This is a genomic window from Thermofilum sp. (assembly GCA_038741495.1).
In the GTDB taxonomy this organism is placed as follows: Archaea; Thermoproteota; Thermoprotei; order Thermofilales; family Thermofilaceae; genus Thermofilum.
Map to the genome: position 1 here is coordinate 313,342 of JAVYKX010000002.1, position 55,735 is coordinate 369,076.

General features: G+C 56.9%; 57 protein-coding genes and 4 tRNA genes (2 of these 61 running past the window's edge). 33 read left to right on the forward strand and 28 right to left on the reverse strand.

The window, feature by feature from the left end; genetic code table 11:
* Window positions 1–305: the 3' portion of a radical SAM protein gene (locus QXU72_06415; GenBank protein ID MEM0494873.1), read on the forward strand. Its footprint begins 883 nt before the window's first position; 305 of the gene's 1,188 nt are visible here — the last part of the coding sequence; its start codon lies off the left edge, out of view; its stop codon occupies window positions 303–305.
* Window positions 302–583: an RNA repair domain-containing protein gene (locus QXU72_06420; protein MEM0494874.1), complete on the forward strand. Its 282-nt coding sequence runs from the start codon at window positions 302–304 to the stop codon at window positions 581–583. Before QXU72_06415 ends, QXU72_06420 begins: the two co-directional genes overlap by 4 nt.
* Here QXU72_06420 and gap read toward each other — a convergent pair.
* Window positions 573–1,604: a type I glyceraldehyde-3-phosphate dehydrogenase gene (gene gap / locus QXU72_06425; protein ID MEM0494875.1), complete on the reverse strand. Its 1,032-nt coding sequence runs from the start codon at window positions 1,602–1,604 to the stop codon at window positions 573–575. The two genes, QXU72_06420 and gap, sit on opposite strands and share 11 nt — an antisense overlap.
* A 363-nt stretch (window positions 1,605–1,967) precedes the next feature.
* On the opposite strand from gap, the gene QXU72_06430 reads away from it, so the two are divergent.
* The gene (locus QXU72_06430) at window positions 1,968–2,717 is read left to right on the forward strand and encodes a helix-turn-helix domain-containing protein (protein ID MEM0494876.1); all 750 of its coding nucleotides are present in this window, start codon (window positions 1,968–1,970) and stop codon (window positions 2,715–2,717) included.
* 37 nt (window positions 2,718–2,754) lie between these two features.
* Here the strand turns inward: QXU72_06430 and QXU72_06435 are convergent, their stop codons facing one another.
* From QXU72_06435 to QXU72_06450, 4 genes are all read right to left on the reverse strand, one after another.
* Window positions 2,755–3,189 carry an Hsp20/alpha crystallin family protein gene (locus QXU72_06435; protein ID MEM0494877.1) on the reverse strand — a complete coding sequence of 145 codons (435 nt, stop codon included), beginning with the start codon at window positions 3,187–3,189 and terminating at the stop codon, window positions 2,755–2,757.
* Between the two features lie 10 nt (window positions 3,190–3,199).
* Window positions 3,200–3,961 (reverse strand): PAC2 family protein, encoded by a 762-nt coding sequence (locus tag QXU72_06440; protein MEM0494878.1) that lies wholly within the window; start codon window positions 3,959–3,961, stop codon window positions 3,200–3,202.
* A gap of 51 nt (window positions 3,962–4,012) precedes the next feature.
* Window positions 4,013–5,251: a phosphoglycerate kinase gene (locus QXU72_06445; protein MEM0494879.1), complete on the reverse strand. Its 1,239-nt coding sequence runs from the start codon at window positions 5,249–5,251 to the stop codon at window positions 4,013–4,015.
* A 113-nt stretch (window positions 5,252–5,364) separates the two neighbouring features.
* The gene (locus QXU72_06450) at window positions 5,365–5,871 is read right to left on the reverse strand and encodes a hypothetical protein (protein MEM0494880.1); all 507 of its coding nucleotides are present in this window, start codon (window positions 5,869–5,871) and stop codon (window positions 5,365–5,367) included.
* Window positions 5,872–5,922: 51 nt separating this feature from the next.
* Here QXU72_06450 and QXU72_06455 point away from each other — a divergent pair, with 51 nt between their 5' ends.
* Window positions 5,923–6,303, forward strand: coding sequence for a hypothetical protein (locus tag QXU72_06455; protein MEM0494881.1), 381 nt, complete (start codon window positions 5,923–5,925; stop codon window positions 6,301–6,303).
* Between the two features lie 8 nt (window positions 6,304–6,311).
* On the opposite strand, the gene QXU72_06460 is transcribed toward QXU72_06455, so the two are convergent.
* Window positions 6,312–7,052: a hypothetical protein gene (locus QXU72_06460; GenBank protein ID MEM0494882.1), complete on the reverse strand. Its 741-nt coding sequence runs from the start codon at window positions 7,050–7,052 to the stop codon at window positions 6,312–6,314.
* A 99-nt stretch (window positions 7,053–7,151) separates the two neighbouring features.
* Between QXU72_06460 and QXU72_06465 the strand changes: the two genes are divergently transcribed.
* Both QXU72_06465 and QXU72_06470 read left to right on the forward strand, forming a co-directional pair.
* Window positions 7,152–7,982 carry a helix-turn-helix domain-containing protein gene (locus QXU72_06465; GenBank protein ID MEM0494883.1) on the forward strand — a complete coding sequence of 277 codons (831 nt, stop codon included), beginning with the start codon at window positions 7,152–7,154 and terminating at the stop codon, window positions 7,980–7,982.
* Window positions 7,979–9,298, forward strand: coding sequence for an RsmB/NOP family class I SAM-dependent RNA methyltransferase (locus QXU72_06470; GenBank protein MEM0494884.1), 1,320 nt, complete (start codon window positions 7,979–7,981; stop codon window positions 9,296–9,298). Before QXU72_06465 ends, QXU72_06470 begins: the two co-directional genes overlap by 4 nt.
* A 3-nt stretch (window positions 9,299–9,301) precedes the next feature.
* Here the strand turns inward: QXU72_06470 and QXU72_06475 are convergent, their stop codons facing one another.
* From QXU72_06475 to deoC, 5 genes are read right to left on the reverse strand one after another with little or no spacing between them, the layout of a single operon-like run.
* On the reverse strand, window positions 9,302–9,619 hold the full coding sequence (locus QXU72_06475; GenBank protein MEM0494885.1) for a hypothetical protein: 318 nt from the start codon (window positions 9,617–9,619) through the stop codon (window positions 9,302–9,304).
* A 2-nt stretch (window positions 9,620–9,621) separates the two neighbouring features.
* On the reverse strand, window positions 9,622–10,029 hold the full coding sequence (locus tag QXU72_06480) for a Zn-ribbon domain-containing OB-fold protein (protein MEM0494886.1): 408 nt from the start codon (window positions 10,027–10,029) through the stop codon (window positions 9,622–9,624).
* A 1-nt stretch (window position 10,030) separates the two neighbouring features.
* Window positions 10,031–11,206 (reverse strand): thiolase domain-containing protein, encoded by a 1,176-nt coding sequence (locus QXU72_06485; GenBank protein MEM0494887.1) that lies wholly within the window; start codon window positions 11,204–11,206, stop codon window positions 10,031–10,033.
* Window positions 11,206–12,246: a hydroxymethylglutaryl-CoA synthase gene (locus QXU72_06490; protein ID MEM0494888.1), complete on the reverse strand. Its 1,041-nt coding sequence runs from the start codon at window positions 12,244–12,246 to the stop codon at window positions 11,206–11,208. The genes QXU72_06485 and QXU72_06490 overlap by 1 nt, the downstream gene beginning before the upstream one ends.
* A 49-nt stretch (window positions 12,247–12,295) precedes the next feature.
* Window positions 12,296–13,021, reverse strand: coding sequence for a deoxyribose-phosphate aldolase (deoC, locus tag QXU72_06495; GenBank protein MEM0494889.1), 726 nt, complete (start codon window positions 13,019–13,021; stop codon window positions 12,296–12,298).
* A gap of 45 nt (window positions 13,022–13,066) precedes the next feature.
* On the opposite strand from deoC, the gene uppS reads away from it, so the two are divergent.
* The 4 genes from uppS to QXU72_06515 all read left to right on the forward strand — a co-directional run bounded on the left by uppS (window position 13,067) and on the right by QXU72_06515 (window position 18,959).
* Window positions 13,067–13,864 carry a polyprenyl diphosphate synthase gene (uppS, locus tag QXU72_06500; GenBank protein MEM0494890.1) on the forward strand — a complete coding sequence of 266 codons (798 nt, stop codon included), beginning with the start codon at window positions 13,067–13,069 and terminating at the stop codon, window positions 13,862–13,864.
* A 615-nt stretch (window positions 13,865–14,479) separates the two neighbouring features.
* Window positions 14,480–15,691 (forward strand): zinc ribbon domain-containing protein, encoded by a 1,212-nt coding sequence (locus QXU72_06505; protein ID MEM0494891.1) that lies wholly within the window; start codon window positions 14,480–14,482, stop codon window positions 15,689–15,691.
* A gap of 278 nt (window positions 15,692–15,969) precedes the next feature.
* On the forward strand, window positions 15,970–16,401 hold the full coding sequence (locus tag QXU72_06510) for a hypothetical protein (GenBank protein ID MEM0494892.1): 432 nt from the start codon (window positions 15,970–15,972) through the stop codon (window positions 16,399–16,401).
* A complete protein-coding gene (locus tag QXU72_06515) occupies window positions 16,398–18,959 on the forward strand; it encodes a hypothetical protein (protein ID MEM0494893.1) in 2,562 nt (853 codons plus the stop codon). Before QXU72_06510 ends, QXU72_06515 begins: the two co-directional genes overlap by 4 nt.
* A 52-nt stretch (window positions 18,960–19,011) precedes the next feature.
* On the opposite strand, the gene QXU72_06520 is transcribed toward QXU72_06515, so the two are convergent.
* A tRNA-Thr gene (locus QXU72_06520) sits at window positions 19,012–19,144 on the reverse strand.
* Window positions 19,145–19,242: 98 nt separating this feature from the next.
* Window positions 19,243–19,368 (reverse strand) — tRNA-Glu (locus QXU72_06525).
* Window positions 19,369–19,481: 113 nt separating this feature from the next.
* On the opposite strand from QXU72_06525, the gene QXU72_06530 reads away from it, so the two are divergent.
* The 4 genes from QXU72_06530 to QXU72_06545 all read left to right on the forward strand — a co-directional run bounded on the left by QXU72_06530 (window position 19,482) and on the right by QXU72_06545 (window position 25,283).
* Window positions 19,482–20,741: a metallophosphoesterase family protein gene (locus tag QXU72_06530; GenBank protein MEM0494894.1), complete on the forward strand. Its 1,260-nt coding sequence runs from the start codon at window positions 19,482–19,484 to the stop codon at window positions 20,739–20,741.
* Complete coding sequence (locus QXU72_06535; protein MEM0494895.1) at window positions 20,741–21,442, forward strand: hypothetical protein; 702 nt, start codon at window positions 20,741–20,743, stop codon at window positions 21,440–21,442. Before QXU72_06530 ends, QXU72_06535 begins: the two co-directional genes overlap by 1 nt.
* A gap of 248 nt (window positions 21,443–21,690) precedes the next feature.
* Window positions 21,691–23,616 carry an alpha-amylase/4-alpha-glucanotransferase domain-containing protein gene (locus tag QXU72_06540; protein ID MEM0494896.1) on the forward strand — a complete coding sequence of 642 codons (1,926 nt, stop codon included), beginning with the start codon at window positions 21,691–21,693 and terminating at the stop codon, window positions 23,614–23,616.
* On the forward strand, window positions 23,613–25,283 hold the full coding sequence (locus tag QXU72_06545; GenBank protein MEM0494897.1) for a glycogen/starch synthase: 1,671 nt from the start codon (window positions 23,613–23,615) through the stop codon (window positions 25,281–25,283). The genes QXU72_06540 and QXU72_06545 overlap by 4 nt, the downstream gene beginning before the upstream one ends.
* On the opposite strand, the gene QXU72_06550 is transcribed toward QXU72_06545, so the two are convergent.
* Window positions 25,275–26,489 (reverse strand): hypothetical protein, encoded by a 1,215-nt coding sequence (locus QXU72_06550; GenBank protein MEM0494898.1) that lies wholly within the window; start codon window positions 26,487–26,489, stop codon window positions 25,275–25,277. The two genes, QXU72_06545 and QXU72_06550, sit on opposite strands and share 9 nt — an antisense overlap.
* Before the next feature lie 131 nt (window positions 26,490–26,620).
* On the reverse strand, window positions 26,621–29,419 hold the full coding sequence (locus QXU72_06555) for a hypothetical protein (GenBank protein ID MEM0494899.1): 2,799 nt from the start codon (window positions 29,417–29,419) through the stop codon (window positions 26,621–26,623).
* A 59-nt stretch (window positions 29,420–29,478) separates the two neighbouring features.
* Here QXU72_06555 and QXU72_06560 point away from each other — a divergent pair, with 59 nt between their 5' ends.
* The 4 genes from QXU72_06560 to QXU72_06575 are packed head-to-tail and all read left to right on the forward strand — an operon-like array spanning window position 29,479 to window position 32,377.
* On the forward strand, window positions 29,479–30,675 hold the full coding sequence (locus tag QXU72_06560) for an aconitase X catalytic domain-containing protein (protein ID MEM0494900.1): 1,197 nt from the start codon (window positions 29,479–29,481) through the stop codon (window positions 30,673–30,675).
* Window positions 30,672–31,076, forward strand: a complete 405-nt coding sequence (locus QXU72_06565) for a DUF126 domain-containing protein (GenBank protein ID MEM0494901.1) — start codon at window positions 30,672–30,674, stop codon at window positions 31,074–31,076. The genes QXU72_06560 and QXU72_06565 overlap by 4 nt, the downstream gene beginning before the upstream one ends.
* Window positions 31,051–31,713 (forward strand): type-4 uracil-DNA glycosylase, encoded by a 663-nt coding sequence (gene udg / locus QXU72_06570; GenBank protein ID MEM0494902.1) that lies wholly within the window; start codon window positions 31,051–31,053, stop codon window positions 31,711–31,713. Before QXU72_06565 ends, udg begins: the two co-directional genes overlap by 26 nt.
* Before the next feature lie 49 nt (window positions 31,714–31,762).
* Entirely contained in the window at window positions 31,763–32,377 is a 615-nt protein-coding gene (locus tag QXU72_06575; protein ID MEM0494903.1) for a hypothetical protein, read from the forward strand.
* Here the strand turns inward: QXU72_06575 and QXU72_06580 are convergent.
* Window positions 32,356–32,652, reverse strand: coding sequence for a hypothetical protein (locus tag QXU72_06580; protein ID MEM0494904.1), 297 nt, complete (start codon window positions 32,650–32,652; stop codon window positions 32,356–32,358). The genes QXU72_06575 and QXU72_06580 overlap by 22 nt on opposite strands.
* Before the next feature lie 52 nt (window positions 32,653–32,704).
* Here QXU72_06580 and QXU72_06585 point away from each other — a divergent pair, with 52 nt between their 5' ends.
* From QXU72_06585 to QXU72_06595, 3 genes are all read left to right on the forward strand, one after another.
* On the forward strand, window positions 32,705–33,115 hold the full coding sequence (locus QXU72_06585) for a hypothetical protein (GenBank protein MEM0494905.1): 411 nt from the start codon (window positions 32,705–32,707) through the stop codon (window positions 33,113–33,115).
* An 82-nt stretch (window positions 33,116–33,197) separates the two neighbouring features.
* Window positions 33,198–33,848 (forward strand): hypothetical protein, encoded by a 651-nt coding sequence (locus QXU72_06590; protein MEM0494906.1) that lies wholly within the window; start codon window positions 33,198–33,200, stop codon window positions 33,846–33,848.
* 59 nt (window positions 33,849–33,907) lie between these two features.
* Window positions 33,908–35,383, forward strand: coding sequence for a hypothetical protein (locus tag QXU72_06595; GenBank protein MEM0494907.1), 1,476 nt, complete (start codon window positions 33,908–33,910; stop codon window positions 35,381–35,383).
* Between the two features lie 5 nt (window positions 35,384–35,388).
* Here QXU72_06595 and QXU72_06600 read toward each other — a convergent pair whose 3' ends face one another.
* Window positions 35,389–35,727 (reverse strand): hypothetical protein, encoded by a 339-nt coding sequence (locus QXU72_06600; protein ID MEM0494908.1) that lies wholly within the window; start codon window positions 35,725–35,727, stop codon window positions 35,389–35,391.
* Window positions 35,728–37,353: a lysine--tRNA ligase gene (gene lysS / locus QXU72_06605; GenBank protein MEM0494909.1), complete on the reverse strand. Its 1,626-nt coding sequence runs from the start codon at window positions 37,351–37,353 to the stop codon at window positions 35,728–35,730.
* Between the two features lie 79 nt (window positions 37,354–37,432).
* Here lysS and QXU72_06610 point away from each other — a divergent pair, with 79 nt between their 5' ends.
* The 3 genes from QXU72_06610 to QXU72_06620 are packed head-to-tail and all read left to right on the forward strand — an operon-like array spanning window position 37,433 to window position 41,054.
* Window positions 37,433–39,304 carry a hypothetical protein gene (locus tag QXU72_06610; protein ID MEM0494910.1) on the forward strand — a complete coding sequence of 624 codons (1,872 nt, stop codon included), beginning with the start codon at window positions 37,433–37,435 and terminating at the stop codon, window positions 39,302–39,304.
* 2 nt (window positions 39,305–39,306) lie between these two features.
* On the forward strand, window positions 39,307–39,921 hold the full coding sequence (locus tag QXU72_06615) for a hypothetical protein (GenBank protein MEM0494911.1): 615 nt from the start codon (window positions 39,307–39,309) through the stop codon (window positions 39,919–39,921).
* Window positions 39,922–39,923: 2 nt separating this feature from the next.
* Window positions 39,924–41,054, forward strand: a complete 1,131-nt coding sequence (locus tag QXU72_06620) for an NAD(P)/FAD-dependent oxidoreductase (GenBank protein ID MEM0494912.1) — start codon at window positions 39,924–39,926, stop codon at window positions 41,052–41,054.
* Here the strand turns inward: QXU72_06620 and QXU72_06625 are convergent.
* Both QXU72_06625 and iorA read right to left on the reverse strand, forming a co-directional pair.
* Entirely contained in the window at window positions 41,010–41,606 is a 597-nt protein-coding gene (locus tag QXU72_06625) for an indolepyruvate oxidoreductase subunit beta (GenBank protein MEM0494913.1), read from the reverse strand. The two genes, QXU72_06620 and QXU72_06625, sit on opposite strands and share 45 nt — an antisense overlap.
* Before the next feature lie 5 nt (window positions 41,607–41,611).
* The gene (gene iorA, locus QXU72_06630) at window positions 41,612–43,474 is read right to left on the reverse strand and encodes an indolepyruvate ferredoxin oxidoreductase subunit alpha (protein MEM0494914.1); all 1,863 of its coding nucleotides are present in this window, start codon (window positions 43,472–43,474) and stop codon (window positions 41,612–41,614) included.
* A gap of 34 nt (window positions 43,475–43,508) precedes the next feature.
* On the opposite strand from iorA, the gene QXU72_06635 reads away from it, so the two are divergent.
* Window positions 43,509–43,913, forward strand: coding sequence for a hypothetical protein (locus QXU72_06635; protein MEM0494915.1), 405 nt, complete (start codon window positions 43,509–43,511; stop codon window positions 43,911–43,913).
* Window positions 43,914–43,915: 2 nt separating this feature from the next.
* Window positions 43,916–44,779: a hypothetical protein gene (locus tag QXU72_06640; protein MEM0494916.1), complete on the forward strand. Its 864-nt coding sequence runs from the start codon at window positions 43,916–43,918 to the stop codon at window positions 44,777–44,779.
* 17 nt (window positions 44,780–44,796) lie between these two features.
* Here QXU72_06640 and QXU72_06645 read toward each other — a convergent pair.
* A tRNA-Ala gene (locus tag QXU72_06645) sits at window positions 44,797–44,889 on the reverse strand.
* Window positions 44,890–44,917: 28 nt separating this feature from the next.
* Window positions 44,918–46,423: an amidohydrolase gene (locus QXU72_06650; protein MEM0494917.1), complete on the reverse strand. Its 1,506-nt coding sequence runs from the start codon at window positions 46,421–46,423 to the stop codon at window positions 44,918–44,920.
* A gap of 96 nt (window positions 46,424–46,519) precedes the next feature.
* On the opposite strand from QXU72_06650, the gene QXU72_06655 reads away from it, so the two are divergent.
* From QXU72_06655 to QXU72_06675, 5 genes are read left to right on the forward strand one after another with little or no spacing between them, the layout of a single operon-like run.
* Window positions 46,520–47,380 carry a class I SAM-dependent methyltransferase family protein gene (locus tag QXU72_06655; protein ID MEM0494918.1) on the forward strand — a complete coding sequence of 287 codons (861 nt, stop codon included), beginning with the start codon at window positions 46,520–46,522 and terminating at the stop codon, window positions 47,378–47,380.
* 27 nt (window positions 47,381–47,407) lie between these two features.
* Window positions 47,408–48,736 (forward strand): hypothetical protein, encoded by a 1,329-nt coding sequence (locus tag QXU72_06660; protein ID MEM0494919.1) that lies wholly within the window; start codon window positions 47,408–47,410, stop codon window positions 48,734–48,736.
* Window positions 48,737–48,757: 21 nt separating this feature from the next.
* Window positions 48,758–49,114 (forward strand): V-type ATP synthase subunit F, encoded by a 357-nt coding sequence (locus QXU72_06665; GenBank protein ID MEM0494920.1) that lies wholly within the window; start codon window positions 48,758–48,760, stop codon window positions 49,112–49,114.
* Window positions 49,093–49,443, forward strand: a complete 351-nt coding sequence (locus QXU72_06670) for a hypothetical protein (GenBank protein MEM0494921.1) — start codon at window positions 49,093–49,095, stop codon at window positions 49,441–49,443. The genes QXU72_06665 and QXU72_06670 overlap by 22 nt, the downstream gene beginning before the upstream one ends.
* Window positions 49,443–50,066: a V-type ATP synthase subunit E family protein gene (locus tag QXU72_06675; protein ID MEM0494922.1), complete on the forward strand. Its 624-nt coding sequence runs from the start codon at window positions 49,443–49,445 to the stop codon at window positions 50,064–50,066. Before QXU72_06670 ends, QXU72_06675 begins: the two co-directional genes overlap by 1 nt.
* Here QXU72_06675 and QXU72_06680 read toward each other — a convergent pair.
* A complete protein-coding gene (locus tag QXU72_06680) occupies window positions 50,063–50,338 on the reverse strand; it encodes a V-type ATP synthase subunit F (protein ID MEM0494923.1) in 276 nt (91 codons plus the stop codon). The genes QXU72_06675 and QXU72_06680 overlap by 4 nt on opposite strands.
* Window positions 50,339–50,398: 60 nt before the next feature.
* Between QXU72_06680 and QXU72_06685 the strand changes: the two genes are divergently transcribed.
* Entirely contained in the window at window positions 50,399–50,800 is a 402-nt protein-coding gene (locus QXU72_06685) for a Trm112 family protein (GenBank protein MEM0494924.1), read from the forward strand.
* Here the strand turns inward: QXU72_06685 and QXU72_06690 are convergent.
* Window positions 50,791–52,509, reverse strand: coding sequence for a glutamate--tRNA ligase (locus QXU72_06690; GenBank protein ID MEM0494925.1), 1,719 nt, complete (start codon window positions 52,507–52,509; stop codon window positions 50,791–50,793). The two genes, QXU72_06685 and QXU72_06690, sit on opposite strands and share 10 nt — an antisense overlap.
* 94 nt (window positions 52,510–52,603) lie before the next feature.
* Here QXU72_06690 and QXU72_06695 point away from each other — a divergent pair.
* Window positions 52,604–52,722, forward strand: a tRNA-Ala gene (locus QXU72_06695).
* Window positions 52,723–52,751: 29 nt separating this feature from the next.
* Here the strand turns inward: QXU72_06695 and QXU72_06700 are convergent.
* The 4 genes in view from QXU72_06700 to QXU72_06715 are tightly spaced (at most 36 nt apart) and all read right to left on the reverse strand, a layout consistent with a single transcriptional unit that may run on beyond the window.
* Window positions 52,752–54,362 (reverse strand): FGGY-family carbohydrate kinase, encoded by a 1,611-nt coding sequence (locus QXU72_06700; protein ID MEM0494926.1) that lies wholly within the window; start codon window positions 54,360–54,362, stop codon window positions 52,752–52,754.
* 36 nt (window positions 54,363–54,398) lie between these two features.
* The gene (locus QXU72_06705) at window positions 54,399–55,013 is read right to left on the reverse strand and encodes an acyltransferase (GenBank protein MEM0494927.1); all 615 of its coding nucleotides are present in this window, start codon (window positions 55,011–55,013) and stop codon (window positions 54,399–54,401) included.
* A complete protein-coding gene (gene rnhB, locus QXU72_06710; GenBank protein ID MEM0494928.1) occupies window positions 55,010–55,654 on the reverse strand; it encodes a ribonuclease HII in 645 nt (214 codons plus the stop codon). Before rnhB ends, QXU72_06705 begins: the two co-directional genes overlap by 4 nt.
* A 23-nt stretch (window positions 55,655–55,677) precedes the next feature.
* Window positions 55,678–55,735: the 3' end of a hypothetical protein gene (locus QXU72_06715; protein MEM0494929.1), read on the reverse strand. 911 nt of this gene lie beyond the right edge of the window; 58 of the gene's 969 nt are visible here — the last part of the coding sequence; its start codon lies beyond the right edge, outside the window; its stop codon occupies window positions 55,678–55,680.

A 55,735-nucleotide genomic window follows, 5' to 3' on the forward strand; every position in this document is an offset into this window, starting at 1 on the left:
GCGCTTGCTGCGCTAACAATTTCACAGCATACCTCCGCGACTCGCTTAGAGCTCCTTGCCCCGGCCTCGACTTCATCGAGGGGAAATTCTGCACCGAGTGCCCTGTTGGCTGCCCCCGTCAAAAGACGGAAGTCGATCCTGAAGAAGTTAAAAGCGTAGTTAAGCGGTTCACGGGAGGCGGAGAGCTGGAGGTAACTGTCGACGATAGGTACATAGTCCTGAGCCGCTTGATGAAGCGTAAACTGAAACCCGTGCACAAGCACTTGCTGGAGGTGGGCTACAGGAGGAGGGTGCTGTTCCGGTGAAGAACCCCATGAGAAACTTTTTCGCAAGAGTTTTGTGGGATTCCCAGCTGAGAAAGGAGCTAGTAGTGGTTCGCTTCATTTCTCGAGGGTCGCCCAAAGGGTATGAAGAGTTCAGAGGAAGCGATGTGGTCAGCGTGGGGAGGGACGGCCTGCTGATCGCGTCGGGTTCTCAAGAGAAGTATATACCTTTCCACAGAATTCTCGAGATAAGATACGGGGAAAGAGAAGGTAAGATAGTTTTCAGCCGAGAGCTGTGCCTCTACGATTTTACAATCTAATGCCTCTCTTTGCCATGTAGACCATTAGATCCACGAGGCGGCAGGAGTAGCCCCACTCGTTATCGTACCAGGCCAGTACCTTAACCATGTTGCCTTTACCTCCCACGACGTCGCTGGCTTCAGCGTCGTAAATAGCTGAGTGTGGGTTTCCGATGATGTCGGAGCTCACAATCGGCTCCTCAGTGTACTCTAGGATGCCTTTGAGATCCGTCTCGGCAGCCCTCTTGAAGGCGGCGTTCATTTCATCCTTCGTAATCTCCCTTTTGAGCAGAGCAACGAAGTCGACCAGAGATCCGTCCGCTACCGGCACTCTGATGGCCAGCGCTGACAGCTTCCCGGTGAGCTCGGGGTAAACCTCGAAAATCGCCTGCGCAGCCCCCGTGGAAGTTGGAATTATGTTCACAGCTGCGGCTCTCGCTCTCCTCAAGTCCTTGTGAACCAGGTCGAGAATCCTCTGGTCGTTAGTGTACGCGTGAACAGTGGTCATCATGCCCTCCACTATGCCGAAGTTTTCGTGCAGCACCTTCACTACAGGGGCGAAGGCGTTCGTGGTGCAGGAAGCGTTAGAAACTATGTGGTGCTTCGCCGGGTCGTACTTCTCGTGGTTAACCCCCATCACTATTGTGATGTCCGGTTTCTTAGCAGGAGCGGAGATCACGACTTTTCTCGCTCCCGCGGATAGGTGCTTTGATGCGCTCTCGCGGTCAGTATACCTGCCGGTAGACTCGAGAACTATGTCCACGTCTAGCTTCGACCAGGGGAGTTGAGAGGGGTCGGCCGCGCTCAGAACGGTCATCTCCCAGTTCTCCACAACGAGGGCGTTGTCCTTCACGGATACTCTTCCATTGAACCTGCCGAAAACCGAGTCGTACTTAAAGAGGTGTGCGAGAGTCTTAGCATCCGTCAAGTCGTTTACAGCTACAACCTCGAAGTTTCTGACGAACTCCTCGTTCCTCAGTGCAGCCTTCAAGAAGTTCCTTCCGATTCTACCAAACCCGTTGATAGCGACTCTGACGGTCATCTTTACCGATTAAGTCTTTCTGCACTGGCTTAAAAGGAGCTGTTAAATCTTCACAGTATTACGATACTGCACCCTTTCACGGGCTCTCTGGTGCCGTAAAGGCGGGTGGAGCCTGCAGCTTCACAAGGTTGTGCGAGAGGTGCCTGGGCCTTTCACACTACAGGTGCCCGAGAACTCAAATCGCTTCACAGCAGGAAGTTTGCCCGGAGGCGGGGGCTCCGACCTGCACGAGCTCCTCACGCGAGCGGACCTTCCGAGCTTCTTCATAGCCCCACACACTCGCGTAAGAGTGGAATATACCTCTTTCTCGCTGATCGACAATGAGTCAAGACTTTTATAGCAGTTGTCTAACTACCTTGAGGTATGGGGCAGAAGGCCGACATTCTCTCGGATCCCGCTCTACGGGAAATCGCCGCGAAGATAGCTGGGGAGATCATAGTTTCCGAGAACCCCGGCTTGGAGATGAGGAAGTGGAGGGAGAGGTTTAACCTAACACAGGTCGAGGTTGCAGCCCTGATGGGTGTTTCCGCGTCCGTAATAAGCGATTACGAGAGCGGGAGGCGAAAATCTCCCGGTGCGAAGTTCGTCACACGCTTCGTGAAGAGCCTTATTCTCAGAGATATCGAGAAGGGTGGGGTGATCCTTACGGGTCTTCGTAGAATCCTGCTCGGTTCAGAGCACCTCAGAGAGGCTGTACTCGAGATGAGGGAGTTTACCATACCGATACCTCTAGCCCGCTTCTGCGAGTACATTTCAGCAGACCTCATCACCGGCACCGCTTACATGTCAGCCCCCCTAATTGGTTACACTGTAGTCGACAGCATCAAGCTGGTGCTGGACGTTCCATCCTACGATTACGTGAAGCTTTACGGTGCTACGACGCAGCGCGCAGCGATATTCACACGTGTGTCTTACGGCCGCAGCCCTATGGTGGCGATAAAGTCGATGCAGGCTGGGATGGGGGGCCTCAGGCCAGCTCTCGTAGTTCTCCACGGAGTGAAAAAAGTTGACGAGCTCGGCGTCGAGATCGCTCGGCGTGAGGGGATTCCGCTCGCTGTTTCTCGCATAGAGACGGTCGAGGATTTACTCGAAAGGTTAAGGTCCATTAAGTGAAGAATCCTGTGAAGCTGAAGATCAGCAGAAGAGGAGCCTACTCAACCTTTATCTTTACGCGTTTCTGCTTAAGCGGTATCACTACTTCAAGAATACCTCTTCTGAATGAAGCCTTGATAGCATCGCGATCAGCACTCTCGGGAAGCGGTACCTCGAGCCGGTATTTCTCGATGCCCTGCTTCCCGAAGACGAAGTCGCTCATGGTAAAAGCTCTTTGCAGCTTAGCCTCTATCCTTAGTGTAGTTCCCTCGAGAGATATGTCGATATCCTCCTTCCTCTTTACTCCGGCAAGATCGGCACAAACAACCACGCGGTCAGCGTAGCGGCGGACTTCGTAGAGCGGTACCGTGCTTTTCTCTTCAGCGCCGAAAAACGTGGGGAAAAAGCTTCTCTCCAAACTATCGATTCTCTCTCGTATCCTCCTAAACTCTCTCAGAACCTCGTCGAAGTACTCTCTTATCCACTCCTCCATAACCTATCACCTAAACGTACAAGGCTGGAATCGTGTACTCGTACTCTTTGCCAGTGCCTCTCATCGTCTCCAGCGTTCTCCTCATCATCTCCCTGAGCCTCATTCGTATCTCTTCCTCCTGCTCGAGGAGAGGTTTCACGTCGATCTCACGCCCCATCACCTTAGATAGCGCTAAAAGAGTCGAGGCGGAGGCTCCGGGATCCGGGTAGTTCAGGAAACACTCTGATAGCAGAGCGAGAGCCGGGAAGTTAGCCTTGTAACCCTCCTTCAGTATCTGGGCGTATATGCCGCCGACGAACCCCTCCTTCAGCGGCTCAATACCCTTCTCCTTCGCGTAGAGGATCATCTCTCTGTCTATAGAGGCAGCGTATGTCTTAGGGGTTTCGATGTTCAGCCTGTCTTGCACCGCTATGCCGCCTAACAGCAAGATTCTCTTCAGCTTCTTCTCCGTGGAGAACTTTACGAGGTAGAATGCTAGGCTACGGATTCCTTGAGGGGGTACGGCCACATCCGAGTGCAAGACCAATACATACTCATTTCCCTTGTAACCTCCGTAGAACCTCATGGGCATTAGCGGCTCAGCGTTGTGGAACAGTATGACGGGCGGAAGCCCCGTCGAATCTAGATAGCCTACGTGCTCGAGCTCCCAGCTTTTGATGAGGTGAGAAGTGCTGATGGGGCCCACTAGCCCTACATCCGGCATGCCGACAATAAGCGTAGCATCGCTGGGAATTTCCTGACGAATATACGAGCTCCACTCCCGAATAGGCATTCCGAAACTCCTAAGGAAAGAAAGAGATATTAATCTTGCCCCTCCCTCAGCCTACTTCCTCGAATATTCCTTGAGGACTTCTACCACAGGGAGAGTGCCCCTCATTAGGTACTCGATTAGCGCACCGCCACCCGTGCTAACGTGAGAGATTTTGTCTGCGTAGCCGAGCTTGGAGGAAGCTGCGATCGTGTGGCCCCCACCTATCAGGCTAAAGGCGCCTGAGGTGGCTATCGCTTCGAAAACCTTCCGGGTTCCCAGGCTGAAGTTGGGGTCCTCGAAGACGCCCATAGGCCCGTTCATAACGATGGTTCTAGCTCTCTTTATCACTTCAGCATAGCGCTCCGCAGTCCTCGAACCGATATCCTTGATCAGGCCCTTGACGGGTAAGGAGCTGAGAGGCACCTCGACCCTTCTCCCGTTCTCCTCGGCAGCCAGATCCTCGGGGAGGTATATCCTGTCGCCGAATTTATCCAGTGCGGCTTTCAGCCTGCTTTCAAGCTCCAGGAAGCCTTTATCCCTCAGCACCGCGACGTTTGCGTCACCCAAGTTGTAGCCTTTGGCGTGTAGCAGGAGGTTAGCCACCAGCCCCCCGGTCAGCACGCTATCGGCGATTCCTTCTCCAAGAACACTCTCCAGGACATCTGCCGTGTCCTCCGCCTTCGCACCCCCGAGGATGTAGACGCACGGGCGTTCAGGGTTATTGCGGACACGATAAAGCGCGGCAAGCTCTCTCTCCATTACGCGGCCCGCAACGTAGTGCTTCACAACGGGCGCGAAGCCGACGAGAGAGGCGTGAGGCCTGTGCGCTGCCGAGAAAGCATCGACGACGTACACGTCGAAAAGTGGGCCTAGGTTTCTCACAAGCTCCGATCTCGCATGTTCCTCAGGGGACGCGTTCTTGGCTTCTCCATCCCAGTACCTCACGTTCTCGAGGACAAGCACCTCGCCTTCCTTCAGAGATTTAATGCTGCTAACTGCTTTCTCACCGAATATGTCGTCTACAAAACGCACCTTAGTGGGAAGTAGCCTGGCAAGCCTTTCTGCATGCTCCTTAAGGCTTGTGAAATCGGGGTCACCCTTCCTTCCCTGATGGGAAATCACGACGATCTTAGCTTGCTTTTCGACGAGCTCCCTTAAGGTCGTCTCGGCGTGCGCCCTGATCCTGGAGTCGTCTAAGAGCTTCTTCGTGGAGGGGTCTATAGGCGAGTTGAAATCCACTCGCACGCCAACTGTCCGGCCAGAAACCTCAACATCGTCGAGGGTTTTCACGCCTAAGCTCTTTACGCTCATGGCTTTCCACTTATTACTCTCGCGGAAAGTTTAAACATAGCTAATTAACTGATGCTACTTCCGCCGCTGTTGAAGACGCGCTGCCTAAAACTCAGCGGGCATGCTCGAAGAACTCAGAGAGACGTAGCCTCGATAGCGCTAACCAGCGCGATGAGAGAGAGCTCGAGCACTACGAGAGCAGCGGTCTCCAAGGCTTCCCAGCGCTCCCTTCGGAGAAGCACCGCGGTCAGGTACATGCTCTCCGCAAAAGCCACGCTCAGCACGGTTAAGCGAATCGCATCGCTGAGGCTGAGCGGCTCGTATGCTTCAGTCGAGCCTACCACCTCCAGCGCCTTAGCGTACCTTCCCGCCTCGTAGGTCAGGTAGACCGCTAACGCCGGCCCGACTCCCGGAAGGTTGCACGTCAATAGTACTGGCGCTTCTAGTGTGAAAAGCCTGAGAGCCACTTCCGGCGCGCTCCCAGAGGAGATCAGCTCCTTCTCAGCCTCCTCTATCGCTCGGACCAGCTCCTGCGCGTCCTCCGCAGAAAGCTCTTGCACGTAGCCCAAGTACGATGATAGCGTAAGCATGGCAACCGCCACCACTGCCAGTACTGCTCTCAACCGCCAGCCGCTGAGCACGCTACGCGAAGCAGAGTACAAAATATAAGCATTCCCTAAGCTTAAGCGAGCATGCCCCTTTTTCGAAAGCGCAGAGCGCGCATCTTGATCCAAAACGATGGTCTGCGCGCCGTAGTGCCCTGCGACAGCGTTGATGCAATAAGGGAATGGGTGCGCGAGCTTGAAGCGCAGGGAGAGGAGTGCAGAGTCAGCTTGAAGAACGTTGACTTGGAGGAGCTACTAGAGAAGCTTCACGAGCTAGGTCTTCAGGCTGTTCTGGAGGCGGTTGGACTCGAAGTGCGAGGATCTTCTGGCGTGCTGGTCTGCCCCGTGTGCCTCTCCGCTAGCGTGAGGAGAGTAGACGTGGTCGGCTTAATGCCTCCCGTTTACGTCTGCGAAAAGTGTGGGTACAAGGGCTCGCTGCTTCTCGAGGTGGAAGGCAGTTCTCGATAGTAGCGTTCTTAGATCTTCTCTTGGAGAGCGGCGATAAAGCTGCTTACAGTTCTCAACTCTTTGAAGAGGAACTCAAAAGTTACGCTCTCGGACCTCTCGTAGCAGAGCGTTACGAAGCCCCTGTAGTTCCGGTGAACAAGCTCTCTCAAGAGCATAGGGTTGTTGTATACTCCTACTGAGAGCAAGCGGGCTGGTTTACCGTCACGGTAGTTCGAAAGCTGCACGTTATGGGTCAGCTGGAGGTAGGGGGTCAGGACCCTGAGGAAGCTTTCCGTCGAGGGATAGTACTCCTGGACTTGAGAGAGCCCGACAACCCCTCCGAGGAGCGTTGATAGGCGCTGGTACGTTTTTCGCGCATCCGCAGGAGTCGTAGGCTCGAGAAGCAGCTTCACCTGGTAGACCAGGAGCACCTGGTACCACTCTTCGAGAGTTTCCCTGGCCGGGGCGGGAGCTTGAATTATCACTACTCTACCTCTAGTTTCATCGGCGATAACCGCGAGCTTCTCTACCAGATCCAGGGGGATGCGATCCCCTGTCTTCACTCTAATTGAGGCGACTTCAAGGTTTGAATCGATGAGCGGGTCCAGGATCTCTCCCAAACCCAGCTCGACGACTCTTGAGGAGTCGAAGTTGAGCTGCACCCACGTCCCGCCGGCATCAAGCTCCCGGGCCTTCTCCGCTGTTTCTTCTAAGCTCTTCTCACCATAGACGTGAAGCGAGATGACGGGAACTAGACCCTGCACGGTCATCGCAGCGCCCAGAAATTTAGTGAGAGCTAGAATATCGCCTTATCGCCACCCTGATGATAGCGATAATTACCTCCACCACTTTCTCTAGCACCAAGGGCTATGCAACCGGGCTTTGAGGAGCAGATGGAAAGAATATACGCGATCCTCGGCAACCCCTACAAGAGGAAGATCATCTCCTTGCTCGGCGAGAAAGGAGAGGTTTCGTTTACCGAGCTGAAGAATTTTCTAGCAACGAGCACCGGTAACCTATACTACAACCTCGACGGACTCGCGGGCTTCGTCGCGAAGAACGAGAAGAGGAAGTACTACTTAACGAGCGAGGGAGAGAGGCTCTACAGGTTCATGATCGAGAACGAGGCACGCTTGCGAAGCCTCATCAAAGGTTCAGGTGCAAGCCACTCCTTCCAGCAGTACATCCAGAGAATCTTAGTCCCCGAAGAGCTCCTAGCAGTCTTGTACGGCCAGAAGATTCTGTCAATAGCCGTTCTGGCGGTATCCTTAGCGATGATCGCGATCACATCTCTAGTATCAAGTCAGGTATGCTTTATGCTAGAGGCTCTCTCGGTAGGCTACGCCAGCCCTCCCTTAGCTCTGGCTCTCAGTTCTTCGGGCATGGGGTGTCTTCTCTGCGTGCTAGCGGTAGCTAGCCGCTTGCTGGGAGGCGCCGGTAGGGTTACCTTTAACTTCGTGGGGATGGTGGCTCTCTCCCTCTTACCGCTTCAGGCAGCTGTAGCGGCTGGAGCTTTTATCGAGGATCCGCTACTTCGAAGTCTTCTACATAGGGGAGTTCAAGTGGTCACGCTAGGGTTCATGACCGCTGCCGTTAAAGTTTCAGAAAGGCTCCCCGGGGACAGGGCTTTCATCTCAGTATTTGCCGCATTTTACGTAAGCTACTTCACGTCGCTGGTTGTTCAGCGGCTGATTCTGTGAAGAACTGGGAGGAGTTTCTCGAGGGGTTAACCCCTAGAGTGTTTCGTTTCGCAGCCTTAACGCTGGAGACTATAGAGCGCAGAAAGCTTTCTCTGGATTCGTCCTTCAAGGTCGTCGCTTCCAGCTTCCAGCTCAAATCGGGTGAGGCTAAGAACGCATACAAGCTAGCAGCTTTATCTCTACGCACGGTAGGCGTGGCGAAGTGGCTGCTGGAAAGCTCCGGCCTGAGGAGTCTTCCCCTGAGGCGCAGAGCAGCATTCTACATCGCCGCTGCGCTTTCTCTGAGAGCCCCAGAAGCTTCTGGGAAACTAGCTAGCATAAGAGGCGGCCTCTTAAGCAACCGCTTGCTCAAGCTCCTTGAGAGAGATCTAGCAGAGGAAGTGTCGCGCGTGAGCGAAGGCCTCTCCCCATCCCGGAGGATAAGTTTGAAACACTCCCTCCCTCCGCTTCTTGCGGAGCGGCTAGTATCGCTGCTGGGCGAAAAGGAGGCGGAGAAGCTCGCCCAAAGTCTCGACAGGAGAACAGTGTGGATTCGGGCCACCACACCCGGCAGCTATGGAGAACTCGAAGCCTACTTGAGAAGCATCGGGGTGCGCTTCTCACAGGATAGAGAGCTGAGCTACGTATACAGGCTGGAGGTTCAGGAGGATGAACCCTTACCCGAGGTGCCGGCGAGCATCGGCGTGTACCAGGACAAGGCTAGTGTTCTCGTGGTGGAAGCTCTCGCGCGGGCTCTAGACGGTGCCCTGATACTCGACGCTGCTGCAGCACCTTGCCTCAAGACACAGCTACTTTCATCGAAGCTCGCCTCCTCGACGATAGTAGCCGTGGATGTCTCAAGCAGCCGTATCGCTGCATGCAGAAACCTCCTAAGCAGTAGCGGGGCGCAGATCGACCTAGTCCAGGCGGACTCCAGCAGCTTGACGCTCTCAAGAGAGGTCGACGCAGCCCTGGTAGACGCTCCCTGCACGAATAGCGGCGCCATCGGCAAAGATCCGGGCTTCCGCCTGGCCTTATGGGACTTGTCGCTAGAGAAGCTCTACGAGTTCAGACAGCGTCAGAGGAGGATTCTCAGCAGGGTGCTCGAGATCCTGCGCCGCCGCGGAGTAGTTGTCTACTCAACCTGCTCTCTATTCCCAGAAGAAGGGGAGGATGTAATAGCCAGCTTCATAGACAGGGTGGTGCTTTCACCGCCTATAGCCTCCCTATCTCCGGGCTACCTGAGCTACGATTTCGCGAGGTACGTGGGGCGAACTTTCCCACATGTGCACCGAACGGAGGGTTTCTTCATTGCTTTACTGCGCAAAGCCCGCTAAGACTCAGCCGCGCTCCACGAGCATGAAAGCTGGGGGGCTAATCCTCTCGCTCTTGCACCGGGGACACCTGCTGGGGATCCTGGCTTTTTCAAGATCCTTAAACACGTAACCGCAGCTGCGGCAGAACGGTGCTCTCATGAGCAGCTGGTACCTACCGGTGCTCTGCCTTTTCAGGGTCTTTGCCACGTGGCCCACATCCTCTAGGAGCTTGCTCAAATAATCCCTCTTAAGCGAAAGAGCCTGGAGAAGCTCGTAGAGGGAGATCTCCCTTCCCGGGTTCTGGAGAAAATAGGAGAGTATTTTCTCTCGAGTTGTCTCCATCCTTAATCTATCACAGGCCTGAACTTAATGCCGTACTCTATTATACCCTTCTCTCCCTGCTCGCGGTACTTTCTCAAAGTAGCTTCAACACGCATGCCTTCGTAGACTTCCTCTGGTGCCACGTCTGTTATCTGGGCTGGCACTAGCGTGCCGTCGTCGAGCCTAACGAGCGCTACGACGTAAGGTGCTTTATCCGCGAATTCCGCTGGGGGGTTCCGGACAACTGAGAATACTTCCACGAACCCTCTTTCGGGGAGCTTCACGCTCTCCACCTCATCAGATCCGCACGCCGGGCAGGATTCACGATAGGGATAGAAGCTCTTCCCGCACTTCCTGCACTGTCCTTTAATCAGCCGGTACTTCTTGAGGCGCTCGCGCCAAACCCTCGGGACACTTCTCATGAAAGCCATTCTACCTCACCCGCTTAATCACACTCACGGCAACAGTGCCTCCAACACCTCCAACGTTCTGCGCAAGACCCACCTCGGGGTTCGGGACCTGGTTCGGGCCCGCCTCGCCTCTCAGCTGCACCACGATGTCGTAAACCTGGTATATGCCCGTGGCGCCGACAGGGTGGCCGCGGGCTTTCAGGCCCCCCATAGTGTTTGTGGGTATGTCTCCATCCTTCTCGAGCTGGCCCTCTTTCAAGAGGCGCCATCCCTCGCCTTTCTTCGCGAAACCAAGATCCTCTAGGTGTATCACCCCCAGCACCGTGAAAGCATCGTGCACTTCCAAGAGGTCTACATCCTTTATCTCGAGGGAAGCCATGCCGAGCGCCTTGCGAACGGCCTTAACGGTTGCAGTGATAGTTGTGGGGTCTTCGCGATCGTGGATGCTGAACACATCCGTGGAGACAGCGCTTCCCGCCAGCTCGAGGAGAACATCCCTGTTTTCTAGCTTGGCAGCCTTCTCCTCGGAGCACAGCACAAGCGCAGCGCTCCCATCGCCGATAGGGGCGCTCTCCAGCAGGTGGATGGGGTCAGCGACTATCGGTGACCTGAGCACCTCATCTAGGGTTATGGGCCGCTGGTGTTGCGCGAGGGGGTTGTTCGCAGCGTACTTGTGATCATGCACGGCGAAGAGAGCTATATCCTCCTGCCTGGCCCCGTACTTCTTCATGTAGTACCGGTATACCAGGGCGTTGAGAGCCACGAAGGAGAAGCCGGCGAAAGCCACGTACTCCTGGTCCTCAGCCATCACGAGCGCGCTCGTCACATCGCTAGTTACCGCGTCGGTCATCTTCTCGACACCTGTCACCAAAACGCAGTCGTAGACTCCTGACTTTACCGCTAGGTACGCCTGGTGAAGTGCTGCTCCTCCGCTACCGCAAGCCGCCTCCACCTTCACTGCAGCCACCCCCGGTATCCCGAGCCAGGTGGCCAGGAGAGAGCCGAGGTGCTCCTGACCTTGAAGGTAGCCCGAAGACATGTTGCTGACGTAGATTGCCTGAATTTCCTTTTTTTCGATCCCAGCGTCGTTGATGGCCTGAAGCGAAGCTTCTCTCATAAGGTCTCTCAGCGACTTGTGCCAGTGCTCGTCTACGCTCGTAGCGCCTGCTCCCGCGATGAAAACCCTCCCCACTCTCATCACCTCTCGATCATGCCGCGATACTTTAGGTAAATCGCGTAGTCCACGATTTTTGCTCTCGCCACCAGCTTTGCGACCGTGGGGGCCCTGCTGCGCACTTCTTCGATACAATTGCCGACGACTAGAGAAATCGCATCGCTCCCAGCCCCGCTCCCAAAGGAGACCACCAGGATCCTGTCGCCAGGAGCCGCCACGTCGAGCGTGCTTGCCAGTCCTATGAGCGAAGCGGCAGCGTAAGTATTGCCGATATCTCCCGAAAGCAAGCCGGGCTTCAGCTGCTCCTGGGAGAAACCGAGCATCTCAGCTACTCTCTGCGGGAACTTTACGTTAGGCTGGTGGAAAACTACGTACTTGAAGTCTTTCGGGCTGAGCCCTGTCTCCTCCATAAGACCCTTTGCGGCACTGACGATGTGGTGGAAGTACGCTGGTTCGCCTGTGAACCTGAATGTGTGTACCGGGTATTTTTGCCCTTCCCTCCTCCAGAAGTCCGGGGTGTCAGTAACGTAGGAGTACACGTGTTCGATGTACGCTGCTGCTTTCTCGGTCGCCGGCCCCAGGAGGTATGCTGCCGCACCAGCAGCGGCGGTGTACTCTAGTTCGTCGCCCGGGCTGCCTTGAGCGGTGTCCGTACCGATGGCCATCCCGTACTTGATTACTCCAGCTCCAATCAGCCCTGCGACGCTGATTAAAGCTGTCGTACCTGCCTTGCAGGCAAACTCCATGTCAATACCGTACAGCTTTCTCGAGAAGCCCAGAGCCTCGGCTATTACTGTCGCGGAAGGTTTAACAGCGTAAGGCGGGCTCTCGGAGCCCACGTAAAGGGCTTCGACAAGCGAGGGATCGATGCCAGCTCTCCGTAGCGCGTAGCGGGCAGCTTCGTAAGCAATCGTCAAAGAGTCCTCGTCGGGCCCGGGCACGCTCTTCTGCCTGACAGGTGCTCGCTCAGCACCTCCCGTGTGGACTCGCGAAATTTCCTTTGCCTCGATTCTGAACCGGGGTATGTACGCACCATACCCTAGGATCGACGCTAAATACTTCATGCGAGATCGGGAAAATAGTGATCAGATATAAAACCCTTTCTACAATCAGCTATCCTTTTTTAGACAGTAGTCGAATTGCCTCGTTTACTACCTTCACGCCACTGCTCGTCCCTATCCTGTCAGCCCCCATTGCGTAGAAGAGCAGAGCCTGGAGCCCCGTTCTGATACCTCCTGCTGCCTTAATTCTTGTCGAACTGCCTTCGATACCCTTCCTCATCGCGAGCATATCCTCAAAGGAGGCTCCTCGGGGCCCAAAGCCGGTGGAAGTTTTAACGAAGTCGACACCGGCTCTTGCCAACTCCTTAGTCAGTTCCACTATTTCAGCATCCGCGAGGTAGCCCGTTTCCTCGATAACTTTCAGTACGCCACCGTAGGCGTGAACCAATTCCAACACTTGCTTAACCTCTTCCAGAGCCTCGTTCAATCTACCTGACTTGACGAGCGAGATGTTAACGACCATGTCAACTTCGTCGGCACCGGACTCCATAGCGTACCTCGCCTCCTCCACTTTCAGCCGCGTAGGCGCATTGCCGTGGGGGAATCCGACAACTGTCACTACTTTCACTTTATCGCGGGTTATCTCTCTAGCCTTGCTGACGAAGAAGAGGGGGATGCAGCACCCGAATAGCTCATTCTTAACAGCCTCCTCACAGGTTCTCGCGAGTTCCTCATAAGTGGCGTCTGGGCGCAGATTCGTGTGATCGATTAAGCTCTTTACGATCTCGGGCTGTTCCTCTAACCTCCTCAGCCGATCAGGGATGAGCATCGCTTGCATCAAAAATGATTTCAAAGACTTCTTGAAATGCTTGGCGAGTGTTACGTGTCGAAGCCCCTTTGGAGAAGGGCTGCTCGGCTGCTAGGGTTGTACAAGCTCTACGAGCGCCTACTAGAGTCTGAAGTAAAGAAGGGTCTCGTACCTGCCCACGTAGCGATAATTATGGATGGGAACAGGCGCTGGGCTAGGGAGCGTGGCCTGCCGCCTATTCTCGGCCACAGGTATGGAGCCATGGTAGTGGAGGACGTGCTCAAGTGGTGCTACGATCTCGGAGTCAGGACAGTGACGCTCTACGTTCTCTCGACGGAGAACCTCGCGAGAAGGAGCAGGGAGGAGCTGGAGAACATCTTCAACCTACTCTCGGAGAAGCTCGATAGCCTTCTCGATTCAGAGGACGTAGCTAGGTGGAAAGCGAGGGTGAGATTCATCGGCGACAGGTCTCTGCTCCCTCCGAGCATCGTCGCAAAGATAGAGAAGCTGGAGGAGAAGACGAAGCTGTATAGCGAGCGTTTCCTGAACATAGCTCTGGCTTACGGGGGCCGTCGGGAGATCGTGGATGCTGTGAGAAGAGTGGCGAGCGATGTGAAGGAAGGCAGGCTTGAGGTGAGCGATATCACCGAAGAGGTTTTCGAGCGGTACCTCTACACGGGTGATCAGCCGTATCCCGAGCCGGATCTGGTGATAAGGACAAGCGGGGAGATGAGGATCAGCAATTTCCTACTCTGGCAGATAGCCTACTCGGAGCTGATATTCCTAGATGTCTACTGGCCCGACTTCCGGAAGATTGATCTTCTCAGGGCCGTCAGGCTCTACCAGCAGCGCCAGAGGCGTCGCGGCGCCTGACCAGAGCCTCGTTCAATCTACCTGACTTAACGAGCGAGATGTTAACGACCATGTCAACTTCGTCAGCACCTCAGCTCAGTGCCTCACGCACCTGCCTCAGCAAAAATATATAGCAGGGTAAAAAGTCGGGTTTAGTTCGAGCGCGCTCCTCGGTGCAACCTCTCGAGGTTCATGGCCCCCCACCTTGAATGGGAAGCTCCAGCTTCCACCTTCAACCGTCTAGCAGCAACACTCAAGCACTCCTGCTAGCGGTCACAGTGAATTCCTTCCCTATAGGGAAACGTGGAGGGGTGGGTATGCGGCGGGGAACAGGCAGCTGCAACCCGGAGAGCGTGGAGTGAAAACCTCCGCGCGGAGTGGGCAGCATCTAGGGGGTGAGCGCTTCCTCGAGGGCCTTGTTGAGCTCCTCGTCGAAGCTCAACCCCTTCCGCCTCGCCCCCAGCTCCCTCATGCTCCCCGCCGCTCGCCAGCTCCTCCACACCACTCACCCCGTGGCGAAAGCCATGTAGAGGGCGAGCCAGCCTTCCCTCAAGCGCCGGCACCATTCTCCCGGGGCGTTGCCCCCGCATCCCTTGCGGCCATAAATAGGGTTTGGGCAAGTGAAGCTGGGGGTGGATGGAGGTCAGCGTGAGCAAGCAGAGCAAGGCCCCTGCTGGCCTCCGGGTGCTTGTGAGGGCGTACAGGGTTCCAGTGCCGGAAGGGGCTCGGCGGCCGGTGGGGGAGCTGCTGACCTGGTACCAGCGCAGCCTGGATAAGGCTCTCGAGGCTATCTGGGAGAGCGTCGAGTGGAGGGGCGACCCGAGGCACCTGGAGAAGTATGGCCGTTTCAAGGTCCCGGTGCTGCCCGAGTCGGCGGAGTTTCAGCGGCAGCTGAGGAGGAGGCTGGTGGAGAGCTGCCCCTACGCCGCGCACTGGGTGGATAGCGTGATCCGCTCCGCTTCCGCTATCATGCGGGCTTGGCGGAAGAGGTACCTCGCGGGCAGGGCAAGGAAGAAGAGGCCGAGGGTTGCAAAGCGCTTCGCCAGGGTGAAGGGCACGCTGGTGAGGGTGGACTACGAGCGCAAAGCCATCCGGGTCACGCTCCGGCCGGGCGAGTACGTGGCGGTGAGCTGGGCTGGGGCGTGGTTCGAGGAGCGGGTCGAGGGATGGGAGCTGGGGGAGCCTGTGCTTAAGGACGATAGCGTCATCTTAGTCTTCGAGAAGGCTGTCGACGCTGCGGCAGCCTCTGTGGTCGTGGGCTGGGACTGCAACGAGTTCAGTCTTAACGGCTTCGACGGGCAGCGCTTCTACACCGTTAACATAGAGCCGCTGGTCAAGATGAAGGAGCGGTACGAGGAGATTATCTCGAGGCTGCAGAGCGCCGGGAAAGAAGGGCTCGCGGAGAAGTACTGGAGGAGGCTCCGCGACAGGGAGCGCGACTTCGTGAAAAAGCTGGCGAAGCAGCTGGCAGAGCGGTTCCCCGGCGCGATCTTCGCCTTCGAGGACTTAGACAAGGAGAAGCTGGTCAGCAAAGAAATGCCGAAAGCCGCGAGGAAGAGGAACGGGAGGGCGCCCTGGCTCACAATACAGCGGAAGGTGGCGGAGAAAGCTCCCACCGTCCGCGTCTCAGCCCGCAACACGTCAAGGACGTGCCCGAGGTGCGGCTGGGTCTCGAGGGAGGACCCCGGCAAAACCTTCCACTGCAAGAGATGCGGGCTGACCATGGACCGGCAGCGCTTAGCCGCCGTCAACGTGTGGCTGCGGGCGGTGAAGAAGCTCGGCCTCAAGGCAGAGCTGCCGCCGCGCTTCTGGGGGCTCCCAGAGCTGAAGATAGAGGTCAAGCTGTGAGGAAGCACAGCTTCGGCGCGGAACCGCCAGAGACCCAGCTCCAGCCTCCAGCCGCCCCCGGGGCCAACCGGGCCGCGGAAAGCGGCCCTCGGGGGTTTCCCCCGCGGTTCCGCCGCGGGGAGGGGTTACCCCCAGCGGGGCCTCATGGCCGGTGACATGGGCCCCGATGAAGAGGGGCCCGAGTCGGGAAGGCCCAAGGGCCACAGGCCCGAGAACCCCTGAGTGCGCGTATGCGTTACTTTTTTTATTAAACAGTGCGCAGGGTTTCCAGGGTTGGAATGTCCTACAACTTGCTGCAGTTCAATAGCTTCGAAGAGCTCCTGAAGTACTTAGACTCGCAGATTGCTTCGTTGAGCGAGTCCTTGTCAGCTCTTCAGCGAAGATACGAGAGTGTGCACGCGAGAGCCGAGAGGATGCGTGCGCTCGAGCGCGTGCTGGAGGATCTCTTGGGTGAGAAGCTTCCGACGTTAAACGAGGTTGATTACATGGGGCTTAAAGTGGTGATCAACGCGAGGGCGGTAGACGAGCTCGCGGTCCTTGAGGAGACGCTTGAGTCACAGAGGGAGACTTTGGAGGCTTTGGGGAGGATCAGGGAGGTTCTTCAGCGCCTCAGCAGCTCTGTTGATCTCACGGGCGCGGAGGGCATCACGATACTGGTCCAGACCCTGAACGGCATTCCGATGAGGATACTGCTGAAGGAGATAGAATGAGGGCTTCTTGGTTCCTCCTAGTTTCCTTCATCCTGATAGCTGTAGCTGAGGTAGCGGTATCTTCGCCCTACGTGCCTGTTGTTTACCAGCGGGATCTGCCTGCTGACGTTCAGGTGCTAGCTTACTCGGGCGCAGGTTACGTAGCATGTCTTTCAACCGGAGAGTGCTTGCTCGTAAATGCTTCCGGCGGTGAGATCACGGCTAGGGGGAACTTCCTCGGCATGAGCTTCTCGCAGATTCTCCGCGCAGGTAGCTCTCTCCTCTTCGTGGGGTCTTTTGGGAATCTTCTCACGGTAAACCCAACCAACCTCTCACAAGTAGCGTCGTTCAACCTTCTTTTGCAGGGCGAGATAGAGGTAACGAGGGCTGTACTCTCCAGCGATGGTAGGTACCTTGCGCTAACCGTGAGGCACCGGGTGCAGGGCTATACCCAAGATAAGCTGGTGGTCGTGGATCTCGCTCGGCGTGTAAGAGTCTTCGAGAGGGATTACAGCTCCTCTGACCCCCTCGTGTACGCCTTCTCACTAGACCGCTGGGAGGAGTTCTTCATCGTAGAGGACATCAACACCTCATGCCACATATGCCAGCTAACAGACAACATGATCGAGGTCTACAGGTTTGGACCGCAGGTTCAGAAAGTTGCCAGGAGGCAGACGGGGCTTACCAGGTTTAAGGTTATCGTCGGGAACTATCTGCTTCTCCAGAGAGCGGAGGATAACACGCTGCTAGCCCTCTCCCTCCCGAGCTTAGAGGTCTCCTCATCGGCGAAGTTCCAGCCAGTCAGGCAGGCTGTGTCCGACGGGAACCAGGTTTTCCTGGTGACCGAGAGGGACGAGCTCTTTGCTTGTTCACCTAACCTGGATTGCCGATCGCTGGGTACGGTTCCCCCGCGGTCCCTCGTAGCTGCTCTAAGCGGCTACGTCGTGGTTTTCTCCATCCCCCAGGTGCAGGTGTACATGCTGCGCGCCAAGCTAGAGCCTGTGCTAACTTACGAGATCAGCTGGAGTTTCCCTCCCTCGCCTCCGAGCATGGTGCTTGGCGATGCCAACTCAGCTGTAGCTCTGTACCCGGGCAGGAGGATCCTTGGCGTCTTCCTCGCGTCCACCGCTAAGCTGCTTGTGCGAACAGTAGAGGAGAGCGGGAAACCCATTGCTAATGCAACCGTCACCGTGCTGTGCCGGAGGGTATCTGCGACAAAGGTCACCGGCCCGGACGGCTACGCCGTCTTCGAGGTGCCTCTGGGAGGCTGTGCCGTGAAGGTAGAAGCGCAGTACTTCAGCGAGTGGAGCACTGAGCTGGATGTGAACGGTCTTTATGTTAACGTTACAGCTGTGCTGAAGAAGAAAGAAGTCCCAACAGCTACCCTGCTGATTGTTGTCGAAGAGGACGGAGACTCGGCAGTTCGTATACCAGGTGCCGCTCTAGACATCAAGGGACCTGTCAATCTGAATGCTGCGACAAATGCTTCAGGCGCAGTCCGCCTACGCGTCCCGCTGGGCAGCTACACCATCGAAGCTACGGCGCCTGGCTACTTGACTTTGCGGCAAAATCTTACGGTTACGGGTGGTAACCAGAGTTTCGTCATCCGTCTTAAGCCCAAGCTCTCTACCCTTACATTGACCGTTGCTGGAGGAGGAAGCGCGGTTGTGAGGATCGGGGAAAGAGAGTACAGGGTCAACCAGAGCGAGGTTCTGCACTTGAGGCCCGGCGAGTACACGCTGCGAGTCTTGCCTCCCTGCAGAGCCAACGTCACGCCTACGCTGGTGCTCGATGGTGAAAGAAACTTCTCGCTCATCATTGAGTGCGGAAGCCTAGCGAGCGAGAAAGCTGTGAGCATCGGCTCGCTGACCAGGTTCCTGCGCGAGAGCACGATAAGCAGTGAGAGCTTGAACACGAGTGTGGAAGGCTTGATCGTAGACCTGCTTAATGGCAGCAGGGTGGACCTCGTGTCTCTCAGCTACGGGAGAGCTGTAGTTGTCGAGCTATTCTACACGCAGTGCAGCGGCTGTAAGTATCTCCTCCCGGCCTTGAGGCAGATTGCCGCATGGGGTAACGTGAGCGTTTTCTCCCTGACAGTTTCGAGGATCGACGACGCCAGGGCCCTCAGCTACTATGTAAGGGAGAATAACGTTACCTGGCCTGTTGGCTGGGCCCCCTCAAGTATCAGGGACTTTATCGGCGTGGCGAGCTACCCGACGGTGCTTGTTCTGAGCGAGGGACGAGTAGTGTTTAAGGGGGTCGGGGCTAGAGGAGAGCTCAACGCGACTCTGGGGCTAGCGAACAACAGCTACAGCAGCATCCTCATCGAGCTATTATCTCGCGTGATGCCGGCCGAGAGCTACCCAGCAATGCTTTTTATTGTGGGGCTGGCTCTTACTGTAGTCTCACTGGCTCTCGGTGGTCGAGGTGGCGCGGAGGAGCAGGAAGAAAGCTATCTCTCTGCTTATACTGCTGCTCTTCATAGCATCGAGCCTAGCTTACGTAGTGCTGCTCTTGACCCCTTAACGTGGCCGCTGGAGGCCGCCAAGGAGCATGATGAGAACGAGGTTGTCTTTTAACACGCCGCGCGGGTGAGGTAGCTAGAGCTCCCAACTTTTGCGCGAAAACTCTTGGAGCCCCGGCCGGGATTTGAACCCGGGACCTCCGCGCCCCAGATGCTTCCCCTGAGGCTCTTCGGCTTTCTCGAACCCTTACGCGGCTAGCCCTTACAAGGCCGACGCTCCACCCGCTGAGCTACCGGGGCCGGCAGAGGTACACTCTCTACAACCTTATTTGTTTTACCCCTGCACTGCCGGCGGCCGCTAGGAGTGGAGGATGGCTTACAAAAACCGTATCGAGCAGTGGTGCCCCGGCCGGGATTTGAACCCGGGATGTCCACGCCCCCGCCGCAGGCTGGAGGCTCTTCGGCTCGAGAGGCCGATATCCTGGCGGCCCTCGCGCAGGCTGACCGGGCTAGACGACCGGGGCTCGGGTGCTTCTAGAATCCAGCAATATTTAGCTTTCGCTGCTCGGTAACCGCTCGCCTTATAAGACGTGGTGGTTGCTGAAGTCTGTCAGCACGTGGCGAGCGGTGGTAGAGGTTGGGTCGCCTGAGAATACTGGCTCTCTCGGACGTTCACGGCAAGGAGGATATCGTTCAAAGCTTTCTCAACTGGGTTAAGAAGGACAACGTTAGCTACGACATCATAGTTGCTGCTGGTGACATAGGTAATCCTCAGCGCCCCGGCAGCATGTGCAGAGTTCTCAGGGCACTAGCTGAAGGTCTCGGGAAGAATGTTTACTACGTAAAGGGCAACTGGGACGTAGAGGGCGAGTGCGGGTGCCAGAGGGTTTACGACCTTGACCAGACGGGGCCCGTGATCTTCGGGGATGTGCTGCTCGTAGGGCATGGAAGACGCGCGGAACCCCACGACTTCCCGGCGGGAGCGAGGAGCTCTGTTCTCGTCACCCACTACCCTCCTTTCAGCATCCTGGATAAGGGGAAGCTGATCGACAGCTATAAGCACTCTCTTCACGCGGGAATCCCCGAAATCAACTACCTGGTTGACAAGTACAAGCCTCTTGTCCACATATTCGGACATAGCCATAGCTTTGGCGGCTTAGAAATTGAGCTAAACGGTGTTAAGTATGTTAACGTCGCCAGGCTCGACAGGCTAGCCAAGAACGGGGAGCCTATGGGAAACTACGCGATAATTGATGTAAGCAGCGCGGGAGTCCGAGTAGAGTGGAGATTCATCAACGGTGTTTGGAAGAAGTGTGCTGGGTGCGGCAGGATAGTGCACATTCCTGAAAAGTGGTCTATGTGCAGAAAGTGCGCGAACAAGGCTGAGGTTAAGGTTGTAAAGCTTCAAGGTGCGCGGAGCAGGTACGTGCTTAAGCTCACGGATTCCTCGAGTGGTAATCTTCTGCTTCAAAAAGACCTCTACATACCTGTTCACACGATCGGCGATAAAGCAGCTTTTGAGGACTTTCTAGACCTTATGATTCTCCGAAATGTTAAGAACCTTCTCCAGGCCGATGGTGCCAGAGTGATGGAGATACCTAAAGATAAAGTGCTCGAGTACTACAGAGCCGGAAGGGGCGGCTCCTTGACTCCTTTCAGCGAGTACTTGTTTGCCTGCAATCCGGCAGAAGGGGGCGAGAGGTTGTGCGCACTGATGAAAGTTTTCTCCTCCGATAAGAGAGCGCACGTGCTCTGGAAGGTTCGAGAGGGTAGTAGCATGACAGTCGACGAGTACATTCTCTTCAGCGAGGATGCTCTCCTAGCCAACCCGGAACTGCCTCAGATACTGCTGAGAGCGGGCTTCACCCCATTAACTTACTCCCTAGGGGCGCTTTGATGGTGGCGGAAGTCAAGCGCGAAGTCTACAGGAAGGCAGTGCACCTTCTTCTCTCGCTAATCCTAATGGCTCCCTTCTTCTTGCCGCTGCCGGCCCCCCTCGATATTTACTCGTACTATGCGCTGGGGTTGCTTGCAGCTGCTCTTCTGAGCTCAACCGCGGCGAAAAGATCTGTTTTCCTATCGAGGCTTTCAAGCTTCAGGGAGAGTCTCGAGCAGCGTATTTCCGGGATACAGGAGCTTCAGAAGAAGATGCCCCTGAAGGCGATTGAGGAGGCTTTCATCGGGCTAGTAGAGTTCATCGGGCAGCAGGTAGAGCTTCTGGAGAGAGATTACGAGAGGAGGGAAGGCTACGTGGGGCTCTTCTACGGGATGACTGGGGGAGTGATAAGCCTACTTCTCTCACCGTGCCATGCCCTCTACGGATTAGCTGCGTTAGCTGTCGTGGACCCGGCTGCATCCTTGTCCAACCTACTGCTCAGACGCGGTAAATCCTTCACCGGCGACCTCGTAGCTTTTGGGATGTACTTTGCTGTGCTGCTCTCTCTCGGTGTACCGGCGGTAAAGTGCTTGCTTCTCTCTTTAGCGGCTGTCGTGGCGGAGTATTTCTCCGTCGAGGATAACTTGACCATTCCACCGGTAGTGACGCTGGCAGCATTTCTTCTGGGAGCACCACCCTTCTGCCCAGTGAGCTCACGCTGACTTCCCCCGTTGTTCGCTTAAGGTGAACTTTTGCGCCTTCACTGGGTGAAATTTCTGACCTACAGCCCCGCTCGGCGGCTCAGCTCTAGCTTTTGCTGCTCAACTGTTCCGAGGTAAATTAGCCGGGGAAGAGTCTGTACCGGTTGCTGTAAGCTGTGGCTCGCGCTGTCCAGGATTTGTACGGTACTCTTCGTCCACTCTGCGTAGGCTAGCGCAATATTTTTCACGGAAAGTTCCCACTTCTTTTCGTGAACCGTAAGAGTCTCTTCATCTTCATTCTTCATTTCCACCAGCCGACCGGGCAGTACCTTTCCGTGCTTGATCGGATACAGAGAAACTCGTACGAGATGCTCCTCAACCTGCTGGAGAAGCAGAGGGATCAGAAGCTCACGCTACACTTCAGCGGCCCGCTTCTGATGTACTGGAAGAGGAAGTACCCGAGCTTTCTCGAGAGATTAAGAGAGCTCGTCAAGGCGAGCCGTTTTGAAGTCCTGGGTGGCACGTACTCGGAGAGCCCACTACCCCTCCTACCGCTGGAGGACAGGCTAGAGCAGCTGAAGCGTGGCAAGCAGCTTGTCGAAGAAGTTTTCGAGACGAGAGTTGAGGGGGCTTGGCTCCCTGAGAGGGTGTGGGATCCCACCCTCCCTCTTCAGCTCGCTGAAGCAGGCTACCGGTACGTCGTCCTGGACGATGAGGTTGGCTACAGGTCCGGCCTCTCGAAGGAAGAAGTGCACAGAGCTTTCCTCACCGAGTACAGCGGGAGGCGTGTAGGCGTGGTTTTTATCGACGCGACCATAAGGTACATTCTCCCCTGGCGGAGCCACCAGGAGGTGCTGAGCTACATCAGGAGCTACTCGTCCGCGAGAGGCGAGTACGTTCTCTGGGGCAGTGACGCGGAGAAGTTCGGCGAGTGGTGGGACAGGACGCAGGCGGAGCATTGGCTGTCCCTCTTCTTCTATTACCTCAGGACGGCAGAGGACATAGAGGTCATCACTCCTTCAGAGTACCTGAGGAGGTTCGGCTACGCAGGTTTAGCGTACCTGGGCCCGTGGAGCTACGATAAGATGATAGAGTGGAGCGGGGGCTACTTCCCCAACTTCCTCAAGAAGTACTCCGAGTCGAACAACATGCATAAGAGAATGCTTTATACTAGGTCAAAGCTCGAGCGGCTTAAAGCGCCAGCCGAAGCCTGGGAAGAGTACTACCTAGCTCAGTGCAACGACGCTTTCTGGCACGGCCTCTTCGGTGGCGTCTACATTCCTATCCTCAGGCAAGCAGTGTACGAGCACCTTATACGCGCTGAGAGGATAGCTGAGGAGAAGGGGGAGCACTACTTGGCGGATCGCCTACAGGTGAGAGAGCTAGATATCGACATGGACGGTAGAGGAGAGTTGATCGTAGAGGCTCCCCTAGCTAGCGCGTTTATCAAACCGAGCGACGGGGGGACGCTCTTCGAGCTGGACATCAAGGAGGAGGGTATGGAGTTCAACCTAGTCAACACTATGAGCCGCTACCGTGAACCCTACCTCGGCGACAGAGGGCCTGCGCCCGACTGGTATAGGAGAGTATCCTTCAGGGAGCACGTGTGGCGTCGAGGCACAAGGCTCGACGACTGGATCGACAACACTCCCTTCGTAGATATAAGCGACCTGGCGCTGGCCAGCTACGTGGTAGAACACGTAGGTGGTGAGGTCATTCTCTCCCGCGTAGGCAGGGTGTGGTTCGACCCGGCGAGCCCTCACAGACTCCACGTGGTGAAGTCGTTCTCAATGGAGGGTGATGGCCGTGTTCTCCGAGTAAAGTACCGGTGGAGAAACCTCGAGAAGAGGTTCGCCGAGTTCTCTCTTGCCGTGGAGCTTTCCCTCTCACCCAAGCTGCCTTACGACTACGAAGCTATCCCCTCCTACGAGATCGAGGGGGCGACCGAGAGGCCGGCTACCGAGAGGTTTGCTTCTCCGTGGGCTAGGACAGTCACCCTGAGGTCACCTGCTACACGTCCTATCACGGTCGAGAGTTCGAAGCACGGGGAAGTGTGGGCATCTCCTATATACACGTGGACTAGAACCGAGAAAGGTCTCAGGTCACACTATCAAGGCATAGGAGTAGTGCTTAACTACCATGTGCCTCTTGATCCAGGCGAGAGCTTCGAAACCGAGGTGAAAGTACGCTGGTGAACCAGACGGTATGGATGGTTACCTTTGAGGCTGTTCCAGTTGTGAAAGTGGGAGGCTTGGCGGAAGTCCCGACGAACCTGGCAGTAGAGCTCGCCGCGAGAGGCTGGGATGCCGTTGTAATCGTGCCTGCTCACGGAGAGCTGCGCGAGCGCTCAGCGGAGAGCGTAGCCACCCTGAATGTCCCTGGCGCGCGCTTAGAGGTCGGTAAGCTTGAGTGGAGAGGCGTGAAGTTCTTCATTGTCTCTGGGGGTGCGTTGAGGGACGCAGGTGTTTACGCTGAAGAGGTTTTAGAGGCCAAAGTTGTGCAATTCGCGGCAGCAGTGGGCGAGCTAGTGAAGAACCCTGAGCTTCTCGGCGTGCGCGAGCCCAGCGTTGTTCACTTCCATGATTGGCACAGCGTCCCAGCTCTACTCGCCCTACGGCGCGCGCTCGAAGGGGGCGGAGAGCCGGCACTGTTTTTCCACATCCACCTGCTGGTCAGGAGGAGGCTGAGCGAGGAGCTTTTAAGCAAAGCCGGAATCCCGCCGGACTGGGAGCACGAAGTCACCTGGGGTGGCTCGAAGAGAAGGGTTTCAGTGAGGGAGGCTCTTCAGCTCTCGGGAGGCGCTGCCGAGAAGCTCGGCGCGCTCGAGGCTCACCGCGTAGTAACTGTCAGTCACGCGTACCTGAGTGAGGAGCTTGCGCCTTTCATGGGCAGCGAGCTTTCCGGGAAAGCCAGAGTTGTCTACAACGGGACTAGCTGGCGGTACAGCGACCTGCAGAAGGAAGTCTTTGAGGTTCATGGTCGGCAGCTAGAGGTCTTCGGCGCTGCGCAGCTGCCTAACAGGATGCTGCTGAGAAAATACTTCCTCTTATACGCGCTTGGAAGCCTTCCTGAGGGGGAGCCTAAGGTACCTGACGAGCGCACTGCTAGAAAGCTCAGAGAGGCTGCTGCCCCCCCGCTTAGGGAGGATCTCCGAACTGAAGCCTTTTCTTACGATGGTCCTCTTGTGATCACCACGGGCCGTGTGTCTAGGCAGAAGGGATTCGACCTTCTGTTGGAAGCTGTGCCCCACGTCGTCCAGGATCTGGGTATTACGCGTTTCGTTTTCTTCATCCTACCTGTGTGGGGTAGCGAGGATCTCTCGCTGCAGCTACTCGACTTGAGCCGCGAGTATCCGGATAACGTGAGGGTAGTCTTCGGACAAGCGCCCTCCGTCTACAGGCTGGCGCACTTAGCGGCAGATGTTTTCGCTGCACCGTCGAGGCGTGAACCTTTCGGCATCATGGCTCTCGAAGCTATGGTGTCCGGCGTCCCTGTAGTTGCTTCACGGGTGGGCGGTTTAGCGGAGACGGTGCTCGATATTAGGGAGCACGGATACGCCGGGACTGGCTTCCTCGTGAGTCCCGGTGACCCATACGAACTGGCAGAGAAGATACGTGACCTCGCAGCCTTCATGGAAGCCTCCGCGACAGGTCGGCTAGACATGCTTGTCGAGAAGATAGAAGACCGAAAGCTTAGAGAGCTCCTCGAAGAGTACCCGGACTCCGGGGAGATCATCAGGAAGAGCTGCATAGAGCGTGTGGAAACGCACTTCACGTGGCAAGCTTCCGCCAGGATGGCGGAGGCCGTGTACTTTGAAGCTCTACGAAGTCTGGGAAAACCACTGTCCACAGCCTCAACCTAAGGTGTGCTCGGCAAGAAGGAGAAGGAGAGGTAACCCCTGCTCGAGAGTGTTTATGGCTACTTCTACCATCTCTCTTCTGTACTCCAACTCGTACATGGTTTCGTAAAGAGCTCTTTCCACGAACCACGGTAAAGTAAGCCGGAGAACCTCTTCGGTGCTATACGCAGGAAGTGCTCTCCTGGGAGCCCCAGCGACATAAGCCTTAGCCAAGAGTTCCGTCACTGCTGCGCTCCACTCGCTAACTCTCCTTGCGGCTGCTTCTCCCCTCTTTAACGCTTGAAGAGCCTTGCTAGTATCGCCTTCGAAGACCTCAGCTATCGAGAGGAACGCTATGTAGGACAGCGCTCTCGTGAGCGTAGCCAGGTCGCGGACAGCGGGCTCTAGATCCTTGCTAGCCCACTCGGGCCTGGCGGGCTCCCCCTCAAAGTCGACTATAACCACCCTGTTCTCGCGCGTTACCAGCGTTTGGGAGAAGTGGAAATCCTGGTGTGTGCGCAGCACGGTAGAGCCCTCGAAGCTTTTCAGCTCTTTGAGGCTGCGATCGACCAGCTTCTCTAGGCTGGCCACGCTCACTCCGTGAGCAGCTATGATCCCTAAGTAGAAGCGAATCCTCTTAATCCAGCTCTCAATGCTTTCCCTACCTGCACTCGAGGGGGCGCACCAGGGGTCTTTGCAGTCAAGCATTAGAGAATGGAATTCGCCGAGCGCCTTTGCCACTGCCTCGGCACTGGAAGGAACGCTGTACTCTTCCCCCTTAGCGCGGGAGAGGGCGGCTGCGTAGATAGAAGCTCCTGGGTCGTAGCCCTCGACGAACTCGACGAAGATCCCCAGGGGTGTTTCGCCATAGCTGTAAGCCGCGTAAATTCTGGGCGCAGGGCCTCTCCCCGAAAGGTGCTTCAGGAATAGTGGCTCCGGATTCCAGCTTTTCACCTCCCTGTAACCTTTCACGACTACCTTGTCGACGCCGATCCTGTACACCGCGTGAGGGTTCGTCGCCCCCTCAGCTAAAGTGCTGATGAAATCGACCTGGTCGCCGAGATGGTGGAAAACCTCCGTCCTGATCCCTTCAAGCCTGCTCTTAATCACGTCCTCGATGAAGTCGCCGCAGATTTCCGCCTCGCAAAGAGCCTTACCTCCTGCCCGCACTACCCACCTCTCAGGGCAGTTTTCTCTTTCTCTCAGCGGAACCAGGTACCTGTGCTGCATTTGCGAGAATACAGCCAAATATGTGCCCCTGCCAAGGAAACGCAGCTCGACGGGGCCTCTAAAAAAGCCTCGGCGCAGCCACCTCTTGCTGCTGAGATCTGCTATAACCGTCGACGTAGGCCTCTCACCTGCTAGTGTAGAAGGATGTAAATCCCCGCTGCGATTAAGACTAGCCCGATCAGTAAGTCAATGTACCTCCTGTAAGGCGACAGCCGAACGACTGCGATGTCTATCTCCGCGACGAACCTCTGCCCCACGACGACTGCGAAGGCTATCAGGATAAGAGGTAGCACGAAGACGGTGTTGTAGAGCAGAAGGTAGGCGAGAGCCACTGAGAGAGGTAGGCCGGAGAGCATGTAGGAAGCGACGAGGTAGGGACCGCTGCTGCATGGAAGCAGTGTGAAGCTGACGAGCACGCCTGCGGCTGCCCCTGCCACGACGCTGCCTTTACGCGCTCTCTCCAGGAAGCTCTGGCCCACCGCGTTGATCCTGCTTCTGGCTCTCTGCAAGCTCACGTACACAACACCCAGCCTCGAAGCTGAGAGTTCCAGGCTGAGTGCGCGCCTCACGAATCTGGCTACACGATTAAAGGAGGTGGCGCGAGCAACACCGCTGAGCGTGGTGTGCGTGGCTCTCATGCCTTTAAAGGCTTCGTACCCCCCTGCGAGCACTGCTGCTGCTCCAACCAGGTACCGCGCCCACGAAAAGTAGCCAACGAAGTTCACTAGCCCTAGGCCAAGGAGAAAGTAGCTGATAAAAACTGCAGCGACGAACGCAACAGCTACTTTAGCAGCAGCCCCTCTCCCCGATATTCCCGCTACAGATAGGAGCAGCGCCGCGAAAACCATGAAGGTACAGGGGTTTATCGAATCTGCGGCAGCGAGCGCTAAGACCGCTCCGAGAATAACTCCGCCCGCAGCTTGCAAGCCTTTTTCCCGACGTCCCCCGAAGACCATGTCGAATACTTCGGAAGCGTTAACCGGGACCCTCACCATGCTTCCATCGTCCCGGATCACCATAGCCGAATCACCGCACTGCGCGGAAAGCAGGTTCCGCCAGGCGGCAGGGTCTCTGGGGTCGCCCGCAGCTGCAGCTACCAGGCACTTTCCTTGGAAAATGAGCGTCAGGGGGATTACGTAAGAAGACCCTGCTTTCAGAGTCTCGTAGAGCTGGTAGTAAGTCTCCAGGTTGCTTCTGTTCGAGATTTCCCTGAAGATGGGCTGGAGCCCAGCTTGCTCAAGCCTCTCCTTCACCTCCCTGCATGAAGGGCAGGTCTCGGAGCCGTAAATCACTACTGTGAGGTTGCTGGCCTGTACGGCGTTTTCCCCGCCCTTACCGCTGGATTCGTTCTGCGCTACTTCGACAGGGTACGGAACCAGGTAGATGAAGACCTCGAGGTCTGCGCGTACGTCCAAGGTTCTAGTGGCATTAGCTCTTCTCCCGACAACCCTTACCTCGTAGGACCCGGGAGGGACTTGAACAACCAGCGCGCCAACACCCCTCGCAACTACAGAGGAGTTCCTCACAAGCAGGATCTCGGGTTGAGGTGCATCGAACTCTTCAGCTTGAACAGAAACCTTGAACCTAACCCTCTTGAGAACAACGAGCAGGTTTGTCCTACCCGACACGTTAGCGTCAAGCACGGCTGGCTGAAAGCCAGGTGCTAACACCTGCAATCTGTGGGGACCAGAAGAGGTGTTGATAAGCAAGCTACCCGTGAAAACCCCGAGGGGCTGCCCGTCGAGGATAACCGTGTAGTTGCTCACCGGGGCTCCTTGCTCATCCAGAACGTTCAGAGCGATCTGAGGGGGTAGCGTCGGCTCGGCTTTCAAGTCGTATACCATTACCTCGCTCGTACCTGCTACGGTCAGCACCCGGTCGCGTACATCCACGCTGGTGACCGCGAAGCCGGGTTTCACCACCCTCAGCTTTACCTCCTCCGCAGCGTTTCCCACGACGACCGTGTCCCTAGACCATACTACAAACGAGCCATCGTCAAAGCCCCGCAGCCCCAGCTCGTCACCTTTCTCGTAAGGCAGGGGTAGAACGCTCGAGATCACCCTTCCCTTGGCAGCGTCCACCACGGTAAGCCGCACTGAAAGCTCCTCTGTCGTGAGCGAGTACAGTAACCGGTAGTTAGGCTCTGAGGCTGTTAGCCTACCGGCAGGCACTGAGAGAGCGTAGAGAGGGGAGAAGGAAATTTCGTTGCCTACGCTCAGCTGGAGAAGCGTTCCGTTATCCGAGAGAAGAGCAGCTTTCTCGCCTAGGTTAACCATTAGGAGAACGTGGTAAAGTGTACTCTTCCTCATGCCGTCAGGTTCTAAGACCACTAAAGCTCTCTCATTGTTCATCAAGCAGATGTGGCAGTTCGTATCTATCGATAGCACGATCAGCTTCTCGCCGCTGCGCAGCATCTGGAGCCCAGCGTTAGCGAAAGCGAGTACCACGCGTGGCTCTTGCGCCGTTGCTATGCTCAGGACTACCAGCTCCCTCTTTGTGAGAACATAAAGCGTGTCTCCCAGGAGAACAGCTTTTACGATCTCCGGGCTTCTAACCCCACCTCTAATTACGCCCACGTATTTCTCCCTCCCGGTTTTCGCGTCGAGCAGCGTGACTCTCGAGCTTGGAACACTACCGTAGAGCTGCTCGACAGCAACGAGAAGGCTATCGTCGACGAATCTGACGGAGGAGAAGAAGGCTAGCTGCCTGGTCCACAGCGGTTCGAGCCCACTACCGTACAAGCTGAGGAATGACCGGTAGTTATCGCCGTAGACAACCGCCAGGTAGTCTCCGCTAGGGCTGAGAACAGCGCTGAACACTGTGTAGTTGAAAGTAAGTTTTCCTCGAGGAACCCACTCATCAGGGATAGCATACGCCACCATTAGCAGAGCGAAAACGAGAGCAGTTGTTAAGGCGAGGGTAAGTCTCATCCAGAGCCCGAGGTGTAGCAAACCAAACCCCTATTAACCTTTGACTCCACGTATATGCCGTGTACTTGACCCGCGAAGAGGAGCGCGCGCTCGACGGCTTCGAGGGGGAGGCTAAAGCGCTAGCCATGAAAGTGGTCGTGAGGGTGGGAGAGGTTCTCGGCGCGGAGAAGCTTGTCCCGATAAAGAACGCTCACATCTCGGGGATCTCCTACAAGAACATAGGCGAAGAAGGCTTGGCGTTCATCGAGAAGCTTGCCGGAGAGGGTGCCCGCTTCTCAGTGCCCACTACGCTGAACCCGGGAGCCTTCGACCTTGCGGGCTGGCAGAGAATGAACGTCGACGAGAAGATCTTGAGTGGTCAGCTGAGAATCATTGATGCCTTTAGACGGATGGGCGCAGCGATCACTCTCTCGTGCACCCCCTACCTCTACGCGAACATCTCTTACGGCGACCACTTAGCCTGGTCGGAGAGCAATGCCGTGCTCTACGCTAACAGCGTTGTGGGTGCTAGGACCAACAGGGACGGGGGCCCGCTAGCGCTTTTCGAAGCGATAGCTGGCCGGGCACCCCTGGCGGGGCTGCACCTCGAGGAGAACAGGAGGCCGATGCTACTTATAGACTTCTCAAGCGTAGGAGAGAAGGTGGTGGAGAAGGGTATTTTCTCCGCAGCTGGGCTCGCAGCTGGTAGGATAGCAGGTGCAACGGTTCCTCTGGTCAAGGGCCTGCGCTTTAGCGGGAGTGACGAGCTGAAGCTTTTCCTTGCGGCGGCTGGCGCTACAGGCGGCACGGGCCTTGTACTCGTTGACAGCATTTCTCCAGACCTGCGGTTTGCCAAGTGGAACCCGGTGGAGGGGATTGAAAGAGTAGGTGTCGAGTGGAGCACTCTGCAGGAGGAGCTGGAAAGGTACAGCGGTTCTGGAGAGGGGGTTGTCGTGCTGGGCTGCCCCCACCTGTCACCAAGCGAGCTGAAGGATATAATCAGCTGGTTGAGGAGGCATGGTAGACCTAAGCGCAGGCTCATACTGTTCACTAGCCGTGCTGCGGTGGGTGAGGCTGAGAAGAGGGCGGCGGAGGAGGCTGGCGCAGAGTTGTTCACAGACACTTGCATGGTGGTCTCGGAGCTGTCGAAGTACGCGGGGCGCGAGTTCGTCACCGACTCCGGGAAAGCAGCATTTTATCTAGCCTCGCAGGGTTACTTGGTGAAGTTACTCTCGAGAGGGGAGGCGCTCAAGTACGCTTTGGGTGACTCCGCATGAGGTTCACGGGAAAGCCTGTCGTAGAGGGGGTTGCCGAAGGAGAGCTTCTAGTGTCTAGCGAGCCTATAGCCTTCTACGGGGGCGTAGACCCGGGGACGGGCACAGTCACAGAGAGCGGGCACAAGCTCCGTGGCCAGAGCATCGCGGGAAAAATTCTCGCTCTCCCACACACGAGGGGGAGCACCGTGGGGTCGTACACCCTTCTCAGGCTGGCTGGGAGAGGCTTAGCTCCCGCGGGGATCGTTTCGGAGCGAGGTGACGAAATCCTCATTGTAGGCTGCATTATTTCTCAAATCCCCCTCGCCGTGGGCATCCCGGTGAGCGAGCTCCTGAAGGTGGGCGAGGGAAGGCGGGCACTCCTCAGGGTGACGAGCAGTGCCGCAGAGCTATTCGTCGAATGAGCTTTGTGAGGAGAGCAGGAGAAGCCTCTACGAAGTAGCGGGAAGAATCAGCGTCTGCACCCGCTGCGGGCTTCACAAGCACAGGAAGAACGCCGTACCGGGTGAAGGAAACCCCTGCGCTAGAGTAGTATTCGTGGGCGAGGCTCCAGGGTTCAACGAGGATCTTCAGGGTAGGCCCTTTGTCGGAGCCGCGGGCTCTCTCCTCACCCAGCTGATAGAGTCGGCGGGGCTCAACAGAAGCGCGGTCTTCATTACCAATGTAGTGAAGTGCAGGCCACCCCAGAACCGGGACCCCACAGATGAGGAGATTTCGTCCTGCCTTCCATACCTTCTCGAGCAGCTGCGATCCATCAAGCCCTCGCTACTTGTCACGCTAGGTAGGCACAGCACGAGAGCTGTCCACGCAATCTTCGGTATCCGGGTCGATTCCATAATGAGCGCTCGCGGAAGGATTTCTAGGGTGAAAGCTGAGTGGGGTGAAGTGGTGTTGCTTCCCACGCTACACCCGGCAGCTGCGCTGTATAACCCGCGCTTAAGAGTCCTCCTTGAGGAAGACTTCAGGGAGCTGAGGAACCTGATCGAGGCCGAGAAAGGTAGAAGCCGCGGCGGGACGCTGGACGACTTCCTCAGGCTTTGACTTGCACTGCCTGCGTAATGCTTTTTCATCACATATTCTAATTCCCGGTGTGGCGTCATCACCGAGGGAGCGTGCCCTTAAGAGGGCCAAGCTTATGAAGAGGCTTGTCGAGCAGCTAGACGCCGTGAGAGCATTAAAGCTGTTCAACACAGCGGACGCGCTCAGGGCGATGAGCGAGCTAAGCTTATCCGGCGACCCGTGGTCCGAGCTGAGGTCCGTGCTCACCGAGATCGCGAAGATACCTCAACGGGAGCCTTTCTTCGCGAAAATCAGGAGATTCGATAAAGTGTCTAACACGCTTCTCTGGATCTCTCTCGCCTTTTCAATAAGCTCGCTGCTGATGCTTTCCATACTCCACCTGGAGGGTTCCCTGGCGGTACTCCTCATGATAGCAGCTTTAGTGCTTCTCAATATTGCCTACATGCTCAAGCTCTACGTGCTCACGAAGCTTAGGTGGATCTACGCTAGCCGTAGCAGCGAGATCCGGGGGAAGGACGACCTCTTTAGACGCTCGGCTGATCAGCTGCTTGCCAGGATGAGGGGCGAGCTCCGGAAAGCCGGAGTGGATCCTTCAACCGTTACTTTCAAGCTCTACTTCGACGATTACTCCCAGCTTCGCGTCGTCGGGAAAGGGAGGGGATTCTACCGCCTAACGTTTAGGTGATCTGGAGAGCTGCCTTTCTTAGCGGCGCACTCTAGGCAGAGTAGAGCTGGCCCATGCTCGATTGAGCATTCTCTGCAGGTAAGGCGCCCGCACTCCTCGCAGTATCCTACCGAGAGCCTCTCGCCGCAGATCTGGCATAGAGTTTCAGAGCAAGCCGCGCACACCCCTCTCGCTTCGTCAAAATCTCCCGGGCAAACCTCCCTCCCGCACAACCTGCACCTGATGAGCACCTCAGACTTCTCGAGGCAGATCTCGCAGATGTGCAAGTCCCCCATTCCGAAGACTCCTTAAGGCAACTTTTTTAAACATTAGACATAGAGGTGCAAGGTGCTTACCTTGTCCTCACGCTTAGACGCGGTGGATAAAAAATTACTGTACCTGCTTTACGCGTACGGGCGGGCTGTTTCGAAGAGGAGGATACATCAGCTAGTGTACGAGCTTCAAACGAAGCATGGCGTCAATCTCGGCTTCAAGTTTCTCGGTTCTCCACCTTACTCCCAGGATCTTGAGGAAAGGTTGGAGAGTTTAGTCTCGAAAGGGTTTTTGAAGAAGTTTTACATCGTCGGTAGTGCCTACACGACGCTGTATAAGCCCTTCTACGCGGTAGCAGATAAGGGTGTTAAAGCTATTGAGAAGAGAGACTTCTCTAAAGGTGACCAGGAGGCTATCGAGAAGCTGGTTGCAGAGTACAGGAGAGATTCTTCCGCGACGAGGAAGGAGAGTCGAGGCGCGGGTTGACTCTTCTCGCGAATCTCGCTTCGAGACTTAGACAACAATACCGTAATATTCAGCAGCGTTGTAGGAGGTTTTCGGGCTAGCGATGGAGAGGGGGGTTGGAGAGGACGAGGTAGAGGTTATAGAAATAGGCGAGGGTGATATAGCGCTTCTTCTTGCTGCGCTGAAAAGGCTTAACAACGGGATTTACGCGCTAAAAGTTACGCTGGACTTTCTAAGCTCTCGTGTTGGGACGCTCCAAGACAGCATATCAAACCTTGAGAAAGCTCTGAAAGAGCACCTCTCCAGCTTTCAGGAGGAGACAAAGAAACACATGGAAGAGGAGAGAACCTTCTTCGAGAAGTTCCGCGGCGAGGTAGGAAGCTTACCTAAAGATATGAAACTATCTCTTGACCTGTTTCTGGAGAAGCTTTCTGGTGAGCTTGAGAAAAGCGCTGAGCTCGCGAAGACTTTCGAGGAGGATGTTGCTCTGCTAAGGTCACAGATGAAGGAAGTTCAGCTAGTCGTCTCTGATGTTTTAACGGGTGTGAGGGGGGACATTGGGGGGCTGAAAGCTAAAACCACTGAGTTGGAAGCGCTCACGACGGAGCTCGCTCAGCGAGTAATGAGGCTCGAGGAAACAATGCTGGCGTCCATAAAAGAGCTTAGGTTAGCGATCCAGGATATCTCTCTTCAGATATCAGCTCTTCGCGAGGAGTACCGGCGGTTAAAGCCTGAAGCCGGTGGGAGAGAGTGAAAATGCTTTTCACCAGCGTTAGCAATTATTAGCCCAAGCTGCTGAAAAACTCGGAGAACATGTCGTTCCTAAGGGGAAGACGTGAAGAGAAAGAAGATGTTACTCGGGTTCTCGAATCGCTGCAGGTCTCATTGACATCTCTTGAGAAAAGGCTAGCGAGTTTACCTGATCTGCTGCAGGAACCCCTCAGGAGCGCTCTTCGCGTTCCTCTCTCTCAGCTTCAGGCATCGGTAGAAGAGATACGCGGCTCCCTGGCTGACGTTGTTGAGATTCTGCAGCGGCAGGGCGCTGTGCTGGACGGCTTGGATAAGAGGCTGGAGAGCCTCTCGGGCGTCGTTGAGATTCTGCAGCAGCAGGGCGCTGCTTTAAGCGATCTTCAATCTGCAGTTAGGGAGGAGGGAAGCGTTCTTGAGAAGCTTCACAGGAGGCTGGAGGGCCTCAATGTGGATGCTCTGCAGAAGACGATCAGCGAGCTTAGCGGTATTAGTGAGGCTTACTCGATCCTGCGCGACTCTCTGGAGAACATCGCGAAGCTTCTAGAAAGCTTAGGCTCGGTGCTCGCCGCAGCGGAAGAAGAAGCTAAGCGCCTGAGAGACGAGGCGGAGAAGTACACCAAGCTGGTGGAAGAGTACTCGAGACTCTCGGCGAAGGCGGAAAGCCTCTCTCAGCAGATAAGGGAGGTGGAGGAGGCCAAGAGGAACGTTGAGGCTCTGAGAAGCCAACTGCTCTCTAAAGAGGAGGAGCTGAACAAGAGGGAGGCTGCTTTACGCGAGATGTACGAGAAGCTGAGCGCTGCCGTAGCGCGAATCCCCGAGGTGGGCGATCTCATTAAATACATCGAGTTTCTTAGGCAGAAGGAGTCAGAGCTCATCTCCAGGCAGGTGGAGATCGAGAGGAGAGAGTCGGAGCTGAAGCTTCTGTCCTCGAAGATAAGCACGGAGGCCGAGGAGCAGCGGAAGCTGAGACTGGAGCTTGCTGAGAAGGAGAAGAAGCTTAAGGACTGGGAAGCCGACTTGATGATGCGCGAGAAGGCCTACGCTGAGAAGATGGCGGCTCTCTCCAGCTTGGAGAGAGAGTTGTCGGAGAAGGAGAGGCGTGTTTCCGCTCTGCTGTCTAGATACGAGGTTCTACAGAAAGAGGTATCCGAGAAGGAGGCTCAGCTGAAAAAGCTTCAAGAGGAGATCGCGGCAAAGGAGCGCTTATTAAAAGAGGAGCTTGAGCCTCTCAGGGGGAGACTGCTCAAGGAGCAGGAGAGGCTTGTAGAGTGGGAGCGTAGGTTGCTGGAGAGGGAGAGAGAGCTGGTGGGGTATCAGCGCATGCTAGCTTCGAAAGAGAGCACTCTAATCGAGCTCAGGGAGAGGTTAGAGGCGCGGCAGTCCGAGCTCGAATCGAGGGAGAAGGCTCTTGAGGAGAAACTAAAGAAGCTGAGCGAGCTCGAGTCGAGAGTCCGCGAGCTTGAGCGCGAGAACGCTGCCTTAAGGGAGGAGCTGAAGAGAAAAGAGAGCGAGCTTGCACTGATAAGAGGGTCTCACTAGCCAGGCTAGCGCAAGTAGTAGGTCACCGCGATAATTACGAGTACTAAGACCGCTGAGAGGATAGAAGCCAGCTCTGCAGCCTGTATTGCTTTAAACGCGATTCTCGAACCCCATTCAGGCTCTTCATCTTTCGCGAGCAGGTACCCCATCACCGCTACTACTATCGCTAAGACCGCGAGGGCTGGGCTTGCGAAGAGGTAGAGGTAGGGGGGTGTGGTCGGTCTGACGTTAAAACCTTCAGTGATGAAGTAGGTTGCCGCAAGAAAGATCCACGGCATGATCGCTAGCAGTTTGAGGGCATTGCTCGGCCTCGCCGCCTCCCCCAAGTAATCGGTTCTTCCCACTTAACTCCCCTCTAAGTGCTTTAGCACTTTTCTTAGCCTCTCAAGAACGTAGTCCTTATTAAGCATAGCTAGGTAGGGCGCGATGCGCGGCCCGGAGGGCTTCCCGAAGAAAGAAAGGTAGAGAAGCTGGAAGAACCTCTGCTCGGCTTCTCTCTCCCTCTTTAGCTTCATCATCGCTTCCTTAATGCTTCCTTCATTCCATTCGCCGAGCTCTTCAAGATTTGAAATTAGCCTTCTGACAAGCCCGATCACTGTTTCGTCGGTAACCGCTGATATCTTCTCGTAGGGTGGCTCGGCGACGAGAGCTATCCTGTAGTGCGCCGGTGCGTAAAGCTCTAGCCACTTCTTGGCTAGAGCGATGCGCCTCCTGAGAGACTCCAGCTCATGCTGACTCAGCTCCCTCGTAAGCTGCTTTGTCTCCTTCAACCGAGAGATAACATCGCTTAGGTTCTCTCCCCTGCTGGGCAACACCTGCGAGAGAATCATTGCGTTGATGTACCTGACCCTGAACGGAAGTGCATCCGGAGGATCTTTCGTGAAAGCGTAGCGGTAGCTTGCCTTAAGCTCCTCTTCGCCTTCTTCTACTCCGAAGTATACTCGCTCTGCTTTATCGAAAAGATCGTAGTAGCTCGGCACCTCCTCTAAGCTGAGCACTACACGCCTCATGGGCGGCGATAGTAAGTAAAGGAACCTCAAAACCTCCGGTTCCGCAACCTCCATCCACTCGCGAGGCGAGAAACCTATGAAATCGCTTGACCCCATGTCGCCCACATCTTTGCCCCCGACTCTGTAGCCTACCCACTCGTAAGCTAAGCCTGTAGGCGGGTTAAAGCCGAAAACGCTCGAAGCTAGCTCGTTGCAGCTGTCGCGAGACCCGCCTGGTGTTGCGTGATCTTTGCCGTAGGGCTCGAAATCCACACCAAGCGCGTACCAGACACCGACCCACTCCACTCTCCAGTTCAACTTACCTTCTGCGAGGCTCTGCCAACCCTCATGCCCGCAGCTCCTGCACACGTACCTGGCTCTGAAGCTCTTCACGTCAACTTCCAGAGTCTCCGTAGTATCGACCCTACCGCACTTCTCGCAAATGGGCTGGAAAGGTATTGTTTCGGGACGCAGCTTCTTCTCACCCCTGAACTTGTTCAAAACTTCAACTACGGGGCGCCTGAGCTCGGTAACCGCGCGGAGAACAAACTGCCTCATCCTATAGCTCTCGGTGTAGAGATCTCTAGTCGTGACTACCCTCACCTCCCTCGCAAACTCCCCGAGATAGCTCCCAAAATCCTCCCAGTAGTGGTCCACCCAGCTCTCGTGACACCCGTGAGGGTCGGGCACCCTGAAAAGAGGCCACCCAACGTACTGCTCCGCTTCCTCGCGCTTGGGGAACTGCTTGAGCTGCGCCTCCTTCCCCTTCCACGCGTCAACCGTGTAGAGTGTGAGGAAATGCTCTGCCTCAACTCCCCAACTCTCGAGGAGCCTCGCCACAGTGTCCACGATGGTGATCTCTCCTCTAAGCCTACCCACATGCTGGAGGCCGGACACCGAGAGGCCGCCATTACACACGGCGCTGCCTTTTTCAGAAACTCTTGCTAGCACGCTCTTCGCAACTTCCTCAACCCAGTGCATCGCATGCGCAGCAAACCGCGAACGTAATAGCCTTTCGCCCTCAAAACTACATATTAACGCCACCGCCGATTAGCTGCTTGTGCGACTCTTACTCGCTGCCGCTGCAGCACTTGCGATCGCGCTGCTACTCACCCCCGTGACAGCGGAGGTAGCCCCCACTCTCAGAGTCGACTACGTAGAAGTGTTGGAGCTCAAGGAGGGCACCTGGAGCAGTAGGTACCTGCAGCTAACTTCCCCCACGATCCGCCTGCAGACATCGGCAGAAGTGCTTATCGTGAGGACCGATCCCTCCTCGGGGATAGCGCCGGTGAGAGTTCTAGTCGATGGGGGTACACCACCGTTCAAGGTGGGCTCAGGCTTCCTTTGGAATTCCCTTATCCTGCAGCTCGACGGAAGATTCCACGATGTGCTCGTCACGTTTGGTGATGCCCCTCAGGCTCAACCGTCAGCTCACGTTGTCGCCGTGTACAAGGGTGAGGCACGGCCCGGCGAGAACCTTACCGTACCCGGGATGCCGGGGCTGACGCCAGCGGGCTTCAGCTTGACAGTCTTGGTCTCGGATCTCAAGAGCTTACCGGCGATCGTGGAGTCGGGGTTTCTCCTGAACCTATCCGAGGTTAGCTTAATGGGCGAGAAGATATTCGCGGCAGTGCTCCTGGTGCCGCGCACCACTCTCTCCCTGGGAGGCGGCTTTCTCAAGTGCTCATACAGCTACCTCTACTTCGCGCCTAAAACCTACGCTACCGCAGCCCTGCTGAGTGGAGCGCTAACCCTCACTTTCGCTAACCATCCGTCCCTTAAGGCCCTTAACTCCAGCCTCCTGCCTGGCAAGCCCCCCCATCTAGCCTTGCTCGCAGGCATCGAGGATGTGTCGGTGGCTGAGTACAACGTTACGCTCGACGTTAAGCTACCCGAGGATCTGTGCGGCTCTCGCGTGACTTACAGGCTGATCTCCCCTGGAGAAGCTGGAGCTGCCGGCTACAGAGTGGGCCTCCGCGATAACACAACGATCGTGTTGAGGTTCTATAAGAGCGGGCTGGCGGCGGCAGATGTGGTGGTGACGACACCGCCACCGAGCCTCCGGCTTGCCGCACCTCTCTACTCTCTAGATGTGGAATTCCGCGACCAGATGGGAAACTTGATTCCGAGCGGCTCCCTGGTTCTAACGCGGCAGGGTAAGGTTGTGGGCACAGCGCAGGTGGTGAACGGGTCTTCGAACATCTGCGGGCTGCCGCCAGGAGAGTACATTGCGCTCGTATACCGCTGGGGGGCGCTCATCGCTAAGCATAACCTCCAGATCGCGGGCGATACATTCATCGCCCTTGCCACCAATACGACTACTCTGGAGGTGCAGGTATTCAGGCAGGGTGTGGGTGAGCTTCTCACGAACTACACGGTTCTTCTCCGCGGTGCCGGGTTCGCAGAGCATGCGCAAGCAGCTGAGAAGGCGAGAATAGCGGGTGTACCTCCAGGAAACTACACCCTGGAGATTTCGAAGAGTGGTGTACCCCTCGCGGCGGTCAACTTGAGCGTATCCTGGGGGGCGAGCAGCTTCTCCCTAACCCTGCCCGTGTATAGGCTTAGAGTAAAGATCCTGGACGCGCTCGACCGGCCGCTGGAAGATGCCGCTGTGGTGCTCAAGGGAGTGGGCTTTACAGTAAACTCTTCTGTGAGCCAGGCTGGAGTGATTGACTTCGGCTACCTGCCTAGTGGAGAGTACACGCTGCTAGTAGAGTACAGGCGCTACGTCCACGTGGAGAGATTAGTGCTTGCGGGAGATAGCGTCAAGACCGTTCGCACAGCGGTTGTGACCGTTCTAGGCGGCTTCGTGGTGACTCTGGAGCATGTGCAGCTCTTAGGGCTAGCTTTGCTGCTCCTCTTTTCTGCTGCCCTCTTGAGAAGTGTTATAAAGCGGGTCGTAGAGAAGAGGAAGAAGATCGTAGAGGTGTGAGAATGGACGAGTGGAAAGCTGAGGTGCTCAAGCGGCTTAACCTCGATCCTTTTCACGAAATTGGGCCCCGCGAGCTAGTGCTCCTTTTTCTCCTTTCAGATGGCCGCAGCCCCGTCGTTGGAGAGGAGGTAATACACCTCTGCTTTTTCCTTTACCCTTACGTCGATACGCCCCTCTCCCCCTCCATCATTCTTCCCCGCTTATCGGAGATCGATAGAACTCTGGAAGCGCTCGAAGCCGAAGGGTTGGTAGAGAGGAGAACGGAGTTCGTTAGAGGGAGGTACGCTTCGGTGATCCGCCTCACAGAGCGTGGCACCGCAGAGGCGAAGAAGCTACAGGGGCAGGTGCAGAGCTCTTGGATTATCCTCAGGGGGATGGCGGTGCGCAGGGGCGTCGAAATATTGGGGGAGCTCGAAGCGCTGAAGAAGACGTACAACGGGCGCAGCCCCCTAGAGCTCCTCGGGCTCCTTGTGTCTAAGCTCGAAGCGGAGGGAGACAGCATCCTGTGGCATGTCCGCGGCGTCGACGAGAACGTGAAGCAGAGCATCATGTCTCTGGTGAAGCAGCTATCGAAGGAAATGAAAAGCTTGGTAAGGGAGTCTTACAGCTGGGTTTAGGCGTGCCGGAAGCCCGAGTGACGATAGTTGGAGGTGGGCCCGCAGGTCTCCAGGCAGCTCGCTTCCTGGGTAGGCGCGGCATCTCGGTAGTGCTCCTGGAGGAGCATAGCAGGGTGGGTTTACCGCAGCACTGCACGAGCCTCGTGAGCCTCGAGGGCCTCCGCGACATCATAAAAGTCAGCGAGCGCAGGGTTGTAGCCAACAGGCTGAGAGGTGCCTGGATCGTAGCACCGGACGGGACGCGGCTTCTCGTCGAGCGGAGCCAGCCCGTAGCAGCGGTTCTGAAGAGGCCCGCGCTGGAGGAGGTTCTTCTGGAGGAAGCAGCTTCCCGTGCTGAAATTCTGCTGGGACGCAGAGCTGAGCTCGAGAAGCTAGGTGGGCAAGGGCTTGTGGTGAACGCAACTGGAGTTACCTCGCTGCTCAGAGAAAGTCACGGTGCAGGGCGATACGTTCTCCCAGCGCTGCAATACGATTTAGCACTGCCAGGAGACTGCGGCGGTGAGCACGTCTTTATATTCCTCGGCGAGAGGTTCTCAAGAGGTTTATTCGCCTGGGCGGTCCCCCTCTCCGAGAAAGTATACAGAGTGGGCCTCGCTTCGAAAGGAGATGTGATGAGTAGGCTCGAGCTTCTCCTGAAGAGTTTTCACCGGTTGACAGGCTGCCCTGAGCCGGTGAGGCGGCTGGCGGTCTACGGGGGAGCAGTCTACACGGGAGGAATGCTGAAGCATTTGCTCCGCGGCTCAACGATCCTTATAGGTGACGCAGCTGGCCAAACGAAGCCGACAACGGGGGGTGGCTTAGTCTACCTCTCTCTAGCAGCGCAGAAGCTGGCCGAGGCAGTGCGAAGCGGGAACCTGGCCATCTACGAGCGTGCTGTGGTAAGAGAGCTGGGCGCCGAGATGAAAGCTCAGCTGCTTGTCAGGCGGCTACTTAACTCGCTAAGCGACCGCGAACTCTCCACCTTAGTCGCAAGGCTAAAGCGAGAGGGGGCCGAGGAGCTTATCTCCAGAGAGGGCTCCATGGACAGGCAGGCTAGTGTAGCTCTAAAAATAGCTGGTTTAACCGCTGCCAGAGCTCCCACGCTTGCCCTAAGCCTTCTCGCGAAGCTGTTTCTGGGCCTCCTCGAACCCTAGGATTAAGGCTCGCGCGTTAACTTCACCTGTCCTCCCGGTGAACTTCTTCTCCACTACGCCCTTCAGGTCGGCTAGGCCGAGGTCTACAGCGCCGCTCGCCGCGAGAGCTCCCAGCATCACCATGTTCACCGCTACCGATGAGCCGGCCTTCCTCGCCAGCTCTACAGCATTAATGAGGATAACGTTCCTCGCAGCACGGCGAATCGCCTCGATGAGCTCCTCTCTTCCTGGGATCTTCTGTGAAGCTGGGGGCGGGAGCAGGTAGTTGTTCGCCAGCACTATGCCCGTGGGGGCGAGCAGTTGCACTCTGCGGGCAGTCTCTATCAGCTCGAGACCCACTAGAGCGTTCGCCTCTCCCTCGACAACTATTGGCGACGGCTGCACATCGCCGTACTTCACGAACACTACGACGCTGCCCCCTCTTTGGGATAAGCCGTGTATCTCCCCCACAGACACCTTGAATCCGCGCTCAATCAGCGCCTCGCCGAGCAGCTCCCCCATCGTGAGAAGTCCCTGCCCGCCTACACCCGAGATAACTACGCTCCTGATCACCGCGCTCACCCGCTCAGAGGACCTATCGCCTTAGCGGGGCATATCGAGGCGCAGACGCCGCACCCAGCGCAGAGCTCCGTGAGGATCTTGATGGAGCCGTTCTCGCGCACAATAGCGGGGCAAGAGAACTGGTCGACGCATATACCGCACTTCACGCACTTCGCCTGGTCGATAACATACGGTACAACAGCCTCTCCACGCATCCTCTTCATCCTCAGCTCTTCCAGAGCGCAGAACTGCCTAGCCACGACTACCGCGGGCGCGTTCTTCTCTCTAGCGTACTTTATGGCTCTCTCCACCGCGTCCCTGAGTCTCGCCACCTCGTAGGCGGGAACCACCTCGACGAACTCGACACCGCATGCTCTCGCCAAGTTCTCAACGGGGATCGCAGGCCTTTTCTCACCCGTCGGGCCGTAACCGCTTCCAGGGTGCGGCTGGTGCCCCGTCATTGCGGTGACTCCGTTATCCATCACGACCACAACTATAGGGTACTGGTTGTAGACAGCGTTGATGAGGCCAGGTATCCCTGCGTGGTAGAATGTAGAGTCCCCGATGAAAGCTACCACGGGATCCTTGCTGAAGCGGGCGATCCCCATGCCGATCCCTAGCGCGGAGCCCATGCTCCACGTAAAGTCAGCCATCCGGAAGGGCGGGAAAAAGCCGAGCGTGTAGCAGCCAATATCGTTAGCCCAGACTGGCTTCACCCTCGCTCTAGCCGCCGCGAGCTTCACGGCGTAATAGGTCGACCTGTGCCCGCACCCGGGGCACAGCGTCGGAGGCCTTGGAGGCAGTTCTACTCCGGCCGCGTTTCCTCGAGGCGGGTCGAAGCTGACGCCGAGAGCTTTCGAGAGCCCGGAGGCTACGAGGGCTGTGTTCAGCTCGCCGACCCGCGGGAAGAGGTCCTTGCCGTGAATCTCGGCAGAGCTTCCCTCCCTCTGAGCAAAGGCCCTCAGCTGATCCTCCACGAAGGGCTCCAACTCCTCCACGACGACGATCTTCCTGAACTCGAGAGCGCGCTTCGCTAGCGCTCTGGGGAGCGGGTAAGTGCTCGCGAGCTTGAGAAGCGGAGGGTTAACCTTCAACCAATCTAAAGCTTCCCTCACGTATGCGTGCGCGAAGCCTGCGGAAACGATGAGCGTGTCTCCGTCTCCCTCGACGAACCGGTTAAACGGCCACTCGCCGAGCTTCTCCTCAAGCGTCCTGATTCTCTCGAGAACCTCTCGGTGCTTTCTTAGGCTGTACGGCGGTAGCAGCGCCCACCTCTCCGGGTCGCGGTGGAATACGGGCTCGCGGTGCACTCTCTCCACCGCACCGAACATGACCTCGCCCCTGCTGTGCGACAGCCTAGTAGTCGTCCTCAGAATCACAGCCGTACGGTGCTCCTCCGACAGCTGGAAGAGCTCCCTCGTCATGTCCTTCGCTTCCTGAACCCCCGAAGGCTCGAAAACCGGGATGTACGAGTGCAGCCCGTAGTAGCGGTTATCTTGCTCGTTCTGGCTGCTGTGCGCGTTAGGATCATCCGCGGAAACCACCACTAGCCCGCCCACAACCCCCGTGTAGCCGAGGCTCATAAGAGGGTCTGAAGCCACGTTGAGTCCCACGTGCTTCATCGCGACGAGCGCTCTGAGCCCCATCATGCTCACTCCTATGCCGACCTCCAGGGCAACTTTCTCGTTAGTGCTCCACTCCACGTACACCCCGTACTCCTCAGCCACCTCCGCCAGGGCCTCGAGAATCTCGGTGGACGGCGTGCCGGGGTACGCGGCAGCAGCGGATATCCCGGCCTCCACAGCGCCTCGTGCGATAGCCTCATTCCCCAGGAGAAGCTTGCGGGTGCCGCTATCCCCGCTTATAGCCGCTCTTGCCACAATAATTTAAGAGCGGGGAGGAATTAACATTTATGTGCAGCTGAGCATAAGCTACACTTTCCTACAGGTTGAAAAAATTGCGGAGGGTTTTCAAGGACCCTTAAACGTAAACGTCCAGGTCACCTTCCCCCTCCTCACGGAGCGCATTAGCGAAACAGCAATCTCTGTAGGTTTCGCAGCCAACGTCTCCTCCTCTCCCCCATTCTTCTCCGTGATCATGAGGGGAAAAGTCCTCATCCAGGGCTCCAGAGAGGAGATCGAGAAAGTGGCGGAGAAGCTTAAAGCACAGCCGGGAGACCCCGAGCTGGTGCAGATGGTGACGAGCAACCTGATCTTCGAAGCCATGCTCCTCCTCAGGGAGATAGGGGTCCCGCCCGTCCTACCCCTGATACCCGCAGCTCCGCAGAAGCCCTCCGGTACCGAGTTCCACCCGGTGTAACCATGCACGTAGAGTTCCTCTACGGCGGCAGCTGCCCCGAAGGCTTCTTCAGAGTCGCCCCTGACTGCGGCTGCCCTCCCTCAACTCTCTCGCCTGAGTGGCTTCTGGCGCAGGCCCTCGAGGAGGACGGCGTTATAAGGAACAGGGGACGGCTCGCGCTCCTCCTCCGGGAAGCCCCGGGGCCTCACACAGTAGCGAAGGCGGCTGCAGTCGAGCCAGACATGTGGGAGGGGGTTCTCCACGTAGCTCTTTACGCGGATGCTCAGCCCTGCAGCGAGGAGTGCGCCTGCCTGCTGCCCTTCGCGCCCGCGACATCGATGCTTGCGGCTCTAGGCAGAAAGCAGGCCTGCGCTTACGCCGAGGCGGTAACCCCGGCCTTCATATCGAGCTTCATACAGGCGGCCGGCTTCTCAGGTGTGGAGAAGCTTACCCTCGTGAACCCTTCCTACGTGCCATCGAGGTGGACTAAGCTCGTCTTCGACGGCTTCGAGGGGTACCGGGCTGCCGCGGCGATCCCTGCCCCTCGGGCTCTCCGCTATGCCGCGATGTCCAGCATCGACGCTGAGGCGAGCGCCGGGGAGGTTAGAGGCGTGCCAATCACAACTCAGGCTCTGCCGCAGCCGAGAGCAGCGCCAAAGCTGGTGCCACTTGCCTTCGGGGAGTCATGGCGAGAGGCTCTAGCTCTGCTGGAGGAAGTGGAGGCTTCGGGGCACCTAATCACCGCGAGAGCCCTTTACGAGATAGCCTCGGCGATGGGGGCCGGAAAGCCTCTCGTGCGCAAGCTTCTGGCGTACGGCTACCTGCGCGTCAGGTCTGGGCAGGTAGAGCTATCGGGCAAAGGAATCTACGCTCTCGGCCAAGGGTGAGAAGCGGGCAAAGAACCTGGTGGACCGGCCGGGATTCGAACCCGGGACCACCGCCGCTCTCGGGAGTGGAACCTTGCAAGGGCGGCATCCTCCCACTAGACGACCGGCCCCCGGCAGCCACCTCCCGCGCTGGTTTTTCTACTTTTCGCGGCAGAGCTCCGTCAACGTCCCGATTTCTTCTAACTGCACCCCTTTAGCGAAGACTTTCACGGCTCTAACTCTCGCGTACTCTTCTCTCGAGCAAGGTTCGCTTGTCGTGTTCAGCACAACCAGGTACTCGCGCGGTGTCTTCTCTAGCGCGTAGATGCTTAAAGCCTCCTTGAATGAGATCCTCTCGGAAGCAGTGTAAGAGTGTATCGGGAGGCCTTCGGGCCCACCTCTATTCACAGCAGCGTAAATCCCCAGCCAAGGGTTCAGCGGCTCGACGGGCGAGTCCGAGGAGCCCATAAGCGTGGCGCCTGTGCTCAGGAGAGACCTGTACGCGTAAACCCACCTCGCTCTGTAGCCGAGCCTATCCACTATCCACGTGTCGCTGAGAATGAAGTGAGGCTGGACGGACACCCTCAGCTTGAGCTCTGAGATTCTCTCAAGGAGGTCGGGCGGGGTAAGCGAAGCGTGCTCTATCCTCAGTTCAGTCTTAGCGAGCCGCGCGCCCTCCAGCACCTGCTCAACGGCTAGATCCCCGATAGCGTGAACAGCCGTATCCAGCCCTCTCGCAGCAGCTCGCCTAGCGAGCTCGGCGATTTGCTCGGCCTTCATCAAGAGGGTTCCGGCGCTCTCCGCGTCGGAGTACGGTTCGCGGAGCGCAGCGGTGCGTGCTCCGAAGCTCCCGTCGGCGAACGCCTTTACCCCTCTAACCAGGTGTGCTGCGCCCGGAGGTATTTCGCCCACTTGCTCGTGAGCGACATAGGCCTCGTACTTGACGTTGAGGAGGCCTTCGCGCTCGAGAGTGCTTATGATCGAAAGCTCATCCGGGCCTGCGGACATAGAGTGCAGCGATACCACGCCGTAGGAGAGGTACTCGCCCAGCACCCTGCAGATGAGTGGTTTGACTACGCGGAGGCTTGGCTTCGGGACTTTCCCGAGAGCCCACGCGACAGCGTCCTCCAGAAGGAGCCCTGTGAGCCTGCCGTCCTCTTTCACGACGAAACGCTCGAGCCCCTCCGGCGCTTTCCCGGCTAAGCCTAGAGCTTCTGCAGCTTTAGTGTTTATGACCGCGGCGTGACCGCAAACCCTCACGAGAATCACCGGGTTTCTCGGCGCCGCCTCGTCTAGGTCTTCACGGCTCGGTACTCTCTTCTCTTCAAGCTTCTCTTGATCCCACCCCCTGCCGACCACCCATTCTCCCGGCCCGAGCTCCGCGGCCTTGCGCCGGACAATCTCCTTCACTTCCTCGATGGATCTGGCGCTCTTCAGGTCTACTCCAGAGTAGCTGAGCGCTGTGGAGAAAAGGTGGGTGTGCGCGTCTCTTAAGCCCGGCACTACAAGCCTCCCCTCCAGGTCGAGGGTTAGGGGTGCCTGGAACCTGAGGGAAGAGCTCTCAGAGCCGGCGAAGATGACCCCCTCGCCAGCGGACAAAACCACTGCTTCTACATCGTCGTCGAGCGGGTAGGTGAAGTTTACCAGCCTGAGCAGGCGAGGCACCACCTCTCCCTACCACGCTGCCTAATACGCTTTTCAGTCCAAGCGGAGAAATTTATCCCAGGGAGACCGGGCTTACCGGAAGCCTGGTGATGGCTGTTGCGGCTTAAAGAAGTGCTGAGAGGTAAAGTCCCACCGGACCTCTTAGACCTAGTGCCTGCGAGCTTTGATATCGTGGGCTCTAGGGGGAGGGCGGTCGCAATACTCGAGCTCGACGACAGGCTGGTCCCCTACGGTGAGCTCATCGCAGAGGAGCTCATGCGAATGCACAAGAGTGTCAGGGCAGTTTACCGAAAAGCTAGCGAGCGGAAGGGGGACTACAGGGTCAGGGAGCTGGAGCTGCTCGCAGGAGAGCCTGTAACGGAGGTTCTCCACAAAGAGCACGGTTACTTGCTGAAGCTCGATATCTCGAAAGTTTACTTTTCCCCAAGGGAGGCCACTGAGAGGCAGAGGGTGGCTTCCAAGGTTAGGCCAGGCGAGACAGTGATGGTGATGTTCGCCGGCGTAGGCCCCTACGCAGTCGCCATCGCTAAAGCCCAGCCGCTCGTCGCCCAGATAATCGCCATTGAGATAAACCCCGAGGCGTACCGCTACCTCGTCGAGAACGTTCACCTGAACAAGCTCGAGGGTAAAATTACCCCTGTGCTGGGAGATGTGAGGGAGAAGGCTCCCGCTTTTCGCCGCTGCTGCGATCGGGTCGTCATGCCCCTCCCTAAGGGGGCTTACATGTTCCTCGACGAGGCTATCGACTGCCTGGCGGGACGCGGGGTCATTCACTTCTACTACTGGGGTGCTGAGGGTAGGGCGTTCGAGGAGGGCTACGAGCTTGTGCGGAGAGCAGCGGAAAAGCACGGCTGTCTATCGGAGCTGCTCGAGACTAGGGTGGTTTCACCGTATGCTCCGAGAGTCTACAAGGTTGCTATCGACGTTCTGGTGAACTGTGGAGAAGCGGCAAGATAAATTAGCCGGAGGATACGAAGAGTTTCGATGAACCTGCCGAAGCACATCTTCAGAGCTTACGACGTTCGGGGCATTTACGGCCAGGATCTCACCCCCGAGATCTTTCTCCTGCTCGGAGCCGCCCTCTCGGAGCAGTTCAGCGAGTTCTGCACCTGCTCCGACACTAGGATAAGCTCACCGGCTCTCCGGCTCTCCCTGATAGCGGGGCTTCTGGGAGGGGGGGCCAAGGTCGTGGACGCCGGCTTAGGGCCGATAGGTTTAGCGATCTACGCGGCGAAGCACCGGAGGTACGCTGTAGGCTACGTGACTGCCTCCCACCTGCCTCCCGAGTGGAACGGGCTCAAGCTGTACGAGCCTGGGGGGAGGCCTATTTCCCTCGAGGACCTCGATAGGCTTCGCGAAAGAGTTGAGAGAGGTGTTTCGTGGCGCGCGAAAAGAGAGGCGAAAGTCGTTATTGAGGAGAGCCTTCTCAACAGCTACTCGGAGTACTTGAGGAGCCTCCCCCGAGCTGCTGGCAACCTTAGGGTCGTTTTAGACTGCGGGAACGGTGCGACATCGCTGGTCGTCCCGAACCTGCTTAGGGAGTTGGGTTATGAGGTTATTACCGTTAACTGCGATGTCGATCCGCTGTTTTCCGCAAGGGGGTCCGAGCCCACGGCGGAGGCCACGAGCTACCTGGGAGACCTCGTCAGGAGGTTTCAGGCCGATGTGGGGGTGGCTTTCGACGGTGATGGAGACCGCGTGATCTTCTACGATGAGAAGGGTAGACCGCTCACCCCCGAGCAGGCTGCTGTAGTTATGATCAAGGGGCACAAGGTGAGGAAAGTAATCGCTAACGTCGAATGCTCGTGGCTCTTGGACAGGTTCGTGAAAGAGACGGGCGGCACGGTCGAAAGAGTTCCTGTAGGCCGCATCTATATAATCTACAAGTCGATTGAAGGCTACGGGGGGCTGGGGGTTGAGAGCAGCGGCCATTACGTTACATACGAGGGAGCTAACCTCGACGATGGCGTAGCATCTCTCCTATACTTTCTCGAGGCGGTATCCGCGCTTGGCGGGCCGGTTTCAAGTCATGTGCCTCCGACACCCCTGGCGAGAAGGTTAAAGCTACATGTGGGTGACGAGATGAAGTTCGTTATCGTTGAGCGAATGAAGGAAAGGCTCTCCTCCAAGTACCGGGATACGACGACGATCGACGGCGTGCGCGTCGACCTAGAAGAGGGCTGGTTCCTGGTAAGGCCTTCGAACACTGAGCCCGTAGTTCGCGTAACGATAGAGGCAGGAGACGAGGCTTCCCTCAAGCGTCTCGAGGAGCTGGTGCGGGAGGAGTTAAGGGAGGCCGGCGCACCTCTCTAACCGAAAACAGTTTAATAGGTGATGGATGAGGTAGAGGGGGTTCCCTTGAGCGTAGTGGCCATCGGGTCTACACCTACCATCGACTCAATGAGGTTGCTGGGCTTCGAAGTAGTCATGGTGCCTGAGAAACTGTCGGAAAGTGTGGAGGAGGAAGTGATCTCCAAGGTCGTGGAGAGCAGGGTTGTCATAATCGAGGAACCGGTTTACTCTCAGGTTAGTGGAAAGCTCCGCAGGCTTTTCACTTTCCTCAGAGAGCCCCCTCTGCTCGTTGTCGTTCCATCCATGAAGCAGCCATCTACACGTAGGCTTGAAGAGCTTTACCAGCTGCTCTCTTACGCTGTCGGGGTGAGGTTGAGATGGGCGAAGAAGGAGGAGTAAGAAAGGCTTACTGGACCGAGGAGATCGATGTCAGAGTAATACTCGAGGAGCAGAAGAAGGCGGACGAGCTCGTGGCTCAGGCAAAGAAGAAGGCTGATGAAGTGCTTGAAGAAGCTAGGAGAAAAGCTAAGGAGATTTTAGCTCAAGCAGAAGCCGTAGATGTAGGCGCAGAGGAGATTATCGGCAAGGAGCGGAGAAGAATCGAGGAACAGCTCAGTGCCCTCTTGAAGGATCATGAAAGAAAGCTTGCCGAGCTAAAGCTAAGGCTCGAGGAAATGCGGGGAGAGATTAAGAAGCGGGTGCTCGAGGAGCTCACGAGGTGGGCTTAATGAGCGCACCGAGTCTTTTGGACGCAGTTATACAGGAGATAAGGGCCGCCGCACAGGAGGAGGCTGAAGCCGTTATCCGGAGAGCGGAAGAGGAGGCGAAGCGCATTGTCGAGGAAGCTCAAGAGAGAGCTCGCAAGCTTAGAGAGGAGAGGAGGCAGAGGCTACTTGAGGAGGCCCGACGCACTGTAGAGGCGGAGTTCGCGCCGAAAAGGCTCGAGCTCAAGCGGAGGATCTACACAGAGCGGTACAACCTCATCGCAGAGGAGCTTAAAAAACTCGTTGCTGAAACTCTTGAAGAGTTGAGGCGTGACCCTGCGAGGTACCGAGCGTACTTAGAGAGAGCTTTGGATGCTGCTGCGAGAAAGCTTGGAGGCGGCTTAGTAGTGCATCCATGCAAAGGTGAGCGTGCCATCATAGAGGAAGTAGCTAAGAGCTTCGCGGAGCCCGGCAATTCCAGCTCGCGCATCTCTATAGGTGAGGAGATCAACTGCGATGGAGGTTTCCTTGCGAGAACTCCTGACGAGCGTGTATACTTCAACGCGACACTAAGCGCCAAAGTGTCTGAAGTATTCGAGAGGTTGATGCCAGAGGTCTTCGAGCGAGTCCTTTCGGCGAGGCGCTAAGACAGCTTCACCCGCTTTAATCTCGAGGTTTTCATTTCGATGATCGCCGGGAAGGGGTTCTCGTGCTTCAGTCTGGCCAGCGTACCTCTTCCGAGCTCCGCGGCCAGCGTGTCATCGAGAAGCACGAGGTCGAAGCTCTTCTCTCGCGTGATCCTCTCTAGGATAGCCAGCGCCTCGGACTTTTCCTTGACTACGAATACTTCGCTAAAACCACCCTTCGAAACAGCGCCGGCGAGGTCTTCCCTCACGATGGCGGCGATACGCAGCTTCATTAACTTCGCTCGGAAATGAGCAGCTGGCTTTATAAGGATCTCACCGGGGAAGTTGCGAGTATGAAGTACAGGCTAATGGACTTGCTGGCGTGCCCTTACGACAAGCACTTCCCCCTTGAGCTACACGTTATCGATACCGTCAAGTATGAGGGAAGAGTAGCGTCTTTCAAAACGAAACCTGCCTGTGAGCTGTACTGCGCGTACAGGGGGGTGAAAGTCAGCGAGCTGGAAGGCAGGGATCCTGGCTGCGACGACTGCATAAAGTTCGAAGTTAAGACCGGTGTCCTCTTTTGCCCAGAGTGCGGCCGCTGGTGGCCTATCAAGGAGGAGATCCCGGTGATTCTCCCCGATAACTTGAGGAAGAAGGATAGCGACCTCAAGTTCCTCGAGCCTCTGAAGGACAAGCTCCCAGAGAAGATAACTAGAAGCGGAAAGCCCTGGGCGCTTGAAGCTCAGTCGTGAGTATAGATGAAGACTACCCCCTCCTCCCCTTTCTTCTCCACTTTCGCGAAACCTACGCGAACGAGCTGAACCTGCTCCCCTACGGGCAGCCCGGCTATCTCCGGCTCACCGTACCCCTTCACTTCCTCGACTTTCGTGCCAGCAGCTTTGAGAACCTCTCCCGGGACAGCTCCCTCAACTGGTGCCCACTGCACGATCTGGAGATTCTTCTCCTTCGCGTAGCTGACGTCGTTGTTGAGGAAGATTAGCGCGTCGCCTCGAACCGAGAAGTTGCCCAGCCCCATCAACCTAACCTCGCCCATTCTTTTCACCTCTTCCCCGACGAACACGCGATGCTCTTTTAGCTCAATTCTTCTCCTTCCTCTTTCGGGGAAAGACGGGTGCACGATTATCTCGGCTACTGCGGGCATGCTCAGGCCCTCGAGTTTCACCACAGTTAGCGGCTCGGTCACGAACATGTACCTGTTTGCGCGGGGCTCTAGCAGCTTCCTGTTGACTGCGTGAAGCTTCTCGACGCTGATTCTCGCGCTAGACGGCCTCAACCCCACCTCGAGGATAAGCTCCCAGATTGTCTCGGGGAGGATCCCCCTCCTCCTAAGCGCCTTCAGAGTTCCGAGCCTAATGTCATCCCATCCCTCGAAGAGACCCTTCTCGATTCCCTTTCGCATTACCGACTTGCTGAGAATCATTCCACCCAAGTTGAGGCGGCCGAAGTGTATCCCCACCGGGGGCTTCCAGCCCATGTGCCGGTAAATGTACTCCTGCTTCAGAGTGTTAACAGCGTGCTCCTCTCCTCTCAATATGTGCGTTACTCCCATCAGGTGGTCGTCAAGCGCGCACGCGTAGTTGTACGTGGGCCAGACTACGTATTTGTCGCCGACCAACGGGTGGGGGTACTTCGACGTGTCGATGATCCTCATCGCGATCCAGTCTCTAACCGAAGGGTTGGGGTGGGCAGGGTCGGTCTTGATCCTCACCACCGCTTCCTCCTCCCCGTACTCGCCCGAAAGCATCCTGTCCCAACGCTCTAGCTGCACCTCGACGGGTAGATCCCTGCACGGATCCGGTATCCCTAAGCTTCGCATCCTGCTGATCTCCTCCCTCGAGTGCAGGCAGACGTAAGCTCCTCCTCGCTCGATCAGCATCTTCGCGTGCTCGTAGTAGATCTCCATTCTGAGGCTCTGGATGTACTCCTCGTCCCAGCTGACCCCCAACCACTTGAGATCTTCTCTTATCGCGTCGTAAGCCTCCGGCATCGGCCTCTTTGTCTTAGGATCCGTGTCCTCGAACCTGAGGATGAACTTACCCCTATACATCCGCTTGGCGTAGTAGAAACTCAGAACCGCTGGCCTTGCGCTTCCCAAATGCAGCGCGAAGTCAGGGTTTGGCGCAAACCTCGTCACCACGAAACCGCCCAGCTCCTCCACCCTAGGAAGCGGCGGTAACCGCTTCTCCTCCCTCTTCTTCTCGACCTTAAACGCATCGGGCCATATCTCCGCGAGAAGCCTCTCCTGATCCTCCCGGCTCATGGCATTTACCTCTTCCACAACCTCCTGCACTACCTTGACAACATCCCGCGCCTGCTTCCGCAGCTCAGGCACCTCGGCGAACACCTTGCTCACGACCGCATCAACCCTCGCTACCCCGCCAAACTTCACAGCGTTAGCTAACGCGTGCTTCCGCGCAATCTGCCTCACATCCAACTCCATGGCGACCCCACCGAACGTCTCAAGTCTTACAACTTAAACCCGCCGATCCCTCAAGAAAAATTTATAGAGAGCCCGTTTTCTAGCCAGCAGTGGAGGGCCGGTCGTCTAGTGGGAGAGGCTCCCCCCGAAGATGTCCGCTTGGCATGCGGGTGGAGCCCGAGCTCCCCGGAGCTCGGCGCCAAGTCCCGGGTTCGAATCCCGGCCGGTCCACCAGCTATTCCTTCTCCCCCCATCACCCGCCTTTACGACTCCAGCTTGAAAAGCAGATGCGTGAGGTTCTCGATGTCCCAGGGGGGCTGGGCTACAGGAGGTTCGGAGATCTCAGAAATCTCCTTGAAGAGGTTCTCTACGGAAGTGTAAAGTTTCTCGTAGATAGCGTAGTACTTCTCGTAGATCTTTACGAGCTCGGGGTCAGGCTTCAGCCTAACTCTCTCCCGGAAGAATCTTGAGACTGCCTCCTCAAAGCTCTTGCACGCTCCGGCGCTGTAGGCTACGAGCACGGCATCTCCCCCCAGCGCGGCGTCGAGCAGCTCCGGAATGATGACTTCCCTGTTCGTCACGTTCGCCTTGATTCTTGCCCAGGTGGGGGTCTTAGCGCCGCCACCCATTAGGACGAGCTCTCTGGGCTTGATGCCTATCTCCTCGAAGCTTTCTAGAATCTTCCTCAGCTCGTACGCCACGCCCTCCATCATAGCTCTGAAGAGGTGCGCGCGGGTGTGGAAGACTGTGAGCCCGAAGATCACGCCTCTCGCGTAGGGATTCCACCTCGGCGACCGGGCGCCGGAGAAGAAGGGGAGCACGAGCACCCCACCTGATCCCGGAGGCACGTACTCGGCTTCTAAGTCGAAGAACTCGTAGGCCCTTCTCCTGGTTCTCGAAGCAAGGTAATCCACCCCTTCAGTAGCGTGGTCGCGGAACCACCTGAGGATAGCGCCTGCAGTCGAGATACCTGCCTCAACCACCCACCTGCTGGGAATGGGGGCCACTCCCACCGAGAAGCGCATCCTCGGATCTAAGAGCGGCTGGGGGACCATGGTCGCCGTGGTAGAGCCGGTTCCGGTGGACTCCTCGGCTTTCTCGGGACCGAGAATCCCCGCGCCCAGCACTTCCGCAGTCCTGTCGCCAGTTCCCGCAAGAACAGGGGTGCCAGGGGCGATTCCAATAAGCCTAGCCGAGTCTTCCTTCACGCCGCCTACTACCTCCCAGCTGCGTTTCACCTCTGGGAGTATGTACGCGTAGTCGGAGAGCCCCAGCTCCGAGATAAGCTTCTCGTCCCACCGGCGCTCTCTGATGTTGAAGAGCATGGTTCTCGATGCGACAGTCTCGTCAGTTACAGCTACACCTGTCAGCTTGTAGACGATGTAGTCTTTTGGCTGCAAGCCGATCCAGGCTCTCTCCAAGAGCTCCCTACAGTTCTCCTTGAACCACAAAAGCTTCGTGGCGGTGAACGTCGCATCCACGATCAGCCCGGTCCTCTCGTACACCTCTTTGACACCGAGCCTCCGCTTAATCTCCTCTGCTTGGGGCAAGCTCCTGCGGTCCATCCACGTCGGTACTCGGCCGAGGCTCCTACCCTCCCTGTCGATAAACGCCAGCGTCTCCCGCTGGCTGCTAACAGCTACCCCTATGAAGGCGTCGGGCGTCGCTCTCGCTCGCTTGATCGCGTCTCGAGCGGCGAGAACTGCGTAGCTCCACCAATCTTCAGGGTCCTGCTCAGCCCAGCCCGGTCTCGGGAAGTGAGTAGGGTACTCGTACCCCTCGACAGCGAGGAGCCGACCGCTCTCGTGGAAGACGGCCGCCTTCGCGTTAGTCGTTCCTACATCGATCGTCAGGATAAGCTCTTTACTGTGCACGTTGAGATAGTTGCTCGAGCGGAGTATAAGGGAGGCTTAATACTCTCCCTTAATCTTCTTCCTGTTTCTCTCGGCTTCCTCGTAGAGCTTCCTTCCCACAGCAACCTTCTTGCTGCATTGGTCGCACTCGAGCACTACGCTCTCGTCGTTTAGCTCAACTACGCGCTTCAAGGGCCTCCCGCAGTAGCAGACAAAGCCTACGAGCCTCGCAGGGTTCCCCATCACGAGCCCGTGGTCGGGGACATCCTTAGTGACAACGCTGCCCGCAGCAACCATCGCGTACCTTCCTATAGTGACTCCGCAGACGATAGTCGCGTTAGCACCGATAGAAGCCCCCTCCTTCACCAGCGTCGGGACAACCACCCAATCCGTCGAGAAGGCTCGGGGGTACTTGTCGTTAGTGAAGACCGCGTAGGGCCCTACGAAAACGTTGTTTTCCAATGTCACACCCCTGTAAACGGACACGCCGTTCTGAATCTTCACGCCGTTGCCTATCACAACGTTCTCATCTATGTACACGTCCTTGCCTATGTTGCACCTGGAGCCGATCCTAGCCCCCCTCCTCACGTGGGCGAAGTGCCAGATCCTCGTTCCTTCGCCGATCACCGCCCCCTCCTCTACTACTGCCGTTGGGTGGATGAAGTAGCTCATACCAGGAACCTCTCTAGGGACTCTTTTTTACGTAGCGACGACCACGTGCTCCAAGATTTCCTAGCGAAGGGGGGCGGCTCGCCGTGCTCCCTAAGCCACTTCTCTGCAAACTCCCTGGTTCTGGGGTCTGAAGGGTAGCCGGAGCCGAAGTCGCCGTACAGCCTCTTGAGCTGCTCCACGAGCCTATCCCGCTCGGTTTTCGCCAGTATGGAGGCTGCCGCTACTATCGCGAAGTCTCTGTCAGCCCCGTTCCGGGCAACCACGCGGACGGAGCCTCCCAGCATCTGGGAGAGCAGGCTGCCAAACCTCTCAGGCTTCGGGTCAGGGCTGTCCACGTACACCACGCCCAAGGGGGTCTTCTCGAGCGCTCTCCGCACCAGCTCGCAGATCACTTTCACTTCAAGCAAGTTCAAGCCCCCTCTGCTCACGGCTTCGTCTATCTCGCGCGGCTCCACCACTCGAAGTGAGTAAAAGTCCAGTAACTTCTCCATCTGGGCTCTAACAACCTCCCTTCTAGATGGTGTCAGCAGCTTTGAGTCCCTGACCCCCAGCTCTGCGAGAAGGTGCTCTTTCTCCTCGCCGATCACGGCGATCGCGATGACCATTGGGCCGAAGAGCGGCCCTCGACCAGCCTCGTCCACGCCGGCTAAGTACACCCTGCTCTTCAGGCCAGCTTAGCGAACAGCTTTATCAAACCTTTTCTTGAGAGCTCATAGAGCGCT

Bases quoted from the DNA above. Each gene is read 5' to 3' on its own strand.
- gap (MEM0494875.1), bottom strand. From the start codon at position 1,604: ATGACCGTCAGAGTCGCTATCAACGGGTTTGGTAGAATCGGAAGGAAC.
- QXU72_06430 (MEM0494876.1), top strand. From the start codon at position 1,968: ATGGGGCAGAAGGCCGACATTCTCTCGGATCCCGCTCTACGGGAAATC.
- QXU72_06435 (MEM0494877.1), bottom strand. From the start codon at position 3,189: ATGGAGGAGTGGATAAGAGAGTACTTCGACGAGGTTCTGAGAGAGTTT.
- QXU72_06440 (MEM0494878.1), bottom strand. From the start codon at position 3,961: ATGCCTATTCGGGAGTGGAGCTCGTATATTCGTCAGGAAATTCCCAGC.
- QXU72_06445 (MEM0494879.1), bottom strand. From the start codon at position 5,251: ATGAGCGTAAAGAGCTTAGGCGTGAAAACCCTCGACGATGTTGAGGTT.
- QXU72_06455 (MEM0494881.1), top strand. From the start codon at position 5,923: ATGCCCCTTTTTCGAAAGCGCAGAGCGCGCATCTTGATCCAAAACGAT.
- QXU72_06460 (MEM0494882.1), bottom strand. From the start codon at position 7,052: ATGACCGTGCAGGGTCTAGTTCCCGTCATCTCGCTTCACGTCTATGGT.
- QXU72_06465 (MEM0494883.1), top strand. From the start codon at position 7,152: ATGCAACCGGGCTTTGAGGAGCAGATGGAAAGAATATACGCGATCCTC.
- QXU72_06475 (MEM0494885.1), bottom strand. From the start codon at position 9,619: ATGGAGACAACTCGAGAGAAAATACTCTCCTATTTTCTCCAGAACCCG.
- QXU72_06480 (MEM0494886.1), bottom strand. From the start codon at position 10,029: ATGGCTTTCATGAGAAGTGTCCCGAGGGTTTGGCGCGAGCGCCTCAAG.
- QXU72_06485 (MEM0494887.1), bottom strand. From the start codon at position 11,206: ATGAGAGTGGGGAGGGTTTTCATCGCGGGAGCAGGCGCTACGAGCGTA.
- QXU72_06490 (MEM0494888.1), bottom strand. From the start codon at position 12,246: ATGAAGTATTTAGCGTCGATCCTAGGGTATGGTGCGTACATACCCCGG.
- deoC (MEM0494889.1), bottom strand. From the start codon at position 13,021: ATGCAAGCGATGCTCATCCCTGATCGGCTGAGGAGGTTAGAGGAACAG.
- QXU72_06505 (MEM0494891.1), top strand. From the start codon at position 14,480: ATGGAGGTCAGCGTGAGCAAGCAGAGCAAGGCCCCTGCTGGCCTCCGG.
- QXU72_06510 (MEM0494892.1), top strand. From the start codon at position 15,970: ATGTCCTACAACTTGCTGCAGTTCAATAGCTTCGAAGAGCTCCTGAAG.
- QXU72_06515 (MEM0494893.1), top strand. From the start codon at position 16,398: ATGAGGGCTTCTTGGTTCCTCCTAGTTTCCTTCATCCTGATAGCTGTA.
- QXU72_06535 (MEM0494895.1), top strand. From the start codon at position 20,741: ATGGTGGCGGAAGTCAAGCGCGAAGTCTACAGGAAGGCAGTGCACCTT.
- QXU72_06550 (MEM0494898.1), bottom strand. From the start codon at position 26,489: ATGCAGCACAGGTACCTGGTTCCGCTGAGAGAAAGAGAAAACTGCCCT.
- QXU72_06555 (MEM0494899.1), bottom strand. From the start codon at position 29,419: ATGAGACTTACCCTCGCCTTAACAACTGCTCTCGTTTTCGCTCTGCTA.
- QXU72_06565 (MEM0494901.1), top strand. From the start codon at position 30,672: ATGAGGTTCACGGGAAAGCCTGTCGTAGAGGGGGTTGCCGAAGGAGAG.
- QXU72_06580 (MEM0494904.1), bottom strand. From the start codon at position 32,652: ATGGGGGACTTGCACATCTGCGAGATCTGCCTCGAGAAGTCTGAGGTG.
- QXU72_06590 (MEM0494906.1), top strand. From the start codon at position 33,198: ATGGAGAGGGGGGTTGGAGAGGACGAGGTAGAGGTTATAGAAATAGGC.
- QXU72_06595 (MEM0494907.1), top strand. From the start codon at position 33,908: ATGTCGTTCCTAAGGGGAAGACGTGAAGAGAAAGAAGATGTTACTCGG.
- lysS (MEM0494909.1), bottom strand. From the start codon at position 37,353: ATGCACTGGGTTGAGGAAGTTGCGAAGAGCGTGCTAGCAAGAGTTTCT.
- QXU72_06615 (MEM0494911.1), top strand. From the start codon at position 39,307: ATGGACGAGTGGAAAGCTGAGGTGCTCAAGCGGCTTAACCTCGATCCT.
- QXU72_06640 (MEM0494916.1), top strand. From the start codon at position 43,916: ATGCACGTAGAGTTCCTCTACGGCGGCAGCTGCCCCGAAGGCTTCTTC.
- QXU72_06660 (MEM0494919.1), top strand. From the start codon at position 47,408: ATGAACCTGCCGAAGCACATCTTCAGAGCTTACGACGTTCGGGGCATT.
- QXU72_06665 (MEM0494920.1), top strand. From the start codon at position 48,758: ATGGATGAGGTAGAGGGGGTTCCCTTGAGCGTAGTGGCCATCGGGTCT.
- QXU72_06670 (MEM0494921.1), top strand. From the start codon at position 49,093: ATGGGCGAAGAAGGAGGAGTAAGAAAGGCTTACTGGACCGAGGAGATC.
- QXU72_06675 (MEM0494922.1), top strand. From the start codon at position 49,443: ATGAGCGCACCGAGTCTTTTGGACGCAGTTATACAGGAGATAAGGGCC.
- QXU72_06680 (MEM0494923.1), bottom strand. From the start codon at position 50,338: ATGAAGCTGCGTATCGCCGCCATCGTGAGGGAAGACCTCGCCGGCGCT.
- QXU72_06685 (MEM0494924.1), top strand. From the start codon at position 50,399: ATGAAGTACAGGCTAATGGACTTGCTGGCGTGCCCTTACGACAAGCAC.
- QXU72_06690 (MEM0494925.1), bottom strand. From the start codon at position 52,509: ATGGAGTTGGATGTGAGGCAGATTGCGCGGAAGCACGCGTTAGCTAAC.
- QXU72_06705 (MEM0494927.1), bottom strand. From the start codon at position 55,013: ATGAGCTACTTCATCCACCCAACGGCAGTAGTAGAGGAGGGGGCGGTG.